The sequence below is a fragment of the Actinomadura rubteroloni genome (assembly GCF_002911665.1).
Classification (GTDB): Bacteria; Actinomycetota; Actinomycetes; order Streptosporangiales; family Streptosporangiaceae; genus Spirillospora; species Spirillospora rubteroloni.
Genome location: NZ_MTBP01000006.1, coordinates 57,130 through 113,172, shown reverse-complemented (window position 1 = coordinate 113,172; position 56,043 = coordinate 57,130). Strand labels below are relative to the sequence as shown.

Annotated in this window: 57 protein-coding genes (1 of these 57 only partly in view); 36 read left to right on the top strand and 21 right to left on the bottom strand. The window is 74.8% G+C overall.

What is annotated here, in order from left to right; genetic code table 11:
- A protein-coding gene (locus BTM25_RS28555; RefSeq protein ID WP_103566742.1) for a sulfotransferase family protein crosses the window boundary here: on the bottom strand, positions 1-809 show its 5' portion. The gene continues 148 nt to the left of window position 1, outside the view; 809 of the gene's 957 nt are visible here — the first part of the coding sequence; the start codon lies at positions 807-809; its stop codon lies off the left edge, out of view.
- A 109-nt stretch (positions 810-918) separates the two neighbouring features.
- Between BTM25_RS28555 and BTM25_RS28550 the strand changes: the two genes are divergently transcribed.
- The gene (locus BTM25_RS28550) at positions 919-1,680 is read left to right on the top strand and encodes an SIR2 family NAD-dependent protein deacylase (protein WP_103566740.1); all 762 of its coding nucleotides are present in this window, start codon (positions 919-921) and stop codon (positions 1,678-1,680) included.
- 224 nt (positions 1,681-1,904) lie between these two features.
- Positions 1,905-2,813 carry a hypothetical protein gene (locus BTM25_RS28545; protein WP_103566738.1) on the top strand — a complete coding sequence of 303 codons (909 nt, stop codon included), beginning with the start codon at positions 1,905-1,907 and terminating at the stop codon, positions 2,811-2,813.
- Positions 2,814-2,841: 28 nt separating this feature from the next.
- Here BTM25_RS28545 and BTM25_RS28540 read toward each other — a convergent pair whose 3' ends face one another.
- Entirely contained in the window at positions 2,842-3,276 is a 435-nt protein-coding gene (locus BTM25_RS28540; protein WP_103566736.1) for a CBS domain-containing protein, read from the bottom strand.
- A gap of 179 nt (positions 3,277-3,455) precedes the next feature.
- Here BTM25_RS28540 and BTM25_RS28535 point away from each other — a divergent pair, with 179 nt between their 5' ends.
- Positions 3,456-4,757, top strand: a complete 1,302-nt coding sequence (locus BTM25_RS28535) for an NAD(P)/FAD-dependent oxidoreductase (RefSeq protein WP_103566885.1) — start codon at positions 3,456-3,458, stop codon at positions 4,755-4,757.
- Here BTM25_RS28535 and BTM25_RS28530 read toward each other — a convergent pair.
- The 6 genes from BTM25_RS28530 to BTM25_RS28505 form a co-directional block, all read right to left on the bottom strand.
- The gene (locus BTM25_RS28530; RefSeq protein ID WP_103566735.1) at positions 4,754-6,517 is read right to left on the bottom strand and encodes an SDR family oxidoreductase; all 1,764 of its coding nucleotides are present in this window, start codon (positions 6,515-6,517) and stop codon (positions 4,754-4,756) included. The two genes, BTM25_RS28535 and BTM25_RS28530, sit on opposite strands and share 4 nt — an antisense overlap.
- Positions 6,514-7,356, bottom strand: a complete 843-nt coding sequence (locus BTM25_RS28525; RefSeq protein WP_103566733.1) for a M24 family metallopeptidase — start codon at positions 7,354-7,356, stop codon at positions 6,514-6,516. Before BTM25_RS28525 ends, BTM25_RS28530 begins: the two co-directional genes overlap by 4 nt.
- Before the next feature lie 178 nt (positions 7,357-7,534).
- On the bottom strand, positions 7,535-8,464 hold the full coding sequence (locus BTM25_RS28520) for a metal-dependent hydrolase (RefSeq protein WP_103566732.1): 930 nt from the start codon (positions 8,462-8,464) through the stop codon (positions 7,535-7,537).
- Positions 8,465-8,594: 130 nt separating this feature from the next.
- The gene (fdhD, locus tag BTM25_RS28515) at positions 8,595-9,407 is read right to left on the bottom strand and encodes a formate dehydrogenase accessory sulfurtransferase FdhD (protein WP_103566730.1); all 813 of its coding nucleotides are present in this window, start codon (positions 9,405-9,407) and stop codon (positions 8,595-8,597) included.
- A 9-nt stretch (positions 9,408-9,416) separates the two neighbouring features.
- Positions 9,417-10,046: a trimeric intracellular cation channel family protein gene (locus BTM25_RS28510; RefSeq protein ID WP_103566884.1), complete on the bottom strand. Its 630-nt coding sequence runs from the start codon at positions 10,044-10,046 to the stop codon at positions 9,417-9,419.
- 20 nt (positions 10,047-10,066) lie between these two features.
- Complete coding sequence (locus BTM25_RS28505; RefSeq protein ID WP_103566729.1) at positions 10,067-10,249, bottom strand: DUF3099 domain-containing protein; 183 nt, start codon at positions 10,247-10,249, stop codon at positions 10,067-10,069.
- A 119-nt stretch (positions 10,250-10,368) separates the two neighbouring features.
- Here BTM25_RS28505 and BTM25_RS28500 point away from each other — a divergent pair, with 119 nt between their 5' ends.
- Positions 10,369-11,139: an SDR family oxidoreductase gene (locus BTM25_RS28500; RefSeq protein ID WP_103566727.1), complete on the top strand. Its 771-nt coding sequence runs from the start codon at positions 10,369-10,371 to the stop codon at positions 11,137-11,139.
- 32 nt (positions 11,140-11,171) lie between these two features.
- On the opposite strand, the gene BTM25_RS28495 is transcribed toward BTM25_RS28500, so the two are convergent.
- Positions 11,172-11,462 carry a DUF6343 family protein gene (locus tag BTM25_RS28495; RefSeq protein ID WP_205648320.1) on the bottom strand — a complete coding sequence of 97 codons (291 nt, stop codon included), beginning with the start codon at positions 11,460-11,462 and terminating at the stop codon, positions 11,172-11,174.
- Between the two features lie 124 nt (positions 11,463-11,586).
- Here BTM25_RS28495 and BTM25_RS29865 point away from each other — a divergent pair, with 124 nt between their 5' ends.
- The 8 genes from BTM25_RS29865 to selD are packed head-to-tail and all read left to right on the top strand — an operon-like array spanning position 11,587 to position 16,788.
- On the top strand, positions 11,587-12,048 hold the full coding sequence (locus BTM25_RS29865; protein WP_168212271.1) for a hypothetical protein: 462 nt from the start codon (positions 11,587-11,589) through the stop codon (positions 12,046-12,048).
- On the top strand, positions 12,045-12,314 hold the full coding sequence (locus BTM25_RS29860; RefSeq protein WP_168212270.1) for a monovalent cation/H+ antiporter complex subunit F: 270 nt from the start codon (positions 12,045-12,047) through the stop codon (positions 12,312-12,314). The genes BTM25_RS29865 and BTM25_RS29860 overlap by 4 nt, the downstream gene beginning before the upstream one ends.
- Positions 12,315-12,345: 31 nt before the next feature.
- Positions 12,346-12,645 carry a monovalent cation/H(+) antiporter subunit G gene (locus BTM25_RS28485; protein WP_103566725.1) on the top strand — a complete coding sequence of 100 codons (300 nt, stop codon included), beginning with the start codon at positions 12,346-12,348 and terminating at the stop codon, positions 12,643-12,645.
- On the top strand, positions 12,638-12,922 hold the full coding sequence (locus tag BTM25_RS28480; protein ID WP_103566724.1) for a DUF4040 domain-containing protein: 285 nt from the start codon (positions 12,638-12,640) through the stop codon (positions 12,920-12,922). Before BTM25_RS28485 ends, BTM25_RS28480 begins: the two co-directional genes overlap by 8 nt.
- Entirely contained in the window at positions 12,919-13,638 is a 720-nt protein-coding gene (locus BTM25_RS28475; RefSeq protein WP_103566722.1) for an MnhB domain-containing protein, read from the top strand. Before BTM25_RS28480 ends, BTM25_RS28475 begins: the two co-directional genes overlap by 4 nt.
- Entirely contained in the window at positions 13,635-14,003 is a 369-nt protein-coding gene (locus tag BTM25_RS28470; RefSeq protein WP_103566721.1) for a sodium:proton antiporter, read from the top strand. The genes BTM25_RS28475 and BTM25_RS28470 overlap by 4 nt, the downstream gene beginning before the upstream one ends.
- The gene (locus tag BTM25_RS28465) at positions 14,000-15,754 is read left to right on the top strand and encodes a complex I subunit 5 family protein (protein ID WP_103566719.1); all 1,755 of its coding nucleotides are present in this window, start codon (positions 14,000-14,002) and stop codon (positions 15,752-15,754) included. Before BTM25_RS28470 ends, BTM25_RS28465 begins: the two co-directional genes overlap by 4 nt.
- 59 nt (positions 15,755-15,813) lie before the next feature.
- Positions 15,814-16,788 carry a selenide, water dikinase SelD gene (gene selD, locus BTM25_RS28460; protein WP_235828753.1) on the top strand — a complete coding sequence of 325 codons (975 nt, stop codon included), beginning with the start codon at positions 15,814-15,816 and terminating at the stop codon, positions 16,786-16,788.
- On the opposite strand, the gene BTM25_RS28455 is transcribed toward selD, so the two are convergent.
- Complete coding sequence (locus tag BTM25_RS28455; RefSeq protein WP_103566716.1) at positions 16,789-18,669, bottom strand: propionyl-CoA synthetase; 1,881 nt, start codon at positions 18,667-18,669, stop codon at positions 16,789-16,791.
- A gap of 374 nt (positions 18,670-19,043) precedes the next feature.
- On the opposite strand from BTM25_RS28455, the gene BTM25_RS28450 reads away from it, so the two are divergent.
- From BTM25_RS28450 to BTM25_RS28420, 7 genes are all read left to right on the top strand, one after another.
- Entirely contained in the window at positions 19,044-20,798 is a 1,755-nt protein-coding gene (locus BTM25_RS28450; RefSeq protein WP_103566714.1) for a SelB domain-containing protein, read from the top strand.
- A gap of 81 nt (positions 20,799-20,879) precedes the next feature.
- Positions 20,880-22,076, top strand: a complete 1,197-nt coding sequence (locus tag BTM25_RS28445) for an RtcB family protein (protein WP_103566713.1) — start codon at positions 20,880-20,882, stop codon at positions 22,074-22,076.
- A gap of 2 nt (positions 22,077-22,078) precedes the next feature.
- Complete coding sequence (locus tag BTM25_RS28440) at positions 22,079-23,080, top strand: hypothetical protein (protein WP_103566712.1); 1,002 nt, start codon at positions 22,079-22,081, stop codon at positions 23,078-23,080.
- Between the two features lie 73 nt (positions 23,081-23,153).
- Positions 23,154-24,140 (top strand): GTP 3',8-cyclase MoaA, encoded by a 987-nt coding sequence (gene moaA, locus BTM25_RS28435; RefSeq protein WP_103566878.1) that lies wholly within the window; start codon positions 23,154-23,156, stop codon positions 24,138-24,140.
- A 25-nt stretch (positions 24,141-24,165) separates the two neighbouring features.
- Complete coding sequence (mobA, locus tag BTM25_RS28430; protein ID WP_205648319.1) at positions 24,166-24,933, top strand: molybdenum cofactor guanylyltransferase; 768 nt, start codon at positions 24,166-24,168, stop codon at positions 24,931-24,933.
- Between the two features lie 25 nt (positions 24,934-24,958).
- Positions 24,959-25,186 carry a DUF6457 domain-containing protein gene (locus tag BTM25_RS28425; protein ID WP_103566709.1) on the top strand — a complete coding sequence of 76 codons (228 nt, stop codon included), beginning with the start codon at positions 24,959-24,961 and terminating at the stop codon, positions 25,184-25,186.
- Positions 25,187-25,223: 37 nt separating this feature from the next.
- Positions 25,224-26,693, top strand: coding sequence for an MFS transporter (locus BTM25_RS28420; RefSeq protein ID WP_103566707.1), 1,470 nt, complete (start codon positions 25,224-25,226; stop codon positions 26,691-26,693).
- Here BTM25_RS28420 and BTM25_RS28415 read toward each other — a convergent pair.
- Entirely contained in the window at positions 26,641-27,141 is a 501-nt protein-coding gene (locus BTM25_RS28415) for a MarR family transcriptional regulator (protein ID WP_235828752.1), read from the bottom strand. The genes BTM25_RS28420 and BTM25_RS28415 overlap by 53 nt on opposite strands.
- A 97-nt stretch (positions 27,142-27,238) precedes the next feature.
- Here BTM25_RS28415 and icmF point away from each other — a divergent pair, with 97 nt between their 5' ends.
- Positions 27,239-30,466, top strand: a complete 3,228-nt coding sequence (gene icmF / locus BTM25_RS28410; protein ID WP_103566706.1) for a fused isobutyryl-CoA mutase/GTPase IcmF — start codon at positions 27,239-27,241, stop codon at positions 30,464-30,466.
- Positions 30,463-31,251 (top strand): helical backbone metal receptor, encoded by a 789-nt coding sequence (locus BTM25_RS28405; protein ID WP_205648317.1) that lies wholly within the window; start codon positions 30,463-30,465, stop codon positions 31,249-31,251. Before icmF ends, BTM25_RS28405 begins: the two co-directional genes overlap by 4 nt.
- On the opposite strand, the gene BTM25_RS28400 is transcribed toward BTM25_RS28405, so the two are convergent.
- The 3 genes from BTM25_RS28400 to BTM25_RS28390 all read right to left on the bottom strand — a co-directional run bounded on the left by BTM25_RS28400 (position 31,214) and on the right by BTM25_RS28390 (position 33,795).
- A complete protein-coding gene (locus BTM25_RS28400) occupies positions 31,214-31,930 on the bottom strand; it encodes a VIT1/CCC1 transporter family protein (RefSeq protein WP_168212269.1) in 717 nt (238 codons plus the stop codon). The genes BTM25_RS28405 and BTM25_RS28400 overlap by 38 nt on opposite strands.
- A 46-nt stretch (positions 31,931-31,976) precedes the next feature.
- Positions 31,977-33,128, bottom strand: a complete 1,152-nt coding sequence (locus BTM25_RS28395) for an acyl-CoA dehydrogenase family protein (protein WP_103566702.1) — start codon at positions 33,126-33,128, stop codon at positions 31,977-31,979.
- Between the two features lie 337 nt (positions 33,129-33,465).
- Positions 33,466-33,795: a DUF3099 domain-containing protein gene (locus tag BTM25_RS28390; RefSeq protein ID WP_103566700.1), complete on the bottom strand. Its 330-nt coding sequence runs from the start codon at positions 33,793-33,795 to the stop codon at positions 33,466-33,468.
- A 50-nt stretch (positions 33,796-33,845) separates the two neighbouring features.
- Between BTM25_RS28390 and BTM25_RS28385 the strand changes: the two genes are divergently transcribed.
- On the top strand, positions 33,846-34,061 hold the full coding sequence (locus tag BTM25_RS28385; protein WP_103566699.1) for a dodecin: 216 nt from the start codon (positions 33,846-33,848) through the stop codon (positions 34,059-34,061).
- Positions 34,062-34,064: 3 nt separating this feature from the next.
- On the opposite strand, the gene BTM25_RS28380 is transcribed toward BTM25_RS28385, so the two are convergent.
- Both BTM25_RS28380 and BTM25_RS28375 read right to left on the bottom strand, forming a co-directional pair.
- Complete coding sequence (locus tag BTM25_RS28380; RefSeq protein ID WP_103566697.1) at positions 34,065-35,456, bottom strand: metallopeptidase TldD-related protein; 1,392 nt, start codon at positions 35,454-35,456, stop codon at positions 34,065-34,067.
- The gene (locus tag BTM25_RS28375) at positions 35,453-36,952 is read right to left on the bottom strand and encodes a TldD/PmbA family protein (RefSeq protein WP_103566696.1); all 1,500 of its coding nucleotides are present in this window, start codon (positions 36,950-36,952) and stop codon (positions 35,453-35,455) included. Before BTM25_RS28375 ends, BTM25_RS28380 begins: the two co-directional genes overlap by 4 nt.
- A gap of 156 nt (positions 36,953-37,108) precedes the next feature.
- Between BTM25_RS28375 and BTM25_RS28370 the strand changes: the two genes are divergently transcribed.
- A complete protein-coding gene (locus BTM25_RS28370) occupies positions 37,109-37,813 on the top strand; it encodes a beta-ketoacyl-ACP reductase (protein WP_103566694.1) in 705 nt (234 codons plus the stop codon).
- Between the two features lie 5 nt (positions 37,814-37,818).
- Complete coding sequence (gene fabI / locus BTM25_RS28365) at positions 37,819-38,610, top strand: enoyl-ACP reductase FabI (RefSeq protein ID WP_103566692.1); 792 nt, start codon at positions 37,819-37,821, stop codon at positions 38,608-38,610.
- 168 nt (positions 38,611-38,778) lie between these two features.
- Here fabI and BTM25_RS28360 read toward each other — a convergent pair whose 3' ends face one another.
- Positions 38,779-40,512 (bottom strand): helix-hairpin-helix domain-containing protein, encoded by a 1,734-nt coding sequence (locus BTM25_RS28360; protein ID WP_103566691.1) that lies wholly within the window; start codon positions 40,510-40,512, stop codon positions 38,779-38,781.
- A complete protein-coding gene (locus BTM25_RS28355; RefSeq protein WP_103566689.1) occupies positions 40,509-41,462 on the bottom strand; it encodes an aldo/keto reductase in 954 nt (317 codons plus the stop codon). The genes BTM25_RS28360 and BTM25_RS28355 overlap by 4 nt, the downstream gene beginning before the upstream one ends.
- Before the next feature lie 97 nt (positions 41,463-41,559).
- Between BTM25_RS28355 and BTM25_RS28350 the strand changes: the two genes are divergently transcribed.
- The 11 genes from BTM25_RS28350 to mshC all read left to right on the top strand — a co-directional run bounded on the left by BTM25_RS28350 (position 41,560) and on the right by mshC (position 52,573).
- Positions 41,560-42,210 (top strand): hypothetical protein, encoded by a 651-nt coding sequence (locus BTM25_RS28350; protein WP_235828751.1) that lies wholly within the window; start codon positions 41,560-41,562, stop codon positions 42,208-42,210.
- Between the two features lie 20 nt (positions 42,211-42,230).
- Positions 42,231-42,962, top strand: coding sequence for an MSMEG_4193 family putative phosphomutase (locus BTM25_RS28345; protein ID WP_103566687.1), 732 nt, complete (start codon positions 42,231-42,233; stop codon positions 42,960-42,962).
- A gap of 10 nt (positions 42,963-42,972) precedes the next feature.
- A complete protein-coding gene (locus tag BTM25_RS28340) occupies positions 42,973-43,524 on the top strand; it encodes a DUF3090 domain-containing protein (RefSeq protein WP_103566685.1) in 552 nt (183 codons plus the stop codon).
- A 48-nt stretch (positions 43,525-43,572) separates the two neighbouring features.
- The gene (locus tag BTM25_RS28335) at positions 43,573-44,373 is read left to right on the top strand and encodes an SCO1664 family protein (RefSeq protein WP_205648316.1); all 801 of its coding nucleotides are present in this window, start codon (positions 43,573-43,575) and stop codon (positions 44,371-44,373) included.
- A 46-nt stretch (positions 44,374-44,419) separates the two neighbouring features.
- The gene (locus BTM25_RS28330; protein ID WP_103566683.1) at positions 44,420-45,184 is read left to right on the top strand and encodes an NRDE family protein; all 765 of its coding nucleotides are present in this window, start codon (positions 44,420-44,422) and stop codon (positions 45,182-45,184) included.
- 138 nt (positions 45,185-45,322) lie between these two features.
- Entirely contained in the window at positions 45,323-47,086 is a 1,764-nt protein-coding gene (locus BTM25_RS28325) for an ABC transporter substrate-binding protein (protein ID WP_103566681.1), read from the top strand.
- Positions 47,087-47,110: 24 nt separating this feature from the next.
- Positions 47,111-48,175: an ABC transporter ATP-binding protein gene (locus BTM25_RS28320; RefSeq protein ID WP_103566679.1), complete on the top strand. Its 1,065-nt coding sequence runs from the start codon at positions 47,111-47,113 to the stop codon at positions 48,173-48,175.
- The gene (locus tag BTM25_RS28315; RefSeq protein WP_103566677.1) at positions 48,172-49,248 is read left to right on the top strand and encodes an ABC transporter ATP-binding protein; all 1,077 of its coding nucleotides are present in this window, start codon (positions 48,172-48,174) and stop codon (positions 49,246-49,248) included. The genes BTM25_RS28320 and BTM25_RS28315 overlap by 4 nt, the downstream gene beginning before the upstream one ends.
- Before the next feature lie 112 nt (positions 49,249-49,360).
- Positions 49,361-50,326: an ABC transporter permease gene (locus BTM25_RS28310; RefSeq protein ID WP_103566675.1), complete on the top strand. Its 966-nt coding sequence runs from the start codon at positions 49,361-49,363 to the stop codon at positions 50,324-50,326.
- Between the two features lie 4 nt (positions 50,327-50,330).
- Positions 50,331-51,275 carry an ABC transporter permease gene (locus BTM25_RS28305; RefSeq protein WP_103566674.1) on the top strand — a complete coding sequence of 315 codons (945 nt, stop codon included), beginning with the start codon at positions 50,331-50,333 and terminating at the stop codon, positions 51,273-51,275.
- Between the two features lie 68 nt (positions 51,276-51,343).
- Positions 51,344-52,573, top strand: coding sequence for a cysteine--1-D-myo-inosityl 2-amino-2-deoxy-alpha-D-glucopyranoside ligase (gene mshC, locus BTM25_RS28300; RefSeq protein ID WP_103566672.1), 1,230 nt, complete (start codon positions 51,344-51,346; stop codon positions 52,571-52,573).
- Between the two features lie 7 nt (positions 52,574-52,580).
- Here the strand turns inward: mshC and BTM25_RS28295 are convergent, their stop codons facing one another.
- From BTM25_RS28295 to BTM25_RS28285, 3 genes are all read right to left on the bottom strand, one after another.
- Positions 52,581-53,402, bottom strand: coding sequence for an oxygenase MpaB family protein (locus BTM25_RS28295; RefSeq protein ID WP_103566671.1), 822 nt, complete (start codon positions 53,400-53,402; stop codon positions 52,581-52,583).
- A 98-nt stretch (positions 53,403-53,500) separates the two neighbouring features.
- A complete protein-coding gene (locus tag BTM25_RS28290) occupies positions 53,501-54,343 on the bottom strand; it encodes a PAC2 family protein (protein ID WP_103566669.1) in 843 nt (280 codons plus the stop codon).
- Positions 54,344-54,526: 183 nt separating this feature from the next.
- Complete coding sequence (locus BTM25_RS28285) at positions 54,527-54,988, bottom strand: universal stress protein (RefSeq protein ID WP_103566668.1); 462 nt, start codon at positions 54,986-54,988, stop codon at positions 54,527-54,529.
- A gap of 311 nt (positions 54,989-55,299) precedes the next feature.
- Here BTM25_RS28285 and BTM25_RS28280 point away from each other — a divergent pair, with 311 nt between their 5' ends.
- Entirely contained in the window at positions 55,300-55,965 is a 666-nt protein-coding gene (locus BTM25_RS28280) for an HAD family hydrolase (protein ID WP_268877694.1), read from the top strand.
- Positions 55,966-56,043: the final 78 nt, after the last annotated feature.

The following is a 56,043-nucleotide window of genomic DNA, read 5'->3' as shown; positions in this document are numbered from 1 at the left end:
CCCGCGACGGTCCCGGTGGAGATGTCGGCCGCCAGGTAGGCCGACAGCGTCCGGGCGATCTCGGTCGGGCGCCGGACGAGGTCCTCGTAGCGCAGCGTGAGGAGCTGGTCCTCGGGCGTCTGCGCGCGGAGCCTCGCGCTCAGCCGGACCGCGCCGCGCCAGCGCAGCGCGCACTTCACGGCGGGCGCCGCCGACGGCCAGCGGTCGCGGTCCTCGACGTCCTCGACGCCGAGGAACGGGTTCGGGAACACCGTGTCGAGGTTCGCCAGGCCCGGCCGGAACCACGCCAGGCAGCGCTCGTCGCCGAGCATGTCGGCGACGACGTCGCGGCCGTCGCGGATCACCTGGACGAGTTGGGCGTCGGGGAAGGCGTCCAGCAGGACGTCCGCGCTGTAGAGCAGGTCGGGCGAGGCGTCGCCGAACCGCTCGACGCGCTGCGGCTCCACGCACGGGCCCGTCCGCTCGGCCTCCGCGCGGGACGCGCCCGCGCGCAGCCGCAGCCCGGCCAGCTCCCGGCACTCGGGCGGGCACTCCGCGCACGACCCCGCGGAGATCTGCCACGACTCGGCGTAGGCGTCGCGCAGCACGCGCGCGGCGCCCACGACCCGGTCGGCGGCGATCTGGGGACGGCGCGCGAACGCGTACGTGACGCGCAGGACGCTCGGGCGCCCGGACGTCAGATGGAACCCGGCGGAGCGCTTCACGGCACGGGCGACCAGGTCCGCACCCGAGTGGGGGGCGCCCAGGACGAACACCGGGCGGCGGACCTTCGTGCCGTGGATCACCAGGATGTGCGGCGTGGACCTCATATGACTTCCCAGTTTGTCATCCCGGTGGAGGTGCGCGCGGTTCCTGTGGTGTCCGCCCTCCGGGACATCGGGGGAGTACCCGGACGTACCGGGCCGTAGCCTGGATCTCATGGAGCTTCCCGCCGCCCTCGCCGCCGCGCTGCCGCGGGCGTCGGCGATCACCGTCCTCACCGGAGCGGGGATCAGCACCGACAGCGGCATCCCCGATTTCCGCGGCGCCGAGGGGCTCTGGACGCGGGACCCGAACGCCGCCGAGCGCGCCACGATCGGCGCCTACCTGTCCGATCCTGAGGTCCGCCGGGAGACGTGGCGGATGCGCCGCGACCACGCCGTGTGGGGCGCCGAGCCGAACGCCGGGCACCGCGCGCTGGCGGACCTGGAGCGGGCCGGACGGCTGCGCGCGCTCGTCACGCAGAACATCGACGGGCTGCACCGGCGGGCCGGGTCCGCCGCCGTCCTGGAGATCCACGGGACGATGCTGGAGGCCGAGTGCCTGGCCTGCGGGCTGCGGACGCCGATGCCGGACGTCCTCGCCCGCGTCGCCGCCGGGGAGGACGACCCGCCGTGCCCCGAGTGCGGCGGCGTCCAGAAGGCGGCGACGATCTCGTTCGGGCAGGCGCTGGACCAGGACGTGTTGGACGCCGCCGTCCGCGCCGCCCGCTCCTGTGACCTGTTCCTCGCCGTCGGGACGTCGCTGACCGTCCAGCCCGCCGCCGGGCTGTGCCTGGAGGCCGTGGAGCACGGAGCCGCGCTGATCGTCGTCAACGCCGCCGAGACGCCCTACGACCCGATCGCCGCCGCCGTCGTGCGCGAACCCATCGGAACCGCCCTGCCGGAGCTGGTCGCGGCGGTCCTCGCCCCGCCGTCCTGATCGTTGGCCCTTCGTGACCGGTGACCCCTTTCCCCGGCGGCCAACTCCTGCGATTCTCAGTAGGTCGCACGGGGAGGAGGGGTCGGGTTGGGACACGGGGGAGCCCGCCGGGGGGCGGGCGGGGACGGTTCCGTCCTGCCCTGGACACGCCGTGCCGGCCGCATCGCCGGCGCGTCCGCTTGGACCGCTCCGGGCTGCGGTCCAGCCCCCGAGGGAGGTCCCCGATGACCGGACGGCACGCGCGGCCCGAGCCGACCCACGACGGCACCCTGGACTCGCTGCTGCACCTCGTCGCCGAGAGCCTCGGCTACGCCTGCGCCACGTTCCCCGGCGACGTCGTGCAACTGGAGGGCACCGGGCCGGACGGCCGGTCCAACCGCCTCCACGTCAGCATGCGCACGCTGCGCCAGCTCGCCCGGCTCGTGCCGCGCGACGACTGGCCCGCACTCGTCTCCGACCACGTCACGACGATCGTCACGGCCATCGAGGAGCCGCTGGACCTCAGCGACTTCGACCTCGCCCAGCACCTGCTGCGCACCCGCATCTACCCGGCCGAGGCCGACAACGGCGTGCTGGCGGCGCGGCCGTTCGCGCCCGGTCTCATCGAGGTCGTCGTCGTGGACACGCCGACGACCGTCCGGACGGTCACGACCGACGAGATGGACGGCTGGCCGGTCTCGGGCGACGCGCTGTTCATGCTCGGCCGCGCCAACGTCCGCGCCGACGGGCCGCTGGAGCACGAGGAGCGCGACCTCGCGGGCGTGCGGGTGTCGGTCCTGCACGGCTGGACGTTCTACGCCGTCACGCACCTGGCGTGGCTGGAGGAGTACCTGCCGATGGGGTCGCGGGGCGCGCTGGTCATCGCGCCCAACCGGGGCCTGGTCGTCGCGCACCCGCTGCGTCCGGGCGGCCCGGACGTCCGCGCCCGGTACCGGGCCGCCGCGACGGCGGCGGCCGAGCTGCAGGCGCACGCGCACCGCGCCTACGAGGACGGCCCCGGCTCGCTCAGCCCGCACCTGTACTGGTGGCGCGGCGGCGAGCTGACGCTCCTGGAGACCCGGTACGAGGGCGACGCGCTCGTGCTCCCGCCGGACCTGGTGTCCGTGCTGACGTCGCACGCGGCCGAGCACTGACGCCCGTCGCCGCCCCCGCACCGCCGGGTCAGGGCGACTGCTGGATGTAATCGACGAGGTGCTCGCGCTCGCTCTCCAGCGCGTCGATGGCGCTCTTGACGACGTCGCCGATGCTGACGATGCCGGTGAGCCGCCCGTCCACCACGACGGGCAGGTGGCGGAAGCGGTGCTCGGTCATCGCGCGGCGCACGTCCTCGACGCGGTCGTCGGGGGAGCACGTGCGGACGTGCGCGGTCATGATCTCGGCGACGGTCACGCCGAGCAGCCCGGCGCCGCGCGCGTGCAGGTGGCGGACGACGTCGCGCTCGGACACGATGCCGTGGATCGCGGCGCCGTCGGCCGACACGACGGCGGCGCCGATGTTGTGCTCGGCGAGGACGGACAGCAGGTCGCGGACGGTGGTGGCGGGCGGCACGGTGGCGACGAGGTCGCCCTTCCTCCGCAGGATGTCCCGGATGCGCATGGGGGTCACACTCCGCATTTCCGTTGGGGCGGGTACGGACACGGTCGCATGGATTCGGGGAGCGGAAAAGGCCGTGGCGGGGAACTTGACGTGCGGTGACGGGCACCCCGCTCGCGAAGTGCTCCGACGTCGTCACGTACCGTGATGAATCGGCAGCCGAACCGTACGGAGGAACGACCGTGCCCGCACCCCGCATTGTGATCATCGGAGCCGGGTTCGCCGGCTACAGCGTCGCGCGCCGGCTGGAACGGACGCTCCGCCCGCACGCGGCCCAGATCCGCATCGTGTCGCCGTTCGGCTACACGCTCTACCAGCCGCTGCTGCCGCAGGTCGCGGCCGGCGTGCTGGACCCGCGCTCGATCGCCGGGCCGCTGCACCGGCTGCTGCGGCACACCCAGCTCGTCCCGGGCACCGCGAGCGGCGTGGACCTGCGCGCCCGGACGGTCGACGTCGACACCATCGACGGCCGCACGACCACCCTGCACTACGACCGTCTCGTCGTGTGCCCCGGCAGCGTCACCCGGACGTTCGACATCCCGGGCCTGCACGAGCACGGCCACGGCATGAAGAACCTCGCCGAGGCCGTCTACCTGCGCGACCACGTCGTCGCGCAACTGGAGCTGGCGAGCATCGCGCGCGACCCCGCCGAGCGGGCGGCGCGGTGCGGCTTCCTCGTCGTCGGCGGCGGCTACTCCGGCGTGGAGACGGCCGCGAACCTGCAACTGCTCACCGCGCAGGCCATGCGGCGCTTCCCCCGGCTGGACCCGGCGCTGCTGAGCTGGACGCTCGTGGACGTCGCCGACCGCCTCCTGCCCGAACTCGGCGGACGGCTCGGCGAGGTGGCGCGGCGCAAGCTCGGGGAGCGCGGCGTCGACATCCGGCTCGGCGTGAGCCTGGACCGGCTGACCGAGGACGAGGCCGTCCTCACCGACGGCCGCGTCCTGCCCTGCCGGACGGCGGTCTGGACGGCCGGGGTCAAGCCCGCGCCGTTCGTCGGCGCGATGGCGGCGCCGACCGAGCGCGGCCGGCTGATCGTCGGTGCGAACCTGGTCCTTGAGGGCCGTCCGGACGTGTTCGCGCTGGGCGACGCCGCCGCCGTCCCCGACCTGGCGAAGGGCAACGGCGCCGTCTGCCCGCCGACCGCGCAGCACGCGAGCCGCCAGGCGGAGGTGGCGGCGGACAACGTCGTCGCCTCACTGCGCGGCGCCGACCTCACCGAGTACCGCCACCGCGACCTCGGCCTGGTGGTGGACCTCGGCGGCGGTCAGGCGGTGGCCCGCCCGCTCGGCCTCGGCCTCACCGGCCTCCCGGCGCAGGCCGTCACGAGCGGCTACCACCTGCTGACCGTCCCGGGCCTGCGCGCCAAGGCCCGCGTCCTCAGCAACTGGACCCTGCACCGCCTCGGCGGCGACGACCTGATCCGCCTCGGCTTCCTCGACACCCGCACCGGAGCCCTCGCCGACCTCGAACACACCGCCTAGCCGAGGTTGAGGCGGGCCAGGCGGCGCATCGCGGCGGGCGAGACGCGGGCGAGGAGGTGGGCCAGGCGCGCCTCGGGGGTGACGGGCACCACCGCGCGGTCGCGGCGGACCGCGGCGACGATCTGCTCGGCGACGCGTTCGGGGCCGAAGCCGCGCAGCGCGTAGGCGCGGGACGCGCGGCGGCGGTCGGTCTCCTGGTCGGCGTCGCTGCGGCCGACGAAACGGGACGTCCGGGTGATGTTGGTGTTCACGATCCCCGGGCAGATCGCCGTGACGCCGATGCCGTCGCCGCGCAGCTCGGCGCGCAGGCACTCGGTCAGCATGAGGACGGCGGCCTTGCTCGTCGCGTAGGCGGGCAGCGTCCGCGACGGCGTGAAGGCCGCCGCCGACGACGTGTTGACGATGTGGCCGCCCTCGCCGCGCGCCTTCATCTGCGCCGCGAACAGCCGGGAGCCGTGGACGACGCCCCACAGGTTCACGTCGAGGACGCGTTTCCAGTCGTCCTCGGTGTGGTCGAGGAACGAGCCCGCCATGCCGATCCCGGCGTTGTTGACGACGACGTTGGGGACGCCGAGGTCGTGCTCGACGGCCTTGGCGAAGTCCTCCATCGCGGCGCGGTCGGACACGTCGACCTCGCGGGCGTGCGCGGCCGGGCCGAGCAGGCCCGCCAGCTCGGCGGTCCGGCGGGCGGCGGCGCCGTCGACGTCGGCCGCGACGACCTCGGCGCCGCGCTCGGCGAAGGCCAGCGCGGTCGCGCGGCCGATGCCGCTGCCCGCGCCGGTCACCACGACGAGCGCGCCCTCGAACGGACGCCGGTCCGCGCCGACCCGGGCGCGGCGGACGGCGCGCTCCTGCGCCGGGGCGAGCGGCGCGCCGGTGACGCGTCCGATGTGCTCGGCGATCCAGCGGGCGACGACGTCCGGACGGCTGCGCGGCACCCAGTGCCCGGCCGCGATCGTCCGCAGCGACAGGTCCGGGACGTGCGCGCCGAGCCCGCCGACGAGGTGCGGCGACACGAACCGGTCCCGCGTCGGGACGATCACCTGCGTCGGCACCGCGGTGCTCGGGTCGCGGGGCCGCAGGAGCCGCTCCGCCATGTTGGCGCGGTAGAGCCCGACCCCGGCCGAGCCGTCGCGCGGCAGCGTCCGGGCGGGATGGCCGGGACGCGGCGCGACGCCCTCGCCCGTCTCCAGCGCGCGGGCGAACGGCCGTCCGATCCCCGCGCGCCACAGCGCCTCGGGCACCAGCGGCGTCTGGAAGAACCCGATGTACCAGGACCGCAGGCCCTGCCCGGCGAGGCGCCGCAGGTTCCGGGGCGTGGGCCGGCGCAGCTTGCCGCGCGTCCAGCGGCCGACGTGGTCCAGGGACGGCCCGGAGATCGAGGTGAACGACGCGAACCGGTCCGGCATCGTCCGGACGGCCTCCCACGACTGGATCGACCCCCAGTCGTGCCCGACGAGGTGGACTTTGCGGTCGGGCGCGGCGGCGTCCAGCACGGCCCGCAGGTCCGCCATGAGGTAGGCGAAGGTGTAGCGGCGGCGTCCGTACGGCCGCGACGACGCGCCGGACCCGCGCACGTCGTACCGGACGACGTGGAACCGATCGACCAGCCGCGCCGCGACCTCGTCCCACACGGCGTGCGTGTCGGGGTAGCCGTGGACGAGCAGCACGGTCGGCAGGGCCGGGTCGCCCTGCTCGTAGACGGCGAGGTCGACGCCGTCGCCGCGCACGCGCCGGACCCGGACGTCCCCGGTGCTCACGACTCCGCCCGCGCGGCCCAGCGGCGGACGTGGGGCAGGTCGTCGTCGAGCCAGTACGCGTCGTCCTCGGTGACGACGAGCAGTTCCTCGAACTTCACGCCGACGCCCCGGAACCCGATGTGCGGCTCGACGGCCCACAGGCCCGGCGTCGGCGGATGCTGGGACTGCCGGGCGCCGTTCCACAGCGGCGACCGTCCGGCCAGGCGCTCCTTGACCAGCTCGCGCCCGATCGTCTGGAGGAACCGGACGCCGAACGGGAACGCGACGCCCTTCGGCAGCAGCCCGCCGATCACGCCGACCTGGTGCCCGATGACGCGCCCGGGGTACTTGCGGTGCCGGTTCTGGTAGCCCTGCCGGTCGATGAGGGCGTCCACCTCGGCGTAGATGTCGGCGAACCGGCGGCGCTCGCGGACGAGCCCGAGGATCAGCTCGCGGTGCGCGGCGAGGTCGGCGTCGACCTGCTCCCACACGCGGTTCTCGCCGAGGACGCCCGCGTACCCGATGTCGGCGCAGTAGCCGTCCCGGACGGGCGCGAAGTCGAGGATGTAGGGCATCCCCTCTTCCAGCCGGACGTTGGTCGGGAGGAACTGGGTCGGGATCCGGAAGCCCCGGAAGGCCGTCCGGTCGCCGAACCAGGCGAAGGGGACGTGCAGCCAGTCGTCCACGCCGTGGTCGAGCAGCCAGCGGCGCATGCGGCGGCACGCCTCGCGTTCGGTCACGCCGGGCTCCAGCGTGGCGGCGACCTCGTCGGCGCACTGGTAGCAGAGGCGCTGGATCTCGCGGAACCGGTCGAGTTCCGCGGCGTCGTCGGTACGGGCGAGCGCGACTTTATTGGACACGGTGTTAATTAACCGCCTGCACTGAACCAGGGTCAAGCCGTACGGTAAGTGACGCAGGCCACATTAACACCAAACCCGACAAAGCCGAGATGCGAACCTCGTCCCGTACCGACAAAACCAGCAGCCCCAGGAGCACCACGAGTGCCGAAAACCCGCACCTGCCCGCCGGAAAGACCTTTTAGTACGGGTCGTAGCCGGCGGACCGGGCGGCGGGCGAGCGGTGGATGTACTCCAGGGCCTTCGGCGTGGAGCAGATCTGCGACGGGTGGTGCGACGGCTTGAGGTAGATGGGCGCCTCGCCGAGCAGCAGCTTGAAGATCCCGGGCACGTGCCCCCGGCGCACCGACCGCCGGTAGGCGATCAGGACGCGCGGCAGCGAGACGCGCTTGACGGTCGGGTCCTGCTTGAGCAGGTACAGCGAGCCGCCGATCAGCGCCCAGTAGAGGAAGAACAGCGACACCACCCAGGCGAGGACGCGGGTCGGGTAGCGTCCGCCGAGCGCCTGGAAGACGTCGAACACGACGGACCGGTGCTCGACCTCCTCGGCGCCGTGCCAGCGCAGCAGGTCGAGCATGGTCGGGTCGATCCCGGCCTTGTCGAGCCGGTCGTCCTCCATGAGCCACTGGCCGAGGACGGCCGTGTAGTGCTCGATGGACGCGACGGCCGCCAGCTCGAACCGGAGGCGCCGCCGCCAGGCGCGCGGGTTCTTCTTCTTGAGCGCGGCCATCTGCGCGGGCCGGTCGGCGTTGCCCTTGGCCGCCGCCTCGGTGATCTTGCTGACGTCGATGCCGTTGGCGCTGAGGATCTGGTCGAGGACGCCCTGGTGCGAGCGGGCGTGCACCATCTCCTGCCCGATGAAGCCCTTGATCTCCTCCAGGAGCTGCTCGTCCTTGATGTAGGGACGGGCGTCCTTCACGCACTGGATGAACCACTTCTCGCCCTCGGGCAGGACGATGTGGAACGAGTTGATGATGTGCGTGGCGACCGGGTCGCCGGGGATCCAGTGCAGCGGCGTCTTCGTCCAGTCGAAGGAGACCCGGCGCGGCCGGATCGGAGGGTGCCGCTCGTCGATCGCGGACGCGGGGCTCTCGGGCGTCGACCTCGTCATTCTCACTCCTCACATCCGTACCGTGTCCGACGAAGGGTACAGACAAGACCTACCGCGCAGTACGGAGAGCGACCAATTAAATCGGACACAGTGCGCGGACGCGTGCGTTCTGTCCGCGGGTGACAAAGTCTCAGGTCGCGATGCGCCCGGCCCCGGTGTAGACGTTCATCGACTCGCCGCGCAGGAAGCCCACGAGCGTCAGCCCGGCGTCCTCGGCGAGGTCCACCGCGAGCGACGACGGCGCCGACACCGCCGCCAGCACGGGGATCCCGGCCTGCGCCGCCTTCTGCGTCAGCTCGAAGGACGCGCGCCCGCTCACCATGAGGATCCGTCCCGACAGCGGCAGCAGGCCGGCGCGCAGCGCCCAGCCGACGACCTTGTCGACGGCGTTGTGGCGGCCGACGTCCTCGCGGACGGCCAGCGGTTCCCCCGCCGCGTCGAACAGCCCGGCGGCGTGCAGCCCGCCCGTCCGGTCGAAGACGCGCTGCGCCGCGCGGAGCCGGTCGGGCAGGGACGCGAGGACGGCGGCGGTGACCGTGACGGGGTCGGCGGCGACGTCGTAGGGCCGCTCGGCCGCCAGCGCCTCGATGCTGGACTTGCCGCACACGCCGCACGCGCTCGTCGTCGTGAACGCCCGCGTCAGCGCCGCCTCGGGCGGGCGGACGCCGGGCGCGAGCACGACGTCCAGGGTGTTCTGCTCGGTCGTGTCGGCGCAGTACCGCAGCGCGGCGACGTCGCCGGGGCCGCCGATGATCCCCTCGGCGGCGAGGAAGCCCGTCACGAGGTCGAAGTCGGCGCCGGGCGTCCGCATCGTGATCGTCAGCGGACGTCCCGCCACGCGGATCTCCAGCGGCTCCTCGACGGCGAGCGTGTCGGGCCGCCGGCCGGCCGCTCCGGTGGTGCTCAGCCGCAGGACCGGCCTGCGCACGGTGATCCGCCCCATGAGGGCACGCTACCCCGGAACTCCGCGCGGACGCGGCGTCCGCCAGCCGTACCGCAGCGCGAGCAGCCGCAGCGCGAACGCCAGCGCCGCCGCCCCGGCCGTCACCGCGCCGCCGCCCGCCCCGAGCACCTGCGTCACCGCGACGACGGACGCGCCGAGCGCGGCGGGCAGCGCGTAGAGCTGCCGGTCGTACAGGACGGACGGGATCTGCCCGCTCAGCACGTCCCGCAGCACGCCGCCGCCGACGGCCGTGACGACGCCGAGCAGCACCGCGTGCGCCGGCGACAGCCCGTAGGCGAGGGCCTTCTCCGTCCCGGTCGCGCAGAACAGGCCGAGCCCGGCGGCGTCGAAGAACAGGACGGCGGGCAGCAGCCGCGTCACCTGCGGATGCCAGAAGAAGACGAGCGCGGACGCGGCGAGCGGCATCACGACGTACCCGACGCTGGTGAACGCCTTCGGCGGGACGGCCCCGATCGCGACGTCCCGCAGGATCCCGCCGCCGAGCGCGGTCGCCCCGGCGAGGACGGCCATCCCGACCAGGTCGAGCCGCTGCCGGACGGCCGTGAGCGCGCCCGACAGCGCGAACACGAAGATGCCCGCGAGGTCCAGCGCGGCGAGGACGCCCATGAAGACGATCATGCCCGGGAGCGGGCGCGCCGTCACCGCCGCCCGTCGATGTTCCAGTTCGCGACGATCGCGGCGAACGGCGGGATGACCATCGCGACGACGGCCATGACGACGGCGGCGGGCACCGAGAAGCGCCACACGACCGTCCAGGCCAGGACGAACAGGACCAGGCAGACGCCCATCATGATCCCGTACGCGACCTTGCGCCGTCTCATGCTTCCACCGTACGCGCTGGGAGATCGCCGCGAACCGCGCGGACACTGCGTGGGATCGGCCGGGGACGCTTCGATACGTTCGGGACTGAAACCGAATCGGACTTGGGAAGGACGCCTGGATGGATCTGTTCAGCCTCGCCGGGAAGACCGCGCTGGTCACCGGAGGAACCCGAGGGATCGGCCTGATGATCGCCCGCGGCCTGCTCCAGGCGGGTGCGGCGAAGGTCGTCATCAGCTCCCGGAAGGCCGAGGCGTGCGAGAAGGCCGCCGCCGAGCTGTCCCCGTACGGGACGGTGACGGCGATCCCCGCCGACGTCAGCACCGAGGCCGAGTGCGTGCGCCTCGCCGAGGCGGTGACGGCCGAGCTGGACGGCGGCGCGCTGCACGTGCTGGTCAACAACGCCGGGGCGACCTGGGGCGCGCCGCTGGAGGAGTTCCCGGCGGCGGCGTGGGACAAGGTCGTGGACCTCAACCTGAAGTCGCCGTTCTACCTCACCCGGGCGCTGCTGCCCGCGCTGCGCGCGGCGGCGGTCGAGGGCGACCCGGCGCGCGTGATCAACATCGGGTCGGTGGACGGCATCATGACGCCCGGCGAGCGCTACGCCTACACGACGAGCAAGGCCGGGGTGCACCAGCTCACCCGCGTCCTCGCCAAGGAGCTCGGGCCGCAGCAGATCACCGTGAACGCCGTCGCGCCCGGCCCGTTCGAGTCCAAGATGATGGCGGCGACGCTGGACGCGTTCGGCGAGATCATCAGCGAGACGGTGCCGCTGAAGCGCATCGGCCGTCCGGACGACATGGCGGGCGTCGCGGTGTTCCTGGCCAGCCGCGCCGGGTCGTACGTCAACGGCGCGGTCATCCCGGTGGACGGCGGGCTCACCACCCTGTGACGCGCGGGCCGCGGGGGACCGTCCTCCGCGGCTCACTCGAACAGCGAGTGGTGCTCGCCGCGCCGGCGCCGCCGGACCACCCGCCGGCCGACGACCACGACGTCGGCGAGCGCGACGGCGGCGATCACCGCCATCACGATCCCGAGCCAGGGCAGCCCGGCGGCGAAGCTCAGCACGGCGAGCGCGACGCTCGCGGCGAGGCCGAACGCGGCCAGCGCGAGCCGCAGGTTCAGCGGGCTGCGGCCCCACGGCGCGCCGCCGAGCGCGCTGCCGCGCTCCACCCCGTGCCGCCGTCCGTTCTCGGTGTCGCGCTCGGTCTTCATGGCGCCCCCCTGCCCGGTGCTATGGCGTGACATGCAGGAATTCGAGGCTTTCGCCGGAAGCGCATGATCGCCCGCTCGCGGGTACCAACCGGTCGTGACGGGACGACGGGACGCGGGAGCGCGTGTGCGGGGGGCGAGACGGGCCGTGGCGGTCGCGGCGACCGCCGCGCTCTGCTTCGCGCTGTACGTCGCGCTGATCTCCGAGATCGTCTGGCCGCAGCTCGTCGTGGCGGGCGTCGCCGCCGTGGTCGCCTCGGCCGCCGGGTACGCCGCCGCGCGGCTGCTGACCAGCGGCCCGGAGCGTCCCGAGCCCGCCCGGCGCGGCGGCGCGGCGCGGGCCGTCGCGGCGCTGCCGGTGCAGATCGTCGCGGACGCGCGGTGGCTGGCGCTGCCGGTGCCGTCCGGCGCGCGCGCCGAGTTCCGCGGCCCCGCGCCCGCCGGACCGGACTGGACGGGCGTCGTCACGCTGCTGCTGTCGGCCGCGCCCGGGACGTTCGTCACGCAGGTCGATCCGGAGCGGGGCGTGTTCGTCCTGCACCGGCTGGCGTCCGGCCCCGACCTGGTCGAACGGGGGCTCGGCCGGTGAGCGGCGGCGTGCGCGCCGAGTGGGCGCTGCCCGCGCTGGTCCTGCTCGCCGGGGGCCTCGCGCCGTGCCTCGGCGCGCTGCTGCGCGGCGGCCCGCTGGCCCGGCTCGCCGCGCTGAGCGCCGCCGGGACGATCGCGACGCTGCTGCTCGTCCTGCTGTCGGTCGCCTACGCCCGTCCCGCCTACCTCGACGCCGCGCTGCTGCTGGCCCTGCTGTCCCTCGCGGGCGTCCTCGTCTACGCCCGCTTCTTCGGGAGAATCCTGTGAGCGCCTGTGCCGCGGGCGCGCGGGGAACACCATGAGCGCGGGGTTGGTGTTCGTGTGGGCGGGGGTCTCGGTCGCTGTCGTCTCGGCGGTGCGGCTGCTCGCGAACCCGGGTGTGCACGGTCGGCTGCATCTGTCGGGGCCGGTGGCGGTGCTCGCGGCGCCGCTCGTCACGGTGGGGCTGCTGCTGGCGCCGGACGCGCGGACGACGTGGCACGACGGCGTGAAGATCGTGGTCGTCGCGCTGCTCGTCGTGCTCAGCGGGCCCGCCGCCGTCGTCGCGACGGCGCGCGCCGCGCATCCGCGCCGGACGGACGGCGACGGCGATGGCTGACGCGCTCGTCGTCGCCGCGCTGCTGCTCACCGCCGGGGCCGCGACCGGGGTCGTGCTGACGCGCGATCCGGGACGGCAGGCGATCGTCCTGTCCGGGTACGGGCTCGCGCTCGGCGTGCTGTTCGTCGTCCTCCAGGCCCCGGACGTCGCGATGTCGCAGATCGGCGTCGGCACCGTCGTCCTGCCGCTGCTGGTCGTGCTCGCCCTGCGCGCCGCGCGGTCGGCGGGGAGGGCCGCGCGGCGCCGCGCCGAGCGCGAGCGGGAGGACGGCGCGTGACGCCCCGCGCCCGCGCCGCCCTGTTCTTCGCGGGGGCCGCCGGGATCGCCGTGCTGCTGATCCGCGCCCTGCCCGGACTGCCGGCCTTCGGGCTCGGCGCGCACCCGTACGGCGCGCGGGCCGTCCGCGCCGGGACGGACCAGGACACCCCCAACATCATCGCGTCGGTCAACTTCGACCAGCGCGCGCTGGACACGGTCGGGGAGGAACTGATCCTGTTCGCGGCGGCGCTCGGCGCGGTGGTGCTGCTGCGCGCCGTCCGCGACGAGCGGCTGCGCGCGGGCGGCGACCTGCGGCACGGCCCCGCCGACGTGTTCGACGCGCTCCGCCTGACCGGCGCGCTGCTGCTGCCGGTGACGCTCGTCGTCGGCGCGTACGTCGTGGCGAACGGCTACTCCTCGCCCGGCGGCGGGTTCCAGGGCGGCGTCGTGCTCGCGAGCGCGCTGCACCTGGTCTACCTGGCCGGGGACTACCCGGCGCTGAAGCGGCTGCGGCCGATCCCGCCGTTCGAGATCGCCGAGTCGTCGGCCGCCGCGCTGTTCGTCGTGTCCGCGCTCGCGGCCGGGGCGCTGACGGCGACCGAGCGCGGCGCGCGGACGGTCCCGTGGCTCAACGCGGTCGTCGGCGCCGAGGTCGCGTGCGGGTTCGTCATCGTGCTCGCCCGGTTCTTCGAGCAGGCGCTGGAGATCAGGCCGCGCCGGAAGGAGGCCCGGTGAGCTGGGCGGTCTACCTCGTCCCGCTGTGGATCCTGCTCGTCGGCGTGTACGGGGTCGCGACGACGCGGGACCTCGTCCACGCGATCGTGTGCGTGTCGGTGGCGCAGTCGTCCACGTACGTCCTGCTGCTGCTCGTCGGCTACCACAAGGGCGGGACGTCGCCGGTGTTCTCCGACATCGCGCCCGGGTCCCGTCCGGTCACCGACCCGGTCGTGCAGGCGATGGCGCTCACCGACATCGTCGTCGGAGCGACGATCACCGCGATGCTGCTGGCGCTGGCCGTCCAGGTCGCCAAGCGGCGCGGCACGCTGGACCCGGGCCGGCTGCGGTCGCTGGAGAGCGCCGCGCCGCGGGAGCCCCGGTGATCCTCCAGACGGCGATCGGCCTGCCGTGCGGCGCCGCCGCGCTGCTGGCCGCCGCCGGACGGCTGCTGCCCCGCCGCGTGGTCGACGCGTGCGCCGCCGCCGTCGTCCTCGCACTGTGCGGGCTGCTCGGCGCCGTCCTGGCCCGGACGCGCGGCGGGCCGCTCACCGAATGGCCCGGCGGGTGGTCGCCGCGCACCGGGGCGCCGGGGATCGCGCTCGTCGCCGACCCGTTCGCGGCGGGCCTCGCGCTGACGATCGCGGTGCTCGCGCTCGCGTCGCTGGTCTACACGTGGCGTTTCTTCACCGAGGTCCACGCGGCGTTCCACGCGCTGCTCCTGCTGTTCACCGGCGCGATGTGCGGGTTCGTGCTGACCGGCGATCTGTTCGACCAGTTCGTGTTCTACGAGCTGATGAGCGTGATCGCGGTCGTCCTCACCGGCTACCTGCCCGAGGAGCCGAAGACCGTCCACGGCGCGCTGAACTTCGGCGTCGTCGCCTCGCTCGGCGGGACGCTCACGCTCACCGGCATCGGCCTGCTGTACGCGCGGACGGGCGAGCTGAACCTGCTCGTCCTCGGCGACCATGTGGGCGCGTCCCGCGACGCGCTGACGACCGCCGGGTTCGTGCTGGTCGCGACGGGCTTCCTGGTGAAGGCGGCGGCCGTCCCGTTCCACTTCTGGCTGGCCGACGCGCACGCCGTCGCCCCGACGCCCGTCTGCGTGCTGTTCTCCGGCGTCATGGTGGAACTCGGGGTCTACGCCATCGCGCGGCTGTACTGGACGGTCTTCGCCGGCGGCGCGATCGCGGCCGGACGGTCCCTGGCCGTCCTCGGCGCGCTCACCGCGCTGCTCGGCGCCGTCATGTGCGTCACGCAGCGGCACATCAAGCGGCTGCTGGCCTACTCCACGATCAGTCACGCCGGGCTGCTGCTGGTCGGCGTCGCGCTGCTGGACCGCCACGCCCTCGCCGGCGCCGCCTGCTACCTGCTCGGCCACGCCGGGGCGAAGGCGGGCCTGTTCCTCGCGGCGGGCACGCTGCTCAACCGGTTCGGCTCGGTGGACGAGGACGGCCTGCACGGGCGCGGACGCGGGCTGCGCGTCACCGGGCCGGTGTTCCTGCTCGGCGGGCTCGGGCTCGCGGGGCTGCCGCCGTCCGGCCTGTGGGCGGGCAAATCGGTCATCGAGCACGCGGCGGGGGAGCGCGGCTGGTGGTGGGTGACGCCGGTCGCGCTCGCGGTGTCGGCGCTCACGGGCGGCGCGGTGCTGCGGGTGTGGCTGCACGTGTTCCGGGGCGCGGGCCGCCCGGCCGCGCACGGCGCGTCGGACGAGAAGGCCGAGACCGGGCGCGAGCTGCCGCGCACCCCGTGGACGATGACCCTCCCCGCGCTTCTCCTGGCCGCCGCCGGGCTGCTGCTCGGCCTTCTGCCCGGCCTGGACCGCGCGCTGACGGCCGGGGCCGCCGTCTTCACCGACACGGCGGCGCTGCACGCGGCGGTGCTCGGGGGCGTCCGCGAGCCCGTCCCGCATCCGGCGGCGACGCCGTTCGCGAGCCCGGACGGCCTGGCCCTGGCGTTCGCGGGCGTCGCGCTCGCCGCGCTCGTCGCATGGACGGGCCTGCGGCGCGGCGAGGGACGGGTGACGGGCCGCCTGGTCCGGCCGCTGCACCTCCTCCACTCGGGCCACGCGGGCGACTACGCGGCCTGGCTCGCCGCCGGGACGGCCGTGTTCGCCGCGCTCCAGCTCTGGCGGTGACCAGTCCGATACCACTTGTTTGTTGATCGTTTGGCATGTTCCGTGAAATACCTGCCCAGGTGATCGGCCCTCCCGCTCCCCTCCGGCTCACCCGGTACGCCCGTGGCGGTGGCGGTGCCGGACGCCTCCCGCCCGCCGTCCTGGACCGCCTCGCCGGCCCCGCCGCCGAGACCCACGGCGACGCCGCCGTCCTGCTCCCGCCCGCCGGACGGCCCGGCGAGCACGCGGTCGTCTCGGCCGCCGCGTTCTGCGCGCCGGTCGTGGACGACCCCTACGACTGGGGCCGGATCGCCGCCGCCGACGCGTTCTCGCCCGTCTACGCGGCCGGCGGCCGGCCCGTCATGGCGCTGAACCTGCTCACCTGGCCGCACGCCGCGCTCGGCGACGACCTCGCCCGCGAGGTGCTGCGCGGCGGCCGGGACGGCGCGGCGGCGGCCGGGTGCGTCATCGCGGGCGGCCACGGCGCCGACGGCACCGAGCCGACCTACGGGCTCGCCGTCACCGGCGTCGCCGACCCGGGCCGGATGCTGCGGCCGGAGGCGGGCGTGCCGGGCGTGCCGCTGTCGCTCACCAAACCGCTCGGCCTCGGCGTCCTCAACGCGCGGCACCGCGCGACCGGCGAGGCGTTCCCGGCGGCCGTCGCGGCGATGACCCGGCTGAACGCCGCCGCGTCCGGCCTGGCCCTGGCCGGCGGTGTCGCGTGCGCGGGCGCGGTCGGCGGGACGGGCCTGCTCGGCCAGCTCTACCGGATCGCCCGCGCGAGCGGCGTCACGGCCGTGGTCGAGGCCGCCGCCGTCCCCTACCTCGACGGCGCCCGCGCGTCGGCCCGCGACGGGTTCGTCCCGCCCGGCACGCACCACAACCTCGCCTGGGTCGCCGACCGGACCGACTTCGGCCGGATCGCCGAGGACGAGCGGCTGCTGCTCGCCGACGCCCAGACCTCCGGCGGCCTGCTGCTGGCCGGGGAGATCCCGGGCGCGCCGGTGATCGGCGAGCTGGTCCCGCGCGGGGAGGCGCTGCTGGTCGTCCGCTGATCAGTCGCGGCGCAGCACCGGGCGCAGCGCGTCCAGGACGGCCGGGTCCTCGATCGTGGACGGCACCGGGACGTCCTCCCCGTCGGCGATCCCGCGCATCGCGCCGCGCAGGATCTTCCCCGAGCGCGTCTTCGGCAGCGCGGGCACCACCGCGACCTCCCGCAGCGCCGCGACCGGGCCGATCCGCGCCCGCACCAGCGCCACCAGCTCGCCCGCCAGCGCCGCCGGATCGGCGTCCGCGCCCGCCTTGAGCACGACGAACCCGCGCGGGACCTGGCCCTTGACCGGGTCGCCGACGCCGATCACCGCGCACTCGGCCACCGCCGGATGCCCCGACAGCGCCTCCTCCATCGACCCGGTGGACAGCCGGTGCCCGGCCACGTTGATGACGTCGTCGGTGCGGCCCATGATCCAGACGTAGCCGTCGGCGTCGACGTGGCCGCCGTCGCCGGTGAGGTAGTGGCCGGGATGGCGGGTCAGGTAGGACTCCACGAACCGCTCGTCGTCCTGCCACAGCGTCGGGAGCGTGCCCGGCGGGAGCGGGAGCCGCAGCACGACGTCGCCGTCCACGCCCGGCGGGACCGGGTCGCCGTCCGGGCCGAGGACGCGCACCGCGAAGCCCGGCACCGGCACCGACGGCGACCCCGGCTTGACCGGCAGCTCCTCCAGCCCGCGCGGGTTCGCCACGATCGGCCAGCCCGTCTCGGTCTGCCACCAGTGGTCCACGACCGGGCGGCCGAGCGTCCCGGCCGCCCACCGGTACGTCTCGGGGTCCAGGCGCTCCCCGGCGAGGAACAGCGCCTCCAGCGCCGACAGGTCGTGCCCGGTGGCCAGCCGCCCGGACGGGTCCTCGCGGCGGATCGCGCGGATCGCGGTCGGCGCGGCGAGCAGCACGTTCACCCGGTGCTCGGCCGCGACCCGCCAGAACGCGCCCGCGTCCGGCGTCCCGACCGGCTTGCCCTCGTACAGGACGGTCGTGCAGCCCGTCAGCAGCGGCCCGTACACGATGTAGGAGTGCCCGACGACCCAGCCGACGTCCGACGCCGCCCAGAACACGTCGCCCGGACGAGCCCCGTACACGTTCTCCATCGACCAGCGCAGCGCCACCGCGTGCCCGCCGTTGTCGCGGACGACGCCCTTGGGCCGCCCGGTCGTCCCGGACGTGTAGAGGATGTAGAGCGGATCGGTCGCCGCGACCGGGACGCAGTCGGCGGGCTCGGCGGCGGCGACGGCCTCGTCCCAGTCCACGTCGCGGGGGCACGCCAGCGGGGCCCGCAGCGCGTCCCGCTGCTTGATCACGCAGTGCCGCACCGGGTGCGACGCCAGGCGCAGCGCCTCGTCCAGCAGCGGCTTGTACGGGACGACACGCGACCCCTCGATCCCGCACGACGCCGACACGACCGCCTTCGGCCGCGCGTCGTCGATCCGCAGCGCCAGCTCCCGCGCCGCGAACCCGCCGAACACCACCGAGTGGACGGCCCCGATCCGCGCGCAGGCCAGCATCGCCACGACCGCCTCGGGGATCATCGGCATGTAGAGCACGACGCGGTCGCCCGTGCGCACGCCGAGCGCTAACAGGGCGCCCGCGAACCGCGCGGTCAGGTTCGTCAGCTCCCGGTAGGTGTAGGTGCGGGCGGTCCCGGTGACGGGGCTGTCGTAGATCAGCGCGGGCTGCGCGCCGCGCCCCTCGGCGACGTGCCGGTCGAGCGCGTTGTCGCAGGTGTTCAGCTCGCCGCCGGTGAACCAGCGGTAGAACGGCGGGGCGCCGTCGTCCAGCACCCGGTCCGGCGGGACGAGCCACCGGACGTCGCGGGCCGCGAGCCCCCAGAAGCGGGTGGGATCGGTGATGCTGCGCTCGTACGCCGCCCCGTAGACGCCCATGTGGTCCTCCCCGTGCCGGGACGCGCCCCGTCCTCGGTTCGGGGCGCCTCCCTAATAGGCACGTGGGGTGCGCCCGGCGTCAAGGGGTGCGGTGACACCGATGACGCCGCGAGTCAGGCGGGACGGGTGTCACCGTGTGGGACGCCCGGGAACCGGCGGCGAAAAGCCGACAAGGACGGAATCCGCCGATTCTCGCCCGCGGCCGCGGCGGTCGTCCCCGGTCCCGAGGTTCGGTGAGAATTTCACTTGGTGAGCGGGACCGTCTTTCGCGGCGGGCTCCGCCCTCCCTAGGGTTGTGCCACGGATCCTCGGCCGCCCGGTACCGCAACGGAGATCCGTCCCCACGCCGTTCACCCCGGGAGGGGTCAGCCCTGATGCAGGTCGTCGTCACCGCCGGCCACGCGGGCCACGGGAAGTCCGCCCTCGTGCGGGCCCTCACCGGCCGCGACCCGGTGCCGCTCGCGCCCGGCGACGCCAGCGGGCTCGCCGCCGCGTGGACGGACCTGCCGTCCGGCACCCGGCTCGCGTTCGTGGACACCCCCGGCGGCCCGCGCTCGGTCCCGGCGATGGCCGTCGCCGCCGGGTCGGCGACCGCCGCGCTGATCGCCGTCGCCGCCGACGAGGGCTGGCGCGAGCAGACCGGCGCGCACGTCGCGGCGCTGGACGCGCTCGGCGTGCGGCACGCGGTCCTCGCCGTCACCCGCGCCGACGTCGCCGACCCCCGGCCCGCGCTGCGCCAGGCCCGCGACCGGCTCGCCGCGACCGGGCTGCGCGGCGCCGAGGCCGTCGCGGTGAGCACGGCCGGCGGCACCGGCCCGGACGACCTGGTCGCCGCGCTGGACCGGCTCGCCGCGCGGCTGCCGGTGCCCGACCCCGCCGCGCCCGTCCGGTTCTGGATCGACGGCGCGTGCCGGTCGGGCGCGGTGCCCGGCGTGCCCGCGACCGTGCTCGTCACCGGGACGCTCGGCGCGGGCACGGTCGCGGCGGGCGACGAGCTGCTGCTCCTGCCGGCGGGCGCGCGGGTGCGGGTGCGGGCCGTCCGGTCCGGCGGGGCGCCGAGCCCGAGCGCGCACGGCGTCGCGCGGATCTCGCTCGTCCTGCCCGACTCGGTGCGCGCCGCGCCCGGCATGGCGCTGGTGACGCCCGGCGCGTGGACCCACACGACCGCCGTGGACGTGCGGACCCGCTCGGGCGAGGCGTCCGGACGGCTGCCGCGCCGGATGGTCCTGCACACCGGGTCCACGACCGTCCGCGTCCGGCTGCACCCGCTCGGCCCCGACACCGCGCGGCTCACGCTGAACGCGCGGCTGCCCCTGCACGCCGGGGACGCCGCGCTGCTGCGCGACCCGGAGCGGGGCGTGCTCGCGGGCGCGCACGTGCTGGACGTCCGGCCGCCGCCGCTGCTCGGGCGCGGCGCGGCGGCGGCCCGCGCGCGGGAGCTGGCGTCCTGGCCCGACCGCCCGGACGGCGTCGCGGTCCTGCGCCGGCGCGGCGTCCTGCGGCGCGCGGAGCTGGCCGCGCTGGGCTGCCCGGTCCCCGCCGGGGCGGTCGAGCCCTGCCCGGACTGGGTCGCCGACCCGGCCGCGTGGACGGACCTGCGCGCCCGCCTGGCCGCCGCTGCCGTCCGGCACGCCGCCGACCGTCCGGACGCGCCCGGCCTGCCGGTCGAGACGGCGCGGCTGCGGCTCGGCCTGCCGTCCCGCGACCTGGTCGCCGCGCTCGCCCGCGCCCCCGGCGAGCCCGGACTGCGGGTGGCGGGCGGACGCGTCCACGGCCCGCCGCCCCCGCTGCCGCCCGGCGTCGCCGCCGCCGTGGCGCGGCTCGCCGGGGACCTGCGGCCCGCGCCGTTCGGGGCGCCGCCCGCCGAACGGCTCGCCGAGCTGGGCCTGACCGGCGGGGCGCTGGACGCCGCCGAACGCGCCGGGGCCGTCCTGCGGCTCGCGGGCGACGTCGTGCTGCTGCCCGGCGCGGACCGCGCGGCGCTGCGCGTCCTCTCAGACCTGCCGCAGCCGTTCACCCCGGCGGACGTGGGCGCGGCGCTGACGACGTCCCGGCGGGTGGCCGTCGCGCTGCTGGAGCACCTGGACCGCATGGGCCTCACCCACCGCGTGCCGCCGAAAACCGATTGATCTTCCCCGGCCCGGTTCTGTGTCATAGAGCCCGTGAACGCCTGGCGTTCCGGACATTCTTCGACCGGTGAAGGGAAGATCGTGCCCTACCAGACGATCGAGGGCGGCCGCGTCCCGATCCGCATGTGGACCGACCCGGCGTCCGTGGAGGACGTGGCGCGCGAGCAGCTCCGCAACGTCGCGGGCCTGCCGTGGGTCGCGGGACTCGCGGTGATGCCCGACGTCCACTACGGCAAGGGCGCGACGGTCGGGTCGGTCATCGCGATGCGCGACGCCGTCGCCCCGGCGGCCGTCGGCGTCGACATCGGCTGCGGGATGACCGCGGTGCAGTCGTCGCTGACGGTCGAGGACCTGCCCGACGACCTGTCCGGCCTGCGGTACCGGCTGGAGAAGGCCGTGCCGGTGGGCCGGGGATCGCACCGCGAGCCGGTGGACCCGTCGGCGCTGCCCGCCCTGAAGCTGCGCGGCTGGTACGACTTCTGGAGCGAGTTCGACGGGCTGCACCACGGCGTCCGGGACCGCTTCGGGCGCGCCCGCCAGCAGATGGGCACCCTCGGCGGCGGCAACCACTTCATCGAGCTGTGCGCCGACGACGACGGCGGGATCTGGCTCGTCCTGCACTCGGGGTCGCGCGGCATCGGCAACGAGCTGGCCGAACGGCACATCGAGGCGGCGCGCAAGCTGCCGCACAACCAGGACCTGCCCGACACCGACCTCGCAGTGTTCCTCGCGGGCTCCGAGGAGATGGACGCCTACCGCAACGACCTGTTCTGGGCGCAGGAGTACGCGCGCCGCAACCGGGCCGTCATGACCGCGCTCGCGCAGCGCGTCGTGACCCAGCGGTTCGGCGAGAAGCGCTGCACCTGGGGCGAGGTCATCTCCTGCCACCACAACTACGTGGCGGAGGAGACCTACGACGGCGTCGACCTGCTCGTCACCCGCAAGGGCGCGATCCGCGCGGGCCGGGGCGACCTCGGCATCATCCCCGGCTCGATGGCGACCGGCACCTACATCGTGCGCGGCCTCGGCAACACGGCCGCGTTCAACTCGGCGTCGCACGGCGCGGGCCGCCGGATGAGCCGCAACAAGGCCCGCAAGGCGTTCACGCTGGACGACCTCGTCGCGCAGACCGAGGGCGTCGAGTGCCGCAAGGACACCGGCGTCCTGGACGAGATCCCCGGCGCCTACAAGGACCTGGAGACCGTCATGGCCCAGCAGTCCGACCTCGTCGAGGTCGTCGCGCACCTGCGCCAGCTCGTCTGCGTGAAGGGCGGCTGACGGTGGGAGGCGGGCGGCAGCGGCCCGCGACCGCGCGGGCCGCCACCGCCCGCCTCAAGCTGCACCGCCGCGTCCTGCGGCTGGACGGGCGGACGTACACGGTCGTCACGCCGCGCCCGGGCACGTCCGCGCGGTTCAGCACCAACCGCTTCCACGGGACCTGGCACGTCCTGTCGGACCGGCACGGCGCCCGGTTCCTCGCGCGGCTGCTGTGGGGCCTCGCCTACCAGGCGCGGCCGGGGACGCTGCTGGTGATCGACCGGCCGTTCCTCGTCCCGACGCCGTTCGACGCCGACCCCGCCGACCCGATCGCGCTCGTCCCGTCGTGGCACACGCCGCTCACCGTCCGCGCGGCCCGCGACCTGGCCCGGCGCACGCGGCGTCCGGCGCCGGACGGGACGGTCGTGTGGCGGACGCACGGCCTGGACGCGGCGGCGGCCGACCCGCGCGCCTGGCTGAGCGCGGACGACCGGCCGCCCTACCGGGACGAAGGCCACTTCGAGCGCCGGGGCGGAGTCGTCGCGCTGCTGCCGCGCAGCGCCCGCGAGGCGCGGCGGTGGGCCGTCCAGGCGTCCCGGCTGGACCCGTCCGGCCCGTACGGCACGGACGCCGAGTTCCTCGGCCGGACGTTCGGGAGCTGCTTCTACGCGTCCGGCGAGATCCAGGTGTTCCGGTCGTTCCACCGCGACGTGGCGGTGGCGCGGCGGGCGCGGGCCGACGTGCTGGCCCGCCCGGACGCGCCGACGGACCCGGACGACCTGGGGTCCGAGGTCTGGGACCGGCACGGCGCGCTCGACCGGGGACGCGCCCGGCTGATCGGCAACTGCGGGCTGCCGCGCCGCGACGCCGAGGCGCTCGCGGCGGCGGGCGTCCGCTGCCTGGACGACCTGGTGCGCGTCGGCGCGGAGCGGGCGCACGCCCTGGTCCGTCCCGCGTCCGCGCCGCCCGATCCGGTCCTGCTCGCCGCGCTGACCGGCGTCATCGACCGGGCCGCGCCCGCGTGATGCGTCCGGAACGTCCGGTCCCCGCCTAGGCTGGACGGGACGTGACCGCCGCGAGGCGGGGAAAGAGGTGCCCGTGCTGGTCGACGACCACGGCCGGACCGCCACGGACCTGCGGGTCTCGCTGACGGACCGGTGCAATCTGCGGTGCTCGTACTGCATGCCGCCCGAGGGTCTGGACTGGCTGCCCAAACCGGAACTGCTGACGGACGAGGAGGTCGTCCGGCTCGTCGGGATCGGCGTGACGGAGCTGGGCATCACCGAGGTCCGTTTCACGGGCGGGGAGCCGCTGCTGCGGCGCGGCCTGCCCGGCCTGGTCGCCGAGGCGGCGGCGCTGCGTCCGCGCCCGGAGATCTCGCTCACCACCAACGGCATCGGGCTGGACCGGCTCGCCGCACCGCTCGCCGCCGCCGGGCTCGACCGGGTGAACGTGTCACTGGACACGCTCGACCCGGCGACGTTCCGGCGGCTCGCGCACCGCGACCGGCTCGCCGACGTGCTGCGCGGCCTCGAAGCGGCGCACGCGGCGGGCCTGGCGCCCGTCAAGGTCAACGCGGTGCTGATGCGCGGGATCAACGATCATGAGGCCGTCCCGCTGCTGCGGTACTGCCTGGACCACGGCTACCGGCTGCGCTTCATCGAGCAGATGCCGCTGGACGCCCAGCACGGCTGGGACCGCGCCGGGATGATCACCGCCGACGAGATCCTGGACCGGCTCGGCGCCGCGTTCGCGCTCGTCCCCGAGGACGCCGAGCGCGGCAGCGCTCCCGCCGAGTCGTTCCTGGTGGACGGCGGGCCGGACCGCGTCGGCGTCATCGGGTCGGTGACGCGCCCGTTCTGCGGCGCGTGCGACCGCGTGCGGCTCACCGCCGACGGCCAGATCCGCAACTGCCTGTTCGCGACCGAGGAGTCCGACCTGCGCGGCGCGCTGCGCGCCGGGGCGTCCGACGCCGAGCTGGCCGCGCGCTGGCGGGCCGCGGTGGGGCGCAAGCGCGCGGGGCACGGCATCGACGACCCGGGCTTCCTGCAGCCCGTCCGGCCCATGTCGGCGATCGGCGGCTGACCGGCCGCGTGCGACGATGGACCACGTGCGGGAGACCCGATTCGACGCGGTGGTCCTGGCCGGCGGCCGGGCCCGGCGGCTCGGCGGCGCCGACAAGCCCGCCGCGCGCGTCGGCGGACGCTCCCTGCTCGCCCGTGTCGCCGACGCGGCGGCGGACGCGGGGCGGCTCGTCGTCGTCGGCCCGGCGCGGCCGGACGTCCCGCACGCCCGCGTCGTCCGCGAGGACCCGCCCGGCGGCGGGCCCGTCCCCGCGCTGCGCGCCGGCCTGGCCGCCCTCCCCGCCCCGCCACCCGCGACCCCGCCCGCAACTCCGCCCGCGACCCCGCCTGACGGGTTGTCCGCGACCCCGCCCGGCCCGCCGCCCGCGGCTCCGCCCGGCCCGCCGCCCGCGGCTCCGCCCGGCCCGCTGGCCGCGGCTCCGCCCGGCGGGCCGTCCGGGACGCCTGCCGGCGGGCCGGCGGCCGGTGCGCGGTGGACGGCGGTGCTGGCGGCGGATCTGCCGTTCCTGCGCGCGGCGCACCTCGGCGCGCTGCTGGACGCGGCCGAGCGCAACGGCACCGGGGCCGTCCTGGTGGACGCCGACGGCCGCGAACAGTGGCTCGCGGGCTGCTGGAACACCGACGCCCTGCGCACTGCGCTCGACGCCTACCAAGGCGCGTCCCTGCGCGGCCTGCTCGGCCCGCTGCGCCCCGCCGCCGTCGCCCTCCCGGCCGGGGACGGCCCCCCGTGGTTCGACTGCGACACCCCCGAGGACCTGACCCGCGCGCGGACCCTGTGGCCCGGACGCGCCTGACATCCCACCGGAGAGGGGACGGCACGTGCTGGAGGAATGGATCGAGACGGCCTGCGCGGAACTCGGCATCGACCGCGCCGACCTGGACCGCGACCTCGTGCTGGACCTCGCCCGCGAGGTCGCGCACGGCGTCGCGCGGCCGGGCGCGCCGGTCACGACGTTCCTGCTCGGGATCGCCGTCGGGCGCGGCGCGGCGGCCCGGGACGCGGCGGCCCGCCTGACGGCGCTCGCCGAGGGCTGGGACGCCGGCTGACCGTTTGACCGGCGGCGTCCCGGAGAGGAGCCCCGGCATGACCGACCACGCGACCCCGGCGGACGGCGTACGCCGGTGGCAGGCCCTCGCGGTGTGCCTCGTCGCGGCGTTCATGACGCTGCTGGACGTCAGCATCGTCAACGTCGCGCTCCCGTCGATCCGGGAGGGGCTGCACGCGTCCGAGGCGTCCCTGCAGTGGATCCTGTCGGGGTACGCGCTGACGTTCGGGCTCGTGCTCGTCCCGGCGGGACGGCTCGGCGACGCCCGCAGCCGCCGCGCGGTGTTCCTCGCCGGGCTCGCGCTGTTCACGCTGGCCAGCGCGGTCGCGGGCGTCGCGCCCGGCATCGGCTGGCTGATCGGGGCGCGGCTGGTCCAGGGCGTGGCGGGCGGCGTGCTGACCCCGCAGGTCGCCGGGTTCATCCAGCAGCTCTTCCAGGGCCCTGACCGGGGCCGGGCGTTCGGCGCGCTCGGCACGGTGATCGGCGTCGCGACCGCCGCCGGGCCGCTGACCGGCGGCGCGCTGATCGCCCTCGCCGGGCCGCAGGAGGGCTGGCGCTGGGTCTTCTACGTCAACGTCCCGGTCGGCCTGGCCGCGCTGCCGATCGCGCACCGGCTGCTCCCGGCCCCCGGACGGGGCGAGCGCCGGGGCCTGGACGTGCCGGGGGTCGTGCTGCTCGGCGCGGCCGTCCTGGTCCTCATGCTGCCGTTCGTCCAGGAACGGCAGTGGCACGGCGCGCTCAAATGGCTGCTGGTCCCGGCCGCGCTGCTGCTGCTGGCGGCGTTCGTCCGGCGCGAGCGGCGGGCCGCCGCGCCGATGGTCGACCTCGCGCTGTTCCGGCACCGGTCCTACGCGCTCGGCAGCGCCATCGCGCTGCTCTACTTCGCCGGGTTCACCGGCATCTTCTTCATCTTCACGCTCTACCTGCAGAACGGCCTCGGCTACAGCGCGTTCGGCGCGGGCCTCGCCATCACCCCGTTCGCGCTCGGGTCTGGGTCGGGCGCGGCGGCGGGCGGACGGCTCGTCGCGCACTACGGGCGCCCGCTGGTGGCCGGCGGGCTGGCGATGGTCGCGGCCGGGCTGGTCGGCGCGTGGATCGCGGTCGAGCTGCACCCCGGCGGGGGCGTGGCGTGGCTGACAGCGGCGCCGCTGCTGCTGGCCGGGGTCGGCAGCGGGTTCGTGATCTCCCCGAACCAGACGATCACGCTGTCGGAGGTGCCGTCCGCCGAGGGCGGCAGCGCGGCCGGGGTGCTCCAGACCGGCCAGCGCGTCGGGACGGCCGTCGGCATCGCGGGCGTCGGCGCGGTGTTCTTCGCGGCCGTCGGGGGCGCGCGGCCGGGCGCGGCCGAAGCGTGGGCGGACGGGTTCCGGCGCGGGCTCGTCGTGATCCTCGCGTTCGTCGTGTGCGCGCTCGCGGCGGCGCTCGCCGACCTGGCGCTGAACCGCCGCGGCAGGCTCAGGGACCGAGTTCCCCCGCCGACACCCGCACGGCCCGCAGCGCGCCGGTGATCGCGGCGGCCTGCTCGGCGGTGAGGTCGGGCAGCCCGAACCCCGCGTCGTGCAGGGCCTCGGTGGCGGTCTCGGCCAGCTCGCGGCCCGCCGGGGTGATCTCGGCGAGGACGATCCGCCGGTCGCCGGGGGAGGGGCGCCGGGTGACGAGCCCGCGCCGCTCCAGCCGTCCGATCACGTTGGTCACCGAGGCGGGATGGACCATGAGCCGCTCGCCCATCTTGCCCATCGGCAGCTCGCCCGCGCGGGTGAACGCGAGCAGCCGCAGGGCCTCGTAGGCGGCGAACGTCAGCCCGTGCGGCTTGAGGACGCCCTCGACGCGCCCGAGCAGGATCTGCTGGGCGCGCATGACGGACGTCACGGCGGCCATCTGGTCGGCGTGCGCGGGCCAGCGGGCGCTCCACTGCCGGTGCGCCTCGCCGATGGGGTCGAGGGGACGACTGGTCACCGGCCCACCGTAGGCCACCGGGGTCGCTTGACGGACGCGCGCACGGAAACTATTTTAGCTTCCAAATATTTGACGTCCAAGCAAGTCGGAGGCGGACATGGCCGGACCGGACGCGAACGCCCTGCACGTGCCGGTCCACCCGGTGCGGTTCGTGACGGCCGCCGCCCTGTTCGACGGCCACGACGCGGCGATCAACATCATGCGGCGGATCCTCCAGGCGCAGGGCGCCGAGGTCGTCCACCTCGGGCACGACCGGTCCGTCCGCGAGGTCGTCGACGCCGTCCTGGAGGAGGACGCGCAGGGCGTCGCGATCAGCTCCTACCAGGGCGGCCACGTCGAGTACTTCGAGTACCTGGCGCGGGCGCTCGCCGAGGCCGGAGCCGGGCACGTCCGGGTCTTCGGCGGGGGCGGCGGGGTGATCGTCGCCGAGGAGATCGCGCGGCTGGCCCGCGCCGGGGTGCGGATCTTCTCCCCGGACGACGGCCAGCGCCTCGGCCTGCCCGGCATGATCAACGAGCTGGTCCGCGACTGCGACGTCGACCTCACGGCCGCGCCGCCCGCCGTGGACGCCGTCCTCGCCGGGGACCGCCGCGCGCTGGCCCGCGCGATCACCTGCCTGGAGGCGGGCCGGCTGCCCGACGCCGACCGCGCGGCGCTGGCGGCGGCCGCCGGGCGCCGCCGGGTGCCCGTCCTCGGCATCACCGGCACCGGCGGGTCCGGCAAGTCGTCGCTGACCGACGAGCTGGTCCGCCGCCTGCGGGCGGACCAGCGCGACAAGCTGCGCGTCGCCGTCCTCGCCGTCGACCCGACCCGGCGGCGCGGCGGCGGCGCGCTGCTCGGCGACCGGATCCGCATGAACGCCCTGGACGGCGACCACGTCTTCTTCCGGTCCCTCGCCACGCGCGGCGCCCGCGAGCTGCCGGACGGCATCGAGGGCGTGCTCGACGCCTGCAAGGCCGCCGGATACGACCTGGTGATCCTGGAGACGCCCGGGATCGGGCAGGGCGACGCGGCCGTCGTCCCGCTCGCCGACGCGTCCCTGTACGTCATGACGCCCGAGTTCGGCGCCGCGTCCCAGCTCGAGAAGATCGACATGCTCGACTTCGCCGACGTCGTGGCGATCAACAAGTTCGAGCGGCGCGGCGCCGAGGACGCGCTGCGCGACGTGTCCCGGCAGATGCTCCGCAACCGGGAGGACTTCACCGCCCGTCCGGACGACATGCCGGTGTTCGGCACGAGCGCCGCGACGTTCGACGACGACGGCGTCACCGCGCTCTACCTCCACCTGCGCGACCTGCTCGTCGAGCACGGCCTGCCGGTGGAAGAAGGCGCGCTGCCCGCCGTGGCCACCCGGACGTCCACCCGGGCCGCGCAGGCGCTGCCGCCGGGCCGCGTCCGGTACCTGGCGGAGATCGCCGAGACCGTCCGGTCCTACCACGCCGAAACGGACCGGCAGGCGGTGGCGGTCCGGCGCGTCCAGCGGCTGGCCGAGGTCCGCGCCGAGCTGACGGACACGGCCGAGGTGGACGGCCTGCTCGACGCCGCCCGCCGCGACGTCGCGCCGGAGAACGCTGCGCTGATCGACGGCTGGCCCGCGCTGGTCGAGGCGTACTCGGGGGACGAGCAGGTCGTCCGGATCCGCGACCGCGAGCTGCGCACCGCCCTCACCCGCGAGTCCCTGTCGGGCAGCCGGATCCCGCGCGTCGCGCTGCCCCGCTACACCGACCACGGCGAGCTGCTGCGGTTCCTGCGCGCCGAGAACCTGCCCGGACGGTTCCCGTTCACCGCCGGCGTCTTCCCGTTCAAGTGCGACGGCGAGGACCCGGCCCGCATGTTCGCGGGCGAGGGCGACCCGTTCCGCACCAACCGCCGCTTCAAGCTGCTGTCGGAGGGCCAGCCCGCGACGCGGCTGTCCACCGCGTTCGACTCGGTGACGCTCTACGGCCGCGACCCCGACGAACGCCCCGACATCTACGGCAAGGTCGGCACGTCCGGCGTCTCGATCGCCACGCTGGACGACATGAAGGCGCTCTACGCGGGCTTCGACCTCGCCGCGCCGACGACCTCGGTGTCCATGACGATCAACGGCCCGGCCCCGGCGATCCTCGCGTTCTTCCTCAACACCGCGATCGACCAGGGCCTGGACGCCTTCCGCGCCGAGCACGGCCGCGAGCCCGTCCCCGAGGAGGCCGAGCGCGTCCGCGCCGAGGTGCTGCGGACCGTGCGCGGGACCGTCCAGGCCGACATCCTCAAGGAGGACCAGGGCCAGAACACCTGCATCTTCTCCACCGAGTTCGCGCTGCGGATGATGGGCGACGTCCAGCAGTGGTTCATCGACCACGGCGTCCGCAACTTCTACTCGGTGTCGATCTCCGGCTACCACATCGCCGAGGCCGGGGCGAACCCCATCAGCCAGCTCGCGTTCACGCTCGCCAACGGGTTCACCTACGTCGAGTCCTATCTCGCGCGCGGCATGGACGTGGACGACTTCGCCCCCAACCTGTCGTTCTTCTTCTCCAACGGCATGGACCCCGAGTACACCGTCCTCGGCCGCGTCGCGCGGCGGGTCTGGGCCGTGGCGATGCGCGACCGGTACGGGGCGAACGAGCGCAGCCAGAAGCTGAAGTACCACGTCCAGACGTCCGGGCGGTCCCTGCACGCGCAGGAGATGCACTTCAACGACATCCGGACGACGCTCCAGGCGCTCATCGCGATCTACGACAACTGCAACAGCCTCCACACCAACGCCTACGACGAGGCCGTGACGACGCCGACCGCCGAGTCCGTCCGCCGCGCGCTGGCGATCCAGCTCGTCATCAACCGCGAGTGGGGCCTCGCGATGAACGAGAACCCGCTGCAAGGCTCGTTCATCGTGGACGAGCTGACCGACCTGGTCGAGGCCGCCGTGCTCGCCGAGTTCGACCGGATCAGCGAGCGCGGCGGCGTCCTCGGCGCGATGGAGACCGGCTACCAGCGCGGGCGCATCCAGGACGAGTCGATGCTCTACGAGCGCCGCAAGCACGACGGCTCGCTCCCGCTGATCGGCGTGAACACCTTCCTGCCCGCCGAGGAGGAGAAGGAGGAGCGGCGCGTCGAGCTGGCCCGCGCGACCGAGGCCGAGAAGCGGTCGCAGCTCGACCGCGTCCGGGCGTTCCGGCAGGCGCACCGGGACGAGGCCGTCGCCGCGCTCGCCGCGCTGCGGGAGACGGCGCGGTCGGGCGGCAACGTGTTCGCGGCGCTGATGGACGCCGCCCGCGTCTGCACCCTCCAGCAGATCTCCGACGCGTTCTTCGAGGTCGGCGGCCAGTACCGGCGGAACGTGTGAGGGACGACACCGGCGCGGACGTGCCGGTGCGGCGGCCCGTCCGGCGCGTGGTCTCGCTCGTCCCGTCGCTGACCGAGACGCTCGCCGTGACCGCGCCGGGCCTGCTCGTCGGCGCCACCGACTGGTGCTCCCACCCCGTCGGCCTGGACGTCGTCCGGATCCGGGGCACCAAGAACCCCGACCTGGACGCGATCCGCGCGCTGGAACCCGACCTCGTCGTCGGCAACGCCGAGGAGAACCGGGCCCCGGACGTGGCGGCGCTGCGCGCGGCGGGCGTCCCGGTCTGGATGACCGAGATCCGCACGGTGGACGGCGCGCTGGTCTCGCTGCGCCGGATGCTGGCCGAAGGCTGCGGGCTCCCGGTGCCCGGCTGGCTGGACGACGCCGCCCGCGTCTGGGCTGCGCACACGCCCGGCCCGCCGCGCCGCGCGATCGTCCCGATCTGGCGGCGGCCATGGATGGTCCTCGGCCGCGACACCTTCGCCGGGGACGTCCTCGCGCGGCTCGGCGTCGCCAACGTCTACGCCGGGCACCCCGAGCGCTACCCGAAGGTCGCGCTGGAGGAGCTGACCGCGTCCGGCGCCGACCTGGTCGTCCTGCCCGACGAGCCGTACGCCTTCACCGCCGGGGACGGCCCGGAGGCCTTCCCCGGCCTGCCCGCCGCGCTCGTCAGCGGCCGTTACCTCACCTGGTACGGCCCGTCGCTCGTCGGCGCCCCGGCGGCGCTGGCCGGGGCGCTCGCCCGCGTCAGACCGTCCCGAACAGGACGCCCGCGCCGTAGGTGACGCCCGACGACAGCAGGATGATCAGGAGCTGCCGCAGCGCGCCGTAGCGGACGGGCCGGCCGCTGGAGTGCGCGACGACGCCGCCGACCGCGAGCCCGGCCAGGCCCGTCAGCCCGATCGACGTGACGACCGCGACCGTCCCGTCGGCGACCAGCCAGGGCAGCAGCGGCGCCGCCGAGCCGAGCGCGAACAGCGCGAACGACGACAGCGCGGCCGTCCACGGCGACCCCAGCTCGGCCGGGTTGACGCCGACGACCTCGCGCGCCGACGCCGCGTACAGGCGCTCGCCGTCGGCGGCGACCTCGGCGGCGGCGCCGCTGGCGGTGGCGGGGGAGAACCCGGCGGTGCGGAAGGTGTCCTCCAGCTTTCCGCCGAGCACCGAGGGGTGGTCGCGGACGAGGTCGCGCAGGTCCGCCAGGACGCCCTGGAACAGCTCCACCTGCGCCTTCACCGAGATCCACTCGCCGGCCGCCATCGACACCGCGCCCGCGAGCAGCCCGGCCAGCCCGGCGAGCCGGACGGCGTGCGCCCCCGAGCCCGCGCCCGCCACCGCGAGCACGAGGCACAGCGTGCTGACGAGCCCGTCGTTCACGCCGAGCACCGCCGCCCGCGCGCCGCCCTGCTGCACCTGCGCCGCACGCCGCGCGAGCAGCGCGGTGACCTGAGCCTCCTGCGTCACCGGACCCGCCCGTTGATCATCACGGGGCCAGGCTAGCAACGCCGGATCAGACGCCGATGTCCTTGGCGATGATCGTCTTCAGGACCTCGCTCGTCCCGCCGTAGATCCGCGTGACGCGGGCGTCGGTGTAGAGGCGGGCGATCGGGTACTCCAGGATGTAGCCGTAGCCCCCGTGGAGCTGCAGGCACTTGTCCACGACGCGCGCCTGGACCTCGGTGCAGAACAGCTTGGCGACGGCCGCGTCGGCGGGGGTCAGCTCGCCGACGTCCAGGGCCTCGATCGCGCGGTCGACCAGGGACCGGGCCGCCTCGACCTCGGTGGCGCACTCGGCCAGGACGAACTTGGTGTTCTGGAACGACGCGACGGGCCGTCCGAACACGTTCCGGTCCTGGACGTACGCGCGCGCGAACTCCACGGCCGCGGCGGCGGACGCGTAGGAGCTGACCGCGATGCCGAGCCGCTCCTCGGCGAGGTTGTGCGTCAGGTACTCGAACCCGCGCCCCTCCTCGCCGAGCAGGTCCTCGACGGGCACGCGGACGTCGGAGAACGCCAGCTCGGCCGTGTCGGAGCTGCGCAGCCCGATCTTCTCCAGCTTGCGGCCGACCGTGTAGCCCTCGCTCGTGGTGTCGACCACGAGGATGGACAGGCCCGCGCGGCGGTTCTCCGGCGTGGCCGGGGACGTCCGGGCGACGACCAGCACCCGGTCGGCGAGGACGCCGCCGGTGATGAACGTCTTGGCGCCGTTCAGGACGTAGTGGTCGCCGTCGCGGCGCGCGGTGGTCTGCATGCCCGCGAGGTCGGAGCCGGTGCCGGGCTCGGTCATCGCGATGGCCGTCATCATCTCGCCGGTCGCGAACGGCGGCAGCCAGCGCCGCTTCTGCTCGTCGGAGGCGTACTTCAGCAGGTAGGGCAGGACGAGGTTGACGTGGACGCCGTAGCCGCCGAAGCTCACCCCGGCGCGGGCGCACTCCTCGGAGATGACCGCCTGGTACTTGAAGCTCGTCTCCCCGGCGCCGCCGTACTCCTCGGGCACCTGGATGCCGAGGACGCCCAGCTCGCCGAGCTTGTTGTAGAAGTCGCGGGGCGGGTGCCCGGCGTGCTCCCAGTCGTCGTAGACCGGCGCGACCTCGGCCGCGACGAAGTCCCTGATGGTCTCCCGGAACGCCTCGTGGTCCTCGTTGTAGAGCGTGCGGCGCATCACGGCCCCTTCCCCTCACCCGTGTTCTGGAATTCGATTCTAGTAGCCCGTTCGGGTTGGTGCGGCGGGGGAGGCGGGGGCAGGGGGGCCTGGCCGGAAAGGGACACGCGACGGCCTTGCCGGACGGGCCGGCCTGTGCAGGGAGCCGCGACGGCGGAGAATCGCCGGATCGGGAAAGTGAAAAGCGGCGCCGGGTGGATACGGGGGCAATCCACCCGGCGCCGCATCATCGGTGTTCCGACGGGGGCCCGGAACACCGGTAGGGGCGCTCCGACGGGGGACCAGAGCGCCGGTACAAATCGTACACCGAAACCCCCCGGAGTTAGTCAAGAGAATGTCACGACCCGATTTCCGGACGGCTCCCGGAAACGCGCTTGTGATGCCTGCTTTGCCCGTCGCGCAGCCGCGCGGGCGGGTCCGGGCGCCGTCCCGCGTTCGCCACGACGACCGCCACGTACGGCAGGAAGATCGCGCCGAGGACGAGCACGCCCACGGCCCAGAACGGCGCGTGCGCGAGCCCGGCGAACACGGCGCCGAGGAAGCAGGACGTCCGCAGGCCCATCGAGAGCAGATACCGCTTCTGCCGTGCGGAGATGTCCTCCGACAGCGGGCGCCGCGCGTCCGTGACGAGATGGACGTCTTCGGACCGGCGGGGATTCACCTTCACGTTTCCAAGGTAAGGCCAGGGAAGCAGGAAGACGACACAGGGGAGCGCACATGAGCGACCGCACCTACGGCGTCACCGAGATCGTCGGGACGTCGCCCGAATCCGTGGAGGCCGCGATCCGCAACGGCGTCCGCCGCGCGAACGCGGTCCTGCGCCACCTGGACTGGTTCGAGGTGACGCAGGTCCGCGGTCAGATCGCCGACGGCGAGGTCGCGCACTTCCAGGTCGGCCTGCGCGTCGGCTACCGCCTGGAGGACAAGTCCTGAGCGTCAGGACGCCTGGGACACCGTGGACATGTTGAAGTCCGGGACGCGCAGCGGCGGCATCGCGGCGCGGGTGAAGTAGTCCGACCACTCGCGCGGCAGCGTCGGCGCGGTCGCGCCCGCCTCGGTCACCCGGCCGAGCAGGTCCACCGGGCTCTCGTTGAACCGGAAGTTGTTCACCGCGCCGACGACCGCGCCGTCCTCCACGAGGAAGACGCCGTCGCGGGTGAGCCCGGTGAGCAGCAGCCGCTGGGGATCGACCTCGCGGATGTACCACAGGCAGGTCAGCAGCAGCCCCCGCTCGGTGCGCGCGATCATGTCGTCCAGGGACGCGCCGCCGTCCCCGCCCGTCATGATCAGATTGTCGATCGCGGGCGTGACGGCCAGGCCCGTCCGGCGCGCCGAGTCGCGCGTCTGGGTGAGCGCGGAGAGCGTGCCGCCCGAGATCCAGTCCGTCGCGGTGAGCGGCGTGCCGTTGTCGAACACCGACGACTCGCGGCCCGACGCGTGCGCCAGGACGAACGGCGAGCACTCCAGCCCCGCCGCGCCCGGGTCGCTGGACAGCGTCAGCGGCAGCGGCGACAGCTTCTCGCCGACGCGGGTGCCGCCGCCGGGCGCGGAGAAGACCGTCCGGCCGTCGTGGGCGTCGCGCGCGCCCGCCGACCAGTACAGGTAGATCATCAGGTCGGCGACCGCGCTCGGCGGCAGCAGCGTCTCGTACCGGCCCGCGGGCAGGTCGATCCGCCGCTCGCCCCACGCCTGCCGCCGCGCGAGGTCGCCGGTGAGCGCGGCGACGTCCACGTCGGTGAAGTCGCGGGTGCCCGCGCCCGTCCACACCGAGCCGCCCGCGCCCTTGGCGTTCAGCTCCAGCAGGCCGGTCGGCTGGTCGTGGCGCAGCCGCAGCCCCGCCGACGTCCCGAGGAACGACGACGTCAGCGTGTGGTTGGCGAACCCGTACAGGCGGCGGTCCTCGGCGGCGGCGCGGGCGAACGCCTCGCCGAGCGCGGGCGCGACGCCCTCGTAGACGCCGATGCCGGTCTCGCCGGGCGGGTCGTCCCAGCCCCCGCCGGCCGCCGCGTCGCCCGGCGGGACGAGCGGCGCCGCGTCCTCGGCGGCTTCGGCCCCGGCGGCGACGGCCTCGGCGGCCCGGACCAGGTCCTCGATGCCGTCCGCGGTCACGGCCGCGCGCGACACGACCCCGGACGCCACGCCGTCCCCGGTGGACCGCAGCGCGATCACCGTGAGCCGCGCCGAGCGGGTCACGCCGTTGGTGGTGAGGGTGTTGCCCGCGAAGCGCAGGTTGGCGGTGCTCGCCTCGTCGGCGATGACGATGCAGTCGTCGGAGCGCGACAGCGCGAGCGCGCGCTCGACGGCCTCCTGCGGCCGGAGGGTGCTCAATTCCCCGCCTCCTTCAGCGTGTTGAGGATGTTGACGCCCCGGAACAGCGCCGCCGGGGTGCCGTGGCTGACGGGGGCGACCTGGCCGGGCTGGCCCTTCCCGCAGTTGAACGCGCCGCCGAGCACGTAGGTCTGCGGGCCGCCGACGGCCTCCATCGAGTTCCAGAAGTCCGTCGTCGTGGCCTGGTAGGCGACGTCGCGGAGCTGCCCGGCCAGCCGCCCGTTCTCGATGCGGTAGAACCGCTGCCCGGTGAACTGGAAGTTGTACCGCTGCATGTCGATCGACCAGCTCTTGTCGCCGACGATGTAGACGCCCCGGTCGACGCCGGAGATCAGCTCGTCCACGCCCGGGCCGTCCGGCGCGGGCCGGAGCGACACGTTCGCCATCCGCTGGATCGGCATGCTGGACGCGGCGTCGGCGAACGCGCAGCCGTTGGAGCGCGACGCGCCCGTCAGCCGGGCGATGCGCCGGTCGGTCTGGTAGCCGGTGAAGATCCCGTCGGTGACGATGTCGAACGCCTGCGTCGCCACGCCCTCGTCGTCGTACCCGATGGTGGCCAGGCCGTGCTCGGCGGTGCGGTCGCCGGTGACGTTCATGACGCCCGAGCCGTAGCGCAGCGTCCCGAGCTTGTCGGGCGTGGCGAAGGACGTCCCGGCGTAGGCGGCCTCGTAGCCGAGCGCCCGGTCCAGCTCGGTGGCGTGCCCGATCGACTCGTGGATCGTCAGCCACAGGTTGGACGGGTCGACGACGACGTCGTAGGTCCCGGGCTCGACCGACGGCGCGGCGAGCTTCTCGGCGAGCAGTTCGGGGAGCGCGGCGAGTTCGCCCTCCCAGTCCCAGTGCTTGCCGGTCAGCCACTCGTAGCCGCGCCCGACCGGCGGCGCGAGCGTCCGCATCGTGTCGAACGCGCCGTCGCGGACGGCGACGCCGTTCAGGACGTTGTGGACGCGCACGCGCTGCTGCGTCGTGACCGTGCCCGCGAGGTCGGCGAAGAACTTGTTCTCCTTGACCTGCAGCAGCGAGGCGTCCACGTGGTCGACGCGCGGGTCGTCCAGCAGGCGGCGGCTCCAGCCCGCCAGCAGGGCGATCTTGTCGGCGGTGGCGACGGTGAACGGGTCGGTCTCGTAGGCCGACACCCACGTCCGCTCGCCGTGCGCGGGCTCGGGCGCCAGCTCGATCGGCTCGCGGTTGACGGCGGCGGCGACGGCGGCGACCTCGACGGCCTGCTCGGCGACGCGGGCCGCGCCCTCGGGCGTCAGGTCGATGCCCGCCGCGAAGCCCCACGTCCCGTTCTTGACCACGCGGACCGACAGCCCGAGGTCGTCGGCGTCCAGCGCGGTCTCCAGCGCGGCGTCGTGCAGCCGCAGCGTCTGGCTGCGGATGCGCTCCAGGCGGAAGTCGGCATGCTCGGCGCCGAGGTCGGCGGCCCGGCCGAGGGCCGCGTCGGCGAGGGTCCGCAGCGGCAGTGCGGTGAAGTCCGGATCAATGTCATGCACCCTCCGCAACCTACCCGGCGGAGCGCGCCGGAGGGGGCGCGGCGCACCCGCCGGAACAAAGGCGGAGGAGGGTTCTTGTCGGGTCGGCACATCTCCACGCGGCGACCGGGCCGCTACGCTCCTAGCCGTTGTCAAGTGGCTGACGAGAGGTAGCACATGAGTCGCTCTGTCCTCGTGACCGGCGGTAACCGGGGGATCGGGCTGGCCGTCGCGCGGGAGCTGGCGGCGGCCGGCGACGCCGTCGCGGTGACCTACCGCTCCGGGGAGCCCCCCGAGGGCCTGTTCGGCGTCCGGTGCGACGTGACGAGCACCGAGGACGTGAACGCGGCGTTCGAGAAGGTCGAGGCGGAGCAGGGGCCGGCGCGGGTCGTCGTCGCCAACGCGGGGATCACCAAGGACACCCTGCTGGCGATCATGAACGAGGAGTCGTTCACCTCGGTGATCGACACCAACCTCACGGGCGCGTTCCGCGTCGCCAAGCGCGCGGTGAAGCCGATGATGCGGGCGCGCGGGGGCCGGATCATCCTGGTCTCGTCGGTCGTGGCGATGCTCGGGTCGGCGGGGCAGACGAACTACGCCGCGTCCAAGGCCGGGCTGATCGGGTTCGCGCGGTCGCTGGCCCGCGAGATCGGGTCGCGCAACATCACCGTCAACGTGGTCGCGCCCGGCTTCGTCGACACCGACATGACCGCCGTGCTCGGCGAGGACCAGCAGGCGGCGATCCGGTCGATCATCCCGCTGGGGCGGATCGCGCAGCCCGAGGAGGTCGCACGCACCGTGCGCTTCCTCGCCAGCGACGACGCCGCCTACATCACCGGGGCCGTGATCCCGGTGGACGGCGGCCTGGGAATGGGGCACTGAGCACCGTGGGCATCCTCGAAGGCAAGCGGATCCTCGTCACCGGCGTCCTCACCGACGCCTCCATCGGCTTCCACATCGCGCGCGTCGCACAGCAGGAGGGCGCCGAGGTCGCGCTGACCGCCTACCCGCGCCCGACGCTGACCGCGCGCACCGCCCGGCGCCTGCCGTCCGGGCCCGACGCCGTCCCGCCCGTCCTGGAACTGGACGTGATGGACGCCGCGCAGCTCGACTCCCTCGCCGGACGGCTGACGGACGCGGGCTTCGACCGGCTGGACGGCGTCGTCCACGCCGTCGCGTTCGCGCCGCAGACCGCGCTCGGCGGCAACTTCCTGGAGACGCCGTGGGAGGACGTCGCGACGGCCGTCCACACCTCGGCGTACTCGCTGAAGTCGCTGACGATGGCGTGCCTGCCGCTGATGAAGGGCGGCGGCTCGGTCGTCGGCCTGGACTTCGACGCGACCAAGGCGTGGCCGGTCTACGACTGGATGGGCGTCGCCAAGGCGGGCCTGGAGGCGTGCTCGCGCTACCTGGCCAAGTACCTCGGCCCGCAGGGCGTCCGGGTGAACCTCGTCGCGGCGGGGCCGCTGGCGACGATGGCCGCCAAGAGCATCCCCGGCTTCGAGGGCATGACGGACATGTGGCCGAAGGTCGCGCCGCTCGGCTGGGACATCAAGGACAGCGAACCGACCGCGCGGGCGTGCGCGGCGCTGCTGTCGGACTGGTTCCCGGCGACGACGGGCGAGATCGTCCACGTGGACGGCGGCCTGCACGCGATGGGCGGGCCCCCGTCGAGTTAATTGAAGTCCCGGCCTGCTGCGCTCGCTGGCGCTCGCTCCGCAACCGTGCCTTTGCGAGCGCGCATCGCTTCGCGATCTTCGGGCCGGGACTCGCCTCCGGCGTCGTCCCGGCCCTCAGTTAACGCGCTCGCGCGACGGCTCAGGCCGACTTCCGCTTCCGCGACGGGTTCACAGGACGACGAGCCGGGCCAGCCGGGTGCGGCGCGGCGCCGTCCCCGTCTCCCGGACGGCCTTCGCCAGCCCGGGGCCCGCGCCCTGCACCACCGACAGGTGCCGCCGCGCCAGCCCGAACATCGTCGCGACCACCGGACGGCTCAGCGGCGCGTCCGCCCCGGCCACCGCGACCACGGCGGGACGCGGCGCGAACCGGGCGAGCGCCACCGGGGCGGCCCAGCCGTGCCGCAGCCGCGCCGCGTCCGCGACGGCGAGCACGGCCGTCCCGCCGGTGAACGCGACGGTCAGGCCGTCCGGCCCGGCCGCCGTGACCACGCCGGGCTCGCCCGTCGCCGCGTCCGGCAGCGGCGCCGCGACGAGCACCCGGTCGCCCGGGTCGAACCCGCCGCACGCCCCGGGACCCGGGTTGAGCCGTTCTTTCAGCGCCCGGTTGAGCGCCGTCGCGCCCGCGGCGCCGCCCGCCACGGGCGTCACCGCGAGGACGTCCTCGACCGGGATCCCGAGCGCGCGCGGGATCGAGTCGGTGACGAGCTGCACGGCCCGGTGGACGGCCTCGGCGTCGGAGGAGGCCGGGACGATCACGACCTCGCGGTCCGGCGCGTCCACCGCGACCAGCTCGCCGCCCCGCACGGCCGCCGTCAGCGTCTCCAGCGGGCCGGGCGGCCCGGACGGCTCCAGCTCGATCACCGGGACCGTCTGCGACTCCTCCAGGTCGTCCAGCACCCGGCCGGGCCCGGCGGCGGGCGGGGCGCCCGGCGCGGCGCCGAGCACCAGGTGCGCGCCGTCCGGGCAGGACTCGGCGAGCAGCGCGCACAGCTCGACGTCGAAGCCCGCCGCGTCCGCGACGATCAGCAGGTCCACGTCGAGGGGCGCGTGCTCGCCGCGCCCGAACACGACCGTGCCGGGCGCGGACGGCTCGGCGCGCGGCTCCAGCAGCGCGTGCGCCGACGTCACCGCGACGCCCTTGTCCGCGCGGTCGGCGAGCTCAGCGGCCGTATGGGCGGTCGGCGCGGCGATCGCGACCCGCAGGCCCCGCCCGGCGGCGGCGCCCGCCACGGTCAGCGCGGCGTCCGCCACCTCGGCGGGCGCGCCCCGCCACACCGACACGCCCGTCCGCAGCGCGGCCGTCAGTGCGAGCGACCGGTCCTCGGGCAGCCCGGCGCGCAGCGCGCGGACCTCGTCGTCGGGCAGGAGCGTCCCGGCCGTGGCGGTCAGCCGCTGGAACCCCTCGGCGGCCGTGTCCTCGGCGATCGCCCAGCGCGCCGGGCCGACCGTCTCCTCCGGCTCGGGCGGCTCGGCGTCGGGGTCGCCCTCGTCGAACTCCGGCTCCTCGGTGAGCGGCAGCAGCTCGCCCTCGTCCAGCGCGTCCGTCACCGCCCGGCGCGGATCGGGGACGCGCATCCGCTCCAGCGCCGCGACCACCTCGGCCGCCGCGACGACCGTGCTGCCGCGCCGCGCCGCCTCGGCGACCACGTGCTCGGCGAGCGCCCGGCCGCGCCGCGCGTCGTCGGGGCGGGCGCCGTCGCCGAGCAGCGCCCGCGCGAAATGGTCGGCCTGGCCCGGCGTGACGCCCGGCACCCGCAGCAGCCGCCACGGGTCGGCGGCCAGCAGCGCGGCGGCGCCCGGCCCGAGGCGCAGCACCGCCGGCCCGGCGAGCCCGGCCGGGGCGCCCGCCCGGTCCAGCAGCGCCGCGACCGCGTCGTGCGGGCTCGCCGCGTCCCCGGTCACGGGTGCGCCGCCGTCATGTCGGAGACGTCGTCCAGCGCGTCCCTGATCTCCTGCGGCAGGGTCAGCTCCTCACTCTCCAGCGCCGGCGCGAGCTGCGCGGCGGTGCGGGCGCCGACGATCGGCGCGGCCACGCCCTCGCGGTCGCGCACCCAGGTCAGCGCCACCCCGAGCGGCGACGCGCCGAGGCCCTCGGCGGCCGTCACGACGGACTCCACGATCCGTGAGCACTCCTCGTCCAGATAGGGCCGCACGAAGTCGGCGAAGCGCGGGTTGGCGGCCCGCGACCCCTTCGGCAGCCCCGTGCGGTACTTGCCGGTGAGCACGCCCCGGCCGAGCGGCGACCAGGGCAGCAGCCCCGCGCCCGCGTCGACCGTCGCGGGCACCAGCTCGCGCTCCACCTCGCGCCGCAGCAGCGAGTACTCGACCTGCGCCGACACGACCGGCGCGCGGCCGGGCCACGCGCGCTGCCACGCCGCCGCCTTCGCGACCTGCCAGCCCGCGTGGTTGGCGACGCCGACATAGCGGGTGCGGCCGGACGTCACGGCCTCGTCCAGCGCCGACAGCGTCTCCTCCGTCGGCGTCGCCGGGTCGTTGACGTGCAGGTGCCACAGGTCCACGTACTCCAGGCCGAGGCGCTCCAGCGACGCGTCCAGCGCGGCGATGAGGTGGCGGCGCGACCCGTCGTAGCGGCCGTCGCGGCGGATCGCGGACTTGGTCGCGACGACGACGTCCTCGCGCGCGACGTGCTCGCGCAGCAGATGGCCGAGGATCCGCTCGGCGTCGCCGTCCCCGTACACGTCCGCCGTGTCGACGAGCGTGCCGCCCGCCCCGGTGAACGCCCGGAGCTGCTCGGCCGCCTCGTCCGGACCGGTGTCCTCGCCCCAGGTCATGGTGCCGAGCCCGAGACGCGACACCCGCAGGCCGCTCCGCCCGACGTGACGCTCTTCCATAGGCGGTCAATGTAGCGCTCCGACGGCCCGCCCAGGCCGCGGCGACCGTCCCGCGACCCGTTCCCCTGCGGCGCGCGGAGGATTAGAGTGCTCGGCCATGTCGCCACCGCAGTTCTCGATGTACACCCCGACACCACCCGAGGACGGCGATGACGGGGACATCGAGCCGGTCTACGGCCTCGGGCCCGCCGACGACCCCGGCTTCTTCGCCTCGATCCGCACCCGCACCTACCTCGGCCAGTGGCGGATGACGGCGGTCGTCCTGATCCTCGGCCCCGCGCTCATCCTCGCCGTGTCGCCGCTGATCGTGCAGGGCGGCCCGAGCCGTCTCGGCGCGGTGCCCGCGTGGGTGCCGTGGCTGCCGCCGGTGCTGGCCGCGCTCGCCGCCGCGTTCCTCGGGCCGCGCCTGCCGCGTCCGCTCCCGCCGGGGCTCGGCCGCGCCGAGGCGACACGGCTCGCGGTCGCCCAGGCCCGGCAGGGGACGCTCGTGCTGTTCGCGCTCACCGAGGGGGTCATCCTGTGCGGGCTGCCGCTGGCGATGGTCGCCCGGGACGAGTGGATCTTCGTGCTGGCGTTCGTCCTCGGCTACCCGCAGCTCATCTGGAACCTGCTGCCGACCGCCGGGACGGTCGAGCGCGTCCGGCGGCGGCTGGAGGCCGGGGGAGCCGAGTCGCACCTGTGGTCGGGTCTGCTCGCGCCGCTGCCCGTGCCCGTCGTCCCGGACGAGGACGACGATCCCGAGCCGTGAGGATCTCGTAGAGTGCCCGTGTGACGACGCTTCTCCTGGTCCGCCACGGACTGACCGAGCTGACCGGACCCGTCCTCGCGGGCTGGACCCCCGCGCTCGGCCTGGACGACCGGGGCCGCGCCCAGGCCCGCGCGGTCGGCGCCCGGCTGGCCCCGGTCCCGCTCGCCGCCCTGGTGTCCAGCCCGCTGGACCGCTGCTTGCAGACGGCCGGGGAGATCGCCGCCGCGTCCGGCGCCGCCGCCCGGCCCGCCGGGATCGAGGTCGACGAGCGGTTCGGCGAGGTCCGCTACGGCGACTGGACCGGGCGTCCGCTCAAAGAACTGGCGAAAGAGCCGCTGTGGCGGGTCGTGCAGGCCCACCCGAGCGCCGCCGTGTTCCCCGGCGCGGACGGCGAGGGGCTGGCCGACGCGCAGAACCGCGCGGTCGCGGCCGTCCGGTCCTGGAACGCGCGCGTCGCCGCCGAGCACGGCGCGAACGCCGTCTATGCGGTCTGCACGCACGGCGACATCATCAAGGCGATCGTCGCCGACGCCCTCGGCCTGCACCTGGACCAGTTCCAGCGCATCCAGGCCGACCCCGCGTCGGTCACCGCGATCCGCTACACCGAGCTGCGGCCGTTCGTCGTCCGGCTGAACGACAACGGGGGCGACGTCGCCGGACTCGTCCCGCCGCCCGACACCGGTTCCGACACGGGTTCCGACACGGGCGACGCGGCCGCCGAGGGCGACGCGCCCGTCGGCGGCGGCGCGTAGGGTCGTCCCCATGCCGGTCATCTCGTTTGAACAGCCCGACAGGTTCGTCGCCGGAGTCGTCGGCGAACCGGGCGACCGCGCCTTCTTCCTGCAGGCGCGCGACGGCCGCCGCGTCACCAGCGTCGGGCTGGAGAAGTTCCAGGTCACGCTGCTGGCCGAGCGGCTGGAGGAGCTGCTGGACGAGATCCTGCGGCGCGCCGGCGGCGAGCCGCAGGTACCGGCCGTCACGCCCGCCGAGCTCCGCGACGACGGGCCGCTCGACCAGCCCGTCGAGGAGGAGTTCCGCGTCGGCACGATGGCGCTCGCCTGGGACCCCGAGGACGAGCGCGTCGTGATCGAGGCGCAGGAGGTCACCGACGCGGGCGACGCCGAACCCGAGGTCGGCGGCACCGACCCGGCCGTCGCGGTGCTGCGGGTGCGGATCACCGCCGCGCAGGCCCGCGCGTTCGCCGAGCGGGCGCTGCGGGTCGTGGCGGCGGGCCGTCCGCCGTGTCCGCTGTGCGGGCTGCCGCTCGACGCCGTCGGGCACGTGTGCCCGCGCCAGAACGGATATCTCGGCTGAGATGGCGGCGCACTGGATCAACACCCATCCGGCCGGGAGAATGGGGCCATGACTCCCTCGTCCGGTGACCGGGGCTCGGCCGGCGACGGCGCGCTGGAGCGCACCGCGCCGATCCCGCCGCCCGACCCGTCGTCCCCGCACGAGGTGCGGGCCGCCGAGCGGCTGCTGCTCGACGGCCGCCTCACCGTGGAGGGGCGCCTCGTGCAGGCGTCGAACGCCACGCTGTACTGCGCGGTCGAGTCCGGGCGCGTCCGCGCGGCGTGCGTCTACAAGCCGGTCTCGGGGGAGCGCCCGCTGTGGGACTTCCCGGACGGGACGCTCGCGCAGCGCGAGGTCGCCGCGTACGCGGTGTCGCAGGTCATGGGGTGGAACATCGTCCCGCCGACCGTCCACCGCGACGGCCCCTACGGGCCCGGCATGGTGCAGCTCTGGGTCGAGCCCGACCCCGACGTCGACCTCGTGGCCCTGTCGCGCTCGGAGGCGCCCGCGATCCGTCGCATGGCCGTGTTCGACGCGGTCATCAACAACGCCGACCGCAAGATCGGCCACCTGCTCCCGCCCGGCGGCGCGCACGTGTACGGCTGCGACCACGGCGTCACGTTCTCCGCCGAGTACAAACTGCGGACGGTCCTGTGGCAGTGGCGCGGGGAACGGCTCACCGACGAGGCCGTCGAAGCGCTCGGCCGCGTCCGCGACGCCCTGGACGGCGGCCTCGGCGAGCGCCTGTCCGGGCTGCTGACGGCCGAGGAGGTCGCGGCGACGCGGCACCGGGTCGAGCTGATGCTGCGGCACCGCGTCCACCCCTTCCCGTCGGAGGACTGGCCCGCCGTGCCCTGGCCGCCGCTCTGACGGCCCCGCCGCCCGGCGCGCGTGCGGGCCGTGCTCGAATACCGGCATGTGCACGGCGATCGTCCATGTCGACCCGGCGTCCCCCGTCCCCGTCCTCCTCGCGGGCGTCCGCGACGAGTTCACCGGCCGCGCCTGGGAGCCGCCCGGCCGGCACTGGCCCGACCGGCCCCGGCTGGTCGGCGGCCGGGACCTGCGGGCGGGCGGCACCTGGTTCGCCGTCGACCCCGACGCCCCCCGCGCCGCCTGCGTCCTGAACGGGCGCGGCGCGCTGCCGCCGGAGGACGCGCGGATCTCCCGGGGCGGCCTGCCGCTGCTGGCCGCCGCCGGGGACGGCCCGCAGTCCCTCGACCTGCCCCGCTACGAGCCGTTCCACCTGCTCGCCGCCGGTCCTCGCCGAGTCGTCCTGTGGAGCTGGAACGGCCGCGACCTGCGCGAACGGACGCTCGGCACCGGGCTGAGCATCATCGTCAACAGCGGCCTTGAGGGCGAGGACCACGCCGAGGGCGGCGCGGAGGAGGCGAGCATGGCGGCGCGGCTGGCCTACTTCCGGCCCCGGTTCGCGGCGGCGGCCCGTCCGGCGCCCGTGCCGGGGGAGCCCGTCGCGACCGCGTGGGGCGCCTGGACGCCGCTGCTGGAGGGCGGCGGCCTGCCCCGCACCGACGCGCGGGCGCTGCTCCCGCTCGTCGACCTCGGCGACGGACGGGTCTGGGGCACCGGCTCGGTCAGCCTCGCCGCGCTGGCGCCGTCCGGCGTGCGCTACGACTTCTCCGGCACGCCCGGCGACCCCGCCGCCTGGACCGCGATCCCCTGACCCCCGCGTTCCCCGACCCGGGTACGGGATGCTGACTCTGAGTGCTAATTTGACTACCTGGTGCGATCTTCCTGGGGCGTCACGGGGCAGCCACTCCGAGACGGTCCTCGGGGAGCGTCGGACGACGGGGGAGTGCTCATGGCGTTCAGCGGACGGACGGCGGCGATCACCGCCGGCATCGGCGCGGTCGCGCTCGGTCTCACGGCCTGCGGCGGCGGGGGCGGCGGCGGTGGCGGGACGGGCGGCACGCTCAAGGTCGTCGGGTCCGCCGACGTCGACCACCTCGACACCTCCAGCGGCTACACCACCGTCAGCAGCCTGCTGACCCGGCAGTTCGCGCGGGCGCTGTTCAGCTTCCGGGGCAGCGACACGTTCGAGGAGGCCATCAAGGTCCGCCCGGACGTCGCCGCCGACCTCCCGACGCAGCAGAACGGCGGGATCAGCGCGGACGGCAGAACCTACACGATCAAGCTCCGGCAGGGCGTGCGGTGGAACACCCAGCCGCCGCGGGAGGTGACCGCCGCCGACTTCGTCCGGGGCATCAAGCGGATCTGCAACCCGGCCAAGCCGTCCGGCGGCATGGCGTACTACACCGAGACGATCCAGGGGCTCTCGGCGTACTGCGACGGCTACGGCAAGGTCGACGCCAAGGACCCGAAGGCGATGGCCGCCTACCAGAACGGCCACGACGTCGCCGGGCTCACCGCGCGCGACGACAAGACGCTCGTCGTCAAGCTGACCTCGCCCGCCAGCGACTTCACCAACATCCTCGGCCTCCAGTTCGCCGCCGCAGCGCCCGCCGAGTACGACCGCTACGTCCCCGACAGCCCGCAGTTCCGGACGCACACGATCTCCGACGGCCCGTACCAGATCACCTCGTACACGCCGAACAAGCAGTACGTCCTGGACCGCAACCCGGCGTGGAGCGCGCAGACCGACCAGCTCCGCGCGCAGAAGCCGCAGCGCATCCAGATCACGATGGGGCAGGACTCGCCGGACGTCGTCCAGCAGCAGATGGAGCAGGGCTCGGCCGACCTGTCGTGGGACCAGACCGTCCCGACGTCGAAGATCCCGAGCCTCAAGGGCAACGCGAACTTCAAGATCATGGATGGGTCGACCAGCAACCCCTACCTCGTCTTCAACACGCTCAGCCCGAACAACGGCGGCGCGCTCGGCAAGGCGCAGGTCCGGCAGGCGATCCAGTACGCGATCGACAAGACGGCGCTCGTCCAGATCTACGGCGGCCCGGACGTCAGCGAGGTGCTCAACCAGGTCATCCCGCCCCGCAGCGTCGGCTACCAGCAGTTCAACCTGTACCCGACGCCGGGCAACGGCGGCGACCCGAACAAGTGCAAGCAGGCGCTCGCCGCCGCCGGGTACCCGAACGGGATCACGCTGAAGTTCCCGTACCGCGTCTCCAGCAACCACCCGAAGATCGCGCAGTCGGTGCAGGCGAACCTCAAGGCGTGCGGCATCACCGCCAACCTCACGCCCGACACCAACGGCACCTTCTACAACACGACGCTGGTGACCCCGGCCGACGCCAAGGCCGGCAAGTGGGACATCGCGGGCCCGGGGTGGATCCCCGACTGGTACGGCAACAACGGGCGCACCAACATCGTCCCGCTGTTCGACGGACGCCACTACGGGCCCAACTCCACCGACTACGGCGGCTACGACAACCCGAAGGTCAACCAGCTCATCGACCGGGCGCTGGAGGCCAAGGACGCGGGCGCCGCCGCCGGGTTCTGGGCCGCCGCCGACAAGCTCATCATGCAGGACGCCGCCGTCGTGCCCTTCATGAACCAGAAGTACCCGATCTTCCACTCGTCCCGGGCGAAGAACACGCTCTACCTGCCGATGTACCAGGGCTTCGACTTCGGCCAGGTCGGCCTGTCCTGACCGCTCGGACGTGAAAGGGCGCCGATGACACTTCTCCAGGTGACCGACCTGCGGGTCTCCTTCGACACCCCGGACGGCGTGGTGCGCGCCGTCCGGGGCATGTCGTTCGCCCTGGACCGGGGCCGGACGCTCGGCATCGTCGGCGAGTCCGGCTCCGGCAAGAGCGTCGCGACGCAGACGCTGATGCGCCTCACCCCGGGCGCCCGCGTCACCGGCCGGGCGCTGTTCGAGGGCCAGGACCTCCTGACGGTCTCCGACCGGCGGATGCGCGAGCTGCGCGGCGCCGAGATCGGCATGATCTTCCAGGACCCGCTGTCCAGCCTGCACCCGCTGTACAAGGTCGGCCGCCAGATCGAGGAGATGATCCGCGCGCACGACTCCAAGGCGACGCGCGACCAGGCCCGCAAGCGGGCGGTGGAGATGCTCGGGCTGGTCGGCATCCCCCGTCCGGACCGGCGCGCGGACGACTACCCGCACCAGTTCTCCGGCGGGATGCGCCAGCGCGCGATGATCGCGATGGCGCTGGCGCTCAACCCCAAGCTGATCATCGCCGACGAGCCCACGACGGCGCTGGACGCGACCGTCCAGGCGCAGATCCTCGACCTGATGCGGCGGCTGCAGCGCGAGTTCGACACCGCCCTCATCATGATCACCCACGATCTCGGCGTGATCGCCGACATGGCCGACGAGGTGCTCGTCATGTACGGGGGGCGTCCGGCCGAGGTCGCGGGCCGCCGCGACCTCTACTACCGGCCGCACCACCCCTACACCAAGGGCCTGCTGGAGTCGGTGCCGTCGCCCACCGGCGGGGACCGGCTGCAGACGATCAGCGGGCAGCCGCCGAGCCTGATCAACCTGCCGTCCGGGTGCGTGTTCCATCCGCGCTGCCCGTACGTCATGGACCGCTGCCCGGTGGACGAGCCGCCGCTGGACCCGGCGGGCGAGCCCCGCCTGGACCCGGGCACCGGGCACGTCTCGGCGTGCTGGCTGCCGCACGACATCGCCGGGCTGGACGAGCGCGCCGAGACCGCCCGCACCGAGGCCGCGCGGCTCGGACGGTCCGGCGCGGACGGGGGGAACGGCCGATGACGGGCGAGGACGACGTTCTCGTGGCGGCCGAGGGCGTGGTGAAGCACTTCCCCATCCGGCAGGGGATCGTGTTCAAGAAGGAGATCGCGCGCGTCCACGCCGTCGACGGCGTGGACCTGTCGGTCCGGCGCGGCGAGACGCTCGGGATCGTGGGGGAGACCGGGTCGGGCAAGTCCACGCTGGCGCGCTGCCTCACCGGGCTCCACCCCGTCACGGCCGGCAGGATCTTCTTCGAGGGCACCGACATCACCCGGCTGTCGCGGGCGGGGCTGAAGGCGTTCCGCCGCGACGTCCAGATGATCTTCCAGGACCCCTACGGGTCGCTGAACCCGCGCCGCCGCGTCGGGTCGATCATCGGGGACCCGTTCGCGATCCACGGGCTCGCGGACGGGGCCGAGCGCCGCCGCCGCGTCCAGGAGCTGATGGAACTGGTCGGGCTGAACCCCGAGCACTACAACCGGTTCCCCGCCGAGTTCTCCGGCGGGCAGCGGCAGCGGATCGGCGTGGCGCGGGCGCTGGCCGTCCGGCCGCGCCTGGTGGTGTGCGACGAGCCGGTGTCGGCGCTGGACGTGTCCATCCAGGCGCAGGTGATCAACCTGCTGCGCGACCTGCAGACCGAACTCGGCCTCACCTACATCTTCATCGCGCACGATCTGTCGGTCGTCCGGTACGTCAGCGACCGCGTCGGCGTGATGTACCTCGGGCGGATCGTGGAGTCGGCGCCCGCGTCCGGCCTCTACGGCCGGCCCCGGCACCCGTACTCGGCGGCGCTGCTGTCGGCGGCGTCGATCGCCGACCCCGACGAGGCGGCCCGCGCGGAGCGCATCGTGCTGACGGGGGACGTCCCGTCGCCGATCGACCCGCCGTCCGGCTGCCGGTTCCACCCGCGCTGCCCGAAGGCCCAGGACCGCTGCACCACCGAGGACCCGCCGCTCGTCCCACGCGACGGCGACCCGCCCGACCACGTGACGGCCTGCCACTTCCCGGTCGAGCCCGGCGAGCACCTGGCCCGCCGCGAGGCCGGCATCACCCAGGTCTCCACCGACCCCGACCTCCCGGAGGCGGCTCCATGAGCGCGCCTGCGGCGCGCGCCGCGCGCTGGACTGAGGAGCGGCGGGAGCTTGCGACCAGAGCGACGAGGGAAGCGCGCGGCTTGAGGCGCGCCGCGGGCGTGCGGGGGGCAGCATGAGTTACTCCGATTTGCAGGCGGAGGCCGTGCCGGTGGAGCCGGGGGCCGGGGCGGCGGTGCGGGGGCGGTCGCCGTTCCGGCTGGCGTGGGCGCGGTTCCGGCGGGACAAGCTGGCGGTGGTGTCGCTCGTCGTGCTCGCGCTGATGGTGGCGTTCGCGGCGATGGCGCCGCTGTGGGCGTCGTGGACGGGCCATCCGTATGACGCGACGTTCCCGAAGACGGCGCTGGACGTGGACGGGCAGCCCGTCGGCCCGTCCCGGCACTTCTGGCTCGGCGCCGACCAGCTCGGCCGCGACGTGCTCGTCCGGGCGGCGTACGGGGCGCGGATCTCGCTGATCGTCGGGGTGGTCGCGTCGGTGCTGGCGTCGCTGCTCGGGGTGGCGGTGGGGACGCTCGCCGGGTTCGTCGGCGGCTGGCTCGACACGCTGCTCGCCCGGCTGATGGACCTGACGCTCGCGCTGCCGTACCTGCTCGTGGCGATCATGCTGGCCACGACGTTCCAGATCTCGTCGGTGTTCTCCAGCCTGACGCTGACGATCGTGGTGATCGCGTTCTTCTCGTTCGCGGCGTTCGGCCGGATCATCCGCGGCCAGGTGCTGTCGCTGAAGGAGAAGGAGTTCGTCGAGGCGGCCCGGTCGCTCGGCGCGGGCAACCTGCGGATCATGTTCGTGGACGTCCTGCCGAACCTCGTGGCGCAGGTGACCGTCCTGACGTCCCTGCTGATCCCGACGTCGATCGTGTTCGAGGCGACGCTGTCGTTCCTCGGCGTCGGGGTGCGGCTGCCGATGCCGAGCTGGGGTTCCATGCTCGGCGAGGGCAGCGACGTGTTCCAGACGGCGTGGTGGCTGCTGGCCGTCCCCGCGATCCTCCTGCTGCTGACCACCCTGTCGTTCAACCTGCTCGGCGACGGGATCCGCGACGCCCTCGACCCGCGCAGCGAGCGCCTGATCGGGAAGAGGTGACCCCGTGCTGCGTTTCGTGATCCGCAGGCTGCTGTACGCCGTCCTCGTGCTGTGGCTCGTGTCGACGCTCGTGTTCGTGTTCCTGCACGTGTCGCCGGTGCCGGTCGAGCGCGTCATCGGCGGCCCGCGCGCGACCACCGACACGCTCGCGCAGATCCGCCGCAACCTCGGCCTGGACCAGCCCGCGATCGTCCAGTACGGGCAGTGGCTCGGCCGGCTGGTGCGCGGCGACCTCGGCGACTCCTACGTCAACGGGACGTCGGTGACGTCGCTGATCGCCGACCGGCTCCCGACGACGCTGTGGCTGGTGTTCGGCGCGGGCGTCCTGTGGTTCATCGGCGGTGTCGCGACGGGCGTGTTCAGCGCGACGCGGGCGCGCGGCCTCGGCGACCGCGTCGCGACGGTGTTCGTGCTGGTCGGCCTGTCCACGCCGCCGTTCGTGATGGCGCTGGTGCTCCTGTTCCTGTTCTCCACCGAACTCGGCCTGGCCGGGATCCACTGGTTCGAGGCCGGGCCGCCGCTGCAGGAGCACTTCCTCCAGCGCATGGTCCTGCCGTGGATCGCGCTGGCGTTCCTGATGATCGCGACGTACACGCGGCTGACGCGCGGGTCGATGCTGGACGTCCTCGGCGAGGACTACATCCGGACGGCCCGCGCCAAGGGCCTGTCGGAGCGCCGCGTGGTGTACCGGCACGGGCTGCGGGCGGCGCTGACGCCGGTCGTCACCCAGTTCGGCATCGACCTCGGCGCGCTCATCGGGTCCACGATCGTCACCGAGAAGGTGTTCGGGCTCCAGGGCGTCGGCCAGCTCGTCTACCAGTCCATCGCGCTCGGCGACACCCCGGTGATCATCGGGGTGACGCTGGTCGTGACGGTGTTCGTCGTGGCGGCGAACCTGCTGGTCGACATCGGCTACTCGTTCCTGGATCCGCGCGTCCGGCTGGCGTGAGCGGCGTGCGCGGCCGGAGGAACGATCTCGGCTTAACGGCGCGAGTCGGCCACGGATAAGCTCGGCTCATGCGATCGTGGTCCGCTCCCGAAGTCCCCCGTCTCACCGCCGCCGGGCTCCCCGCGGCGACCGGGCCGCTGCACCTGTACGACACGGGGACGGGCGCCGTCCGCGCGACCGGGCCCGGCCCGACGGCGCGGATGTACGTCTGCGGGATCACCCCCTACGACGCGACGCATCTCGGGCACGCCAATACGTATCTGGCGTTCGACCTGGTCAACCGGGTCTGGCGGGACCTCGGGCACGACGTCCACTACGTCCAGAACGCCACCGATGTGGACGACCCGCTGCTGGAACGTGCCGAGCGGACCGGCGAGGACTGGCGGGCGCTCGCCGACCGCGAGATCGAGCTGTTCCGCACCGACATGGCCGCGCTGCGGATCCTGCCGCCCGCCCAGTACGTCGGGGCGGTCGAGGCGATCCCGCTGGTCGTGGAGATGGTCGAGAAGCTGCGCGCCAAGGACGCCGCCTACGAACTGGACGGCGACATCTACTTCCCCGTCGCGGCCGACCCGGCGTTCGGCGAGGTCAGCGGCCTGGACCGGACGGCGATGGCGCCGGTCTTCGCCGAGCGCGGCGGCGACCCGGACCGTCCCGGCAAGCGGGACCCGCTGGACGCGCTGCTGTGGCTGGCGCGGCGCCCCGGCGAGCCCGGCTGGGAGTCGCCGTTCGGCGTCGGGCGTCCCGGCTGGCACGTCGAGTGCTCGGCGATCTCGCTCGAACACCTCGGGATGGCCTTCGATGTGGAGGGCGGCGGTTCGGACCTGGCGTTCCCGCACCACGAGATGAGCGCCGCGCACGCGCAGGTCGCCACCGGGGAGCGTCCGCACGCCCGCGCCTACGTCCACGCGGGCATGGTCGCGCTGGACGGCGAGAAGATGTCCAAGTCGCGCGGAAACCTCGTCTTCGTCTCCCGGCTGCGCAACGACGGCACGGACCCGATGGCGATCCGGCTGGCGCTGCTCGCCCACCACTACCGGTCGGACTGGGAGTGGACGGGCGCCGACCTGACGGCCGCGCAGGAGCGGCTGGAGCGGTGGCGGGCGGCGGTCGCGCGTCCGGCCGGCCCGGACGCCGCCGCGACGGCCGCCGAGGTCCGCGCCCGCCTCGCCGACGACCTCGACGCGCCCGGCGCGCTCGCCGCGCTGGACCGCTGGGCCGACGGCGAGGGAACCGACTCCGGCGCGCCCGCCCGGATCCGCGCCGTCGCCGACGCGCTGCTCGGCATCGCGCTCTAGCGGCCGGTCACGCGGCGGCCCGCGCCGCCGCGTCCGCCGACCTGCGGGCCCGGCGCGCCATCCGCCGCCGCGCCCGCCACAGCGCCAGCGGCGCGCCCGCGCGGCGCAGCGGCCCCGGGACGAGCCGGTAGAAGAACGCGCCCGTCCGCAGCAGGAACCACAGGAACCGCTCCCGGCGCGGCCCCCACGGCAGCCCGTACTGCTCCCGGACGCGCGGCGGCAGCACCCCGGTCGTGATGAACCGGAACAGCCACAGTCCGGGCCACAGCCACCACAGCTTGCGCGCCCGCAGGACGGCGCGGGCGACCGCGCGTCCGTCGTCGGTGACCTCCAGCGAGCCGATCATGCGGTCCATATAGGCGCGGAACGCCGGGAGGTCGGCGGGCTGCGCGCCGGGCGGGCAGCCGAGCACGTCCGCGACGTACCGGGCCTGCTCGACGTAGGCGCCCGACAGGTCGCCGCCGGGGGAGCCGAGGATCTCCTCGTGGACGTACAGCGCCGCGTCGGTGAGGGTGGCGTTCACCCACACCTGGAGATCGGGGTCGTTGCCCGAGTACCCGGGCCCGGTGACGCGCTCGTGGAGGCGGCGGATCCCGCGCCCGAGCCGTTCGGCCTCGTCCTGCTCGCCGAACGCGACGATGGCGAGGAAGTCCAGCGTCCCGAACAGCCGGTCCAGCGGACGGTCCCGCATGTCGCTGTGCTCGGCGACGCCCCGCGCGACGGCCGGGTGCGCGACCTGCAGCAGCAGCGCGCGGCCGGCGGCGAGCATCACGGCGGGCTCGGCGGCCAGCCTCCGCAGCACGGCGCGGTCGGGGACGGGAGCGGTCATCGCGGTCCTTCCGCCGGGTGCGGTCCCGGCATCGTCGCGCACCCGGCGGACGCCCGCAAGCCCCTCTTCGACCCGCTGTCAATAACTCCCGGCGGCCGTCAGCCCGCGTCGCGGCGGCGCAGGTACCGCTCGAAGTCGCGGGCGATGGCGTCGCCGGTGGCCTCGGGCAGGTCGGCGGCGTCCTTCTGCTCCTCCAGCGTCCGGACGTACTCGGCGACCTCGGAGTCCTCCTCGGCCAGCTCGTTGACGCCGTTCTCCCAGGCCCGCGCCTCCTCGGGGAGTTCCCCGAGCGGGACGGTGATGTCCAGGAGGTCCTCCACGCGGCGGACCAGAGCGAGCGTCGCCTTCGGGGACGGCGGCTGCGCGACGTAGTGCGGCACCGCCGCCCACAGCGCGACCGTGCTGAGGTCGGCCTTGGCGCACGCGTCCTGCAGGACGCCGAGGATCCCCGTCGGCCCCTCGTAGCGCGTCGGCTCCAGGCTGAGCGTGGTGATCAGGCCGGGCTCGGACGCCGACCCCGTCACCGGCACCGGACGGGTGTGCGGCGCGTCGGCCAGCAGCGCCCCGAGCAGGACGACCTTCGTCACGTCCAGCTCCAGCATCAGCCCGACCAGCTCGGCGCAGAACGAGCGCCACCGCATGTTCGGCTCGATCCCGTGGACGAGCACGACGTCCCGTCCGGTGGGGAGCCGCGCCCAGGACACCCGGGTCGTGGGCCAGGAGATCCCGCGGCTCTCGCCGTCGGTCATCTCCACGACCGGCCGGGTCACCTGGAAGTCGTAGTAGTCGTCCGGGTCGAGTTCGGCGATGGGAGTGGACTCCCAGCTCGCCGCGAGGTGCCGGACGACCCCGCTCGCGGACTCTCCCGCGTCGTTCCACCCTTCAAAGGCGGCCACGACGACCGGATCGACCAGTTCAGGCACGCTCTCCAGTTCGACCACGCGCTGCCTCCTTCCGACGTCGGGTACAGCGTCACCGGACGGCGCGGTATTTCCGGGGGCCGCCGCGCAAGATCGGTGATGGCCAGCCTACGTCCTCGCGGAGCGACCCACCCCGTCGTCGGGCGGCCCGGACGCGGTGTCCGGGCGGCCCGACGACGGGGCCGGGGCGGCGGTCGGGTCCGCTCAGCGCTTGCCGTCGGTGGTGTGGACGATCAGCACGTCGCAGGGCGACCGGTGCGACAGGTTCGCCGGGACGGACCCGAGGATCCGCCCGGCCAGCGAGTTCAGGCCGCGGTTCCCGACGACGACGAGGTCGGCCTCGCGGTCCCGGGCGATGCTCGCGATGACGTCCACCGCGTCGCCCTCCCGCGCGACCTCCTCGATGTCCTTGGCGCCGGCCGCGACGGCCCGCTCCCGCGCGGCGCGCAGGGCGTCCTCGGCGGGCGTGGCGCCCTGGACCTTGTAGGCCAGGTCGCCGAGCCGGTCGGCGGCGTTCAGCCGCTCCTTCTCCGACATCGGGTTGTACGCGGACGCGAGCAGCAGCGTGGCGCCGGTCGCGGCGGCAAGCTGGGCGGCCCGGTCGACCGCGCGGAACGAGGTTTTCGAGCCGTCGGTGCCGACGAGAATGGTGCGGTACGCGCTCATGCCGCTCCTTACCGGTAAGTAGTCTGGGAGGGGCACGTTATCGGTCTGTTGCCCGGTGCGCCAGAACGGGCGCGGGACGTCACAGGGGACCGGGGGCCGCTCCAAATAAACTGGCGCGGCATGAGCACTCCGCGACCGGTGTCCTCGCGCCGGGCTCGCCGGGAACGCGGCAGAAGTCCACGGTGATCATGAGTTGCGGCTCGTCCCCGAGCAGTCGGCGGACGCGCTCGGCGTCCATCACCCGGAGGCCAGTACTTCAACACGTGATCTATCCTCGGGGGTCCCTTTCCGTCCCCCGAGGAGGAACCCCCGTGCAGGGTCCCGGCGCGCTGCGGGCCGTCCTGTTCGACATGGACGGCCTGCTCATCGACTCCGAGCGGCTGTGGCTGGAGGTCGAGTTCGAGGTCGTCGCCCGGCTCGGCGGCCGGTGGACCGAGGAGCACCAGCACGCGCTCGTCGGCGGCTCGCTGGCCGGCGCGGTCGCCTACATGCTGGAGCTGACCGGTGCGGACGTCCCGGCCGCGACCGTCGGGGCGTGGCTGCTGGACGGCATGGCCGAGCGGCTGGGCGCGGCCGTCCCGCTGCTGCCGGGCGCGAAGGAGCTGCTGGCCGAGGTCCGCGCGGCGGGCGTCCCGGCGGCGCTGGTGTCCTCCAGCCACCGGCGGCTCATCGAACCGGTGCTGGACGCGATCGGGCGCGAGCACTTCGCGGTGACGGTCGCGGGCGACGAGGTGGCGCGCACCAAGCCCGACCCCGAGCCGTACCGGACGGCGGCGGCGCGGCTCGGCGCCGACCCGCGCGCGTGCGTCGTCCTGGAGGACTCCCCGAACGGGCTCGCGGCGGCGGAGGCGGCGGGCTGCGCGACGGTCGCGGTGCCGAGCCTCCTGCCGGTCGCGGCGGCGCCGGGCCGGACGGTCGTGGCGTCGCTGCGGGACGTGGACCTGGCGTTCCTGCGCTCCCTGGTGCCCTCGCCCTGATCCCGAGACCTCCCCGCCACCTTGTCGTTACCTCCCCGTGATCACCCGTCTCGGGGTCGGCATCCCGCCGGAGGATGA

Bases quoted from the DNA above. Each gene is read 5' to 3' on its own strand.
- BTM25_RS28335 (WP_205648316.1), top strand. From the start codon at position 43,573: ATGACTCCCTCGTCCGGTGACCGGGGCTCGGCCGGCGACGGCGCGCTG.
- BTM25_RS28550 (WP_103566740.1), top strand. From the start codon at position 919: ATGGAGCTTCCCGCCGCCCTCGCCGCCGCGCTGCCGCGGGCGTCGGCG.
- BTM25_RS28500 (WP_103566727.1), top strand. From the start codon at position 10,369: ATGGATCTGTTCAGCCTCGCCGGGAAGACCGCGCTGGTCACCGGAGGA.
- icmF (WP_103566706.1), top strand. From the start codon at position 27,239: ATGGCCGGACCGGACGCGAACGCCCTGCACGTGCCGGTCCACCCGGTG.
- BTM25_RS28545 (WP_103566738.1), top strand. From the start codon at position 1,905: ATGACCGGACGGCACGCGCGGCCCGAGCCGACCCACGACGGCACCCTG.
- fdhD (WP_103566730.1), bottom strand. From the start codon at position 9,407: ATGGGGCGGATCACCGTGCGCAGGCCGGTCCTGCGGCTGAGCACCACC.
- BTM25_RS28540 (WP_103566736.1), bottom strand. From the start codon at position 3,276: ATGCGCATCCGGGACATCCTGCGGAGGAAGGGCGACCTCGTCGCCACC.
- BTM25_RS28495 (WP_205648320.1), bottom strand. From the start codon at position 11,462: ATGAAGACCGAGCGCGACACCGAGAACGGACGGCGGCACGGGGTGGAG.
- BTM25_RS28350 (WP_235828751.1), top strand. From the start codon at position 41,560: ATGTCGCCACCGCAGTTCTCGATGTACACCCCGACACCACCCGAGGAC.
- BTM25_RS28510 (WP_103566884.1), bottom strand. From the start codon at position 10,046: ATGATCGTCTTCATGGGCGTCCTCGCCGCGCTGGACCTCGCGGGCATC.
- BTM25_RS28455 (WP_103566716.1), bottom strand. From the start codon at position 18,669: ATGGGCGTCTACGGGGCGGCGTACGAGCGCAGCATCACCGATCCCACC.
- BTM25_RS28285 (WP_103566668.1), bottom strand. From the start codon at position 54,988: ATGAGCGCGTACCGCACCATTCTCGTCGGCACCGACGGCTCGAAAACC.
- BTM25_RS28355 (WP_103566689.1), bottom strand. From the start codon at position 41,462: ATGGAAGAGCGTCACGTCGGGCGGAGCGGCCTGCGGGTGTCGCGTCTC.
- BTM25_RS28480 (WP_103566724.1), top strand. From the start codon at position 12,638: ATGGCTGACGCGCTCGTCGTCGCCGCGCTGCTGCTCACCGCCGGGGCC.
- BTM25_RS28330 (WP_103566683.1), top strand. From the start codon at position 44,420: ATGTGCACGGCGATCGTCCATGTCGACCCGGCGTCCCCCGTCCCCGTC.
- BTM25_RS28370 (WP_103566694.1), top strand. From the start codon at position 37,109: ATGAGTCGCTCTGTCCTCGTGACCGGCGGTAACCGGGGGATCGGGCTG.
- mshC (WP_103566672.1), top strand. From the start codon at position 51,344: ATGCGATCGTGGTCCGCTCCCGAAGTCCCCCGTCTCACCGCCGCCGGG.
- BTM25_RS28520 (WP_103566732.1), bottom strand. From the start codon at position 8,464: ATGACGAGGTCGACGCCCGAGAGCCCCGCGTCCGCGATCGACGAGCGG.
- BTM25_RS28485 (WP_103566725.1), top strand. From the start codon at position 12,346: ATGAGCGCGGGGTTGGTGTTCGTGTGGGCGGGGGTCTCGGTCGCTGTC.
- BTM25_RS28320 (WP_103566679.1), top strand. From the start codon at position 47,111: ATGACACTTCTCCAGGTGACCGACCTGCGGGTCTCCTTCGACACCCCG.
- BTM25_RS28310 (WP_103566675.1), top strand. From the start codon at position 49,361: ATGAGTTACTCCGATTTGCAGGCGGAGGCCGTGCCGGTGGAGCCGGGG.
- BTM25_RS28450 (WP_103566714.1), top strand. From the start codon at position 19,044: ATGCAGGTCGTCGTCACCGCCGGCCACGCGGGCCACGGGAAGTCCGCC.
- BTM25_RS28505 (WP_103566729.1), bottom strand. From the start codon at position 10,249: ATGAGACGGCGCAAGGTCGCGTACGGGATCATGATGGGCGTCTGCCTG.
- BTM25_RS28295 (WP_103566671.1), bottom strand. From the start codon at position 53,402: ATGACCGCTCCCGTCCCCGACCGCGCCGTGCTGCGGAGGCTGGCCGCC.
- BTM25_RS28395 (WP_103566702.1), bottom strand. From the start codon at position 33,128: ATGCGCCGCACGCTCTACAACGAGGACCACGAGGCGTTCCGGGAGACC.
- BTM25_RS28385 (WP_103566699.1), top strand. From the start codon at position 33,846: ATGAGCGACCGCACCTACGGCGTCACCGAGATCGTCGGGACGTCGCCC.
- BTM25_RS28325 (WP_103566681.1), top strand. From the start codon at position 45,323: ATGGCGTTCAGCGGACGGACGGCGGCGATCACCGCCGGCATCGGCGCG.
- BTM25_RS28340 (WP_103566685.1), top strand. From the start codon at position 42,973: ATGCCGGTCATCTCGTTTGAACAGCCCGACAGGTTCGTCGCCGGAGTC.
- BTM25_RS28420 (WP_103566707.1), top strand. From the start codon at position 25,224: ATGACCGACCACGCGACCCCGGCGGACGGCGTACGCCGGTGGCAGGCC.
- BTM25_RS28315 (WP_103566677.1), top strand. From the start codon at position 48,172: ATGACGGGCGAGGACGACGTTCTCGTGGCGGCCGAGGGCGTGGTGAAG.